The 56863-nt window shown below is 72.8% G+C and carries 51 protein-coding genes and 1 pseudogene (1 of these 52 cut by a window edge); 30 read left to right on the top strand and 22 right to left on the bottom strand.

The genetic code is table 11. The annotated features are described in order from the left end of the window. Both Vau01_RS14240 and Vau01_RS14235 read left to right on the top strand, forming a co-directional pair. On the top strand, positions 1–1087 hold the end of the coding sequence (locus Vau01_RS14240) for an AfsR/SARP family transcriptional regulator (protein WP_203992042.1). The gene continues 1703 nt to the left of window position 1, outside the view; the window shows 1087 of its 2790 coding nt (coding positions 1704–2790); the start codon falls outside the window, past its left edge; its stop codon occupies positions 1085–1087. A gap of 9 nt (positions 1088–1096) precedes the next feature. Beyond that, positions 1097–1972, top strand: a complete 876-nt coding sequence (locus tag Vau01_RS14235) for an NAD(P)-dependent oxidoreductase (protein WP_203992039.1) — start codon at positions 1097–1099, stop codon at positions 1970–1972. Here the strand turns inward: Vau01_RS14235 and Vau01_RS14230 are convergent. Continuing rightward, complete coding sequence (locus tag Vau01_RS14230) at positions 1965–2924, bottom strand: AEC family transporter (protein WP_203992037.1); 960 nt, start codon at positions 2922–2924, stop codon at positions 1965–1967. The genes Vau01_RS14235 and Vau01_RS14230 overlap by 8 nt on opposite strands. A 23-nt stretch (positions 2925–2947) precedes the next feature. On the opposite strand from Vau01_RS14230, the gene Vau01_RS14225 reads away from it, so the two are divergent. After that, on the top strand, positions 2948–3769 hold the full coding sequence (locus Vau01_RS14225) for a PHP domain-containing protein (RefSeq protein ID WP_239151572.1): 822 nt from the start codon (positions 2948–2950) through the stop codon (positions 3767–3769). Here Vau01_RS14225 and Vau01_RS14220 read toward each other — a convergent pair. The 10 genes from Vau01_RS14220 to Vau01_RS14175 form a co-directional block, all read right to left on the bottom strand. Further along, complete coding sequence (locus tag Vau01_RS14220; RefSeq protein WP_203992035.1) at positions 3766–4971, bottom strand: zinc ribbon domain-containing protein; 1206 nt, start codon at positions 4969–4971, stop codon at positions 3766–3768. The two genes, Vau01_RS14225 and Vau01_RS14220, sit on opposite strands and share 4 nt — an antisense overlap. 4 nt (positions 4972–4975) lie before the next feature. Further along, on the bottom strand, positions 4976–5710 hold the full coding sequence (locus Vau01_RS14215) for a hypothetical protein (RefSeq protein ID WP_203992033.1): 735 nt from the start codon (positions 5708–5710) through the stop codon (positions 4976–4978). Next, positions 5694–6290: a helix-turn-helix domain-containing protein gene (locus tag Vau01_RS14210; RefSeq protein WP_203992031.1), complete on the bottom strand. Its 597-nt coding sequence runs from the start codon at positions 6288–6290 to the stop codon at positions 5694–5696. The genes Vau01_RS14215 and Vau01_RS14210 overlap by 17 nt, the downstream gene beginning before the upstream one ends. Before the next feature lie 112 nt (positions 6291–6402). Next, positions 6403–7191 (bottom strand): hypothetical protein, encoded by a 789-nt coding sequence (locus Vau01_RS14205; RefSeq protein WP_203992028.1) that lies wholly within the window; start codon positions 7189–7191, stop codon positions 6403–6405. Next, a complete protein-coding gene (locus Vau01_RS14200) occupies positions 7184–7681 on the bottom strand; it encodes a nucleoside deaminase (RefSeq protein WP_203992026.1) in 498 nt (165 codons plus the stop codon). Before Vau01_RS14200 ends, Vau01_RS14205 begins: the two co-directional genes overlap by 8 nt. Next, positions 7678–8814, bottom strand: a complete 1137-nt coding sequence (locus tag Vau01_RS14195; RefSeq protein WP_203992023.1) for a geranylgeranyl reductase family protein — start codon at positions 8812–8814, stop codon at positions 7678–7680. Before Vau01_RS14195 ends, Vau01_RS14200 begins: the two co-directional genes overlap by 4 nt. Before the next feature lie 10 nt (positions 8815–8824). Next, on the bottom strand, positions 8825–9580 hold the full coding sequence (locus Vau01_RS14190) for a thiopeptide-type bacteriocin biosynthesis protein (protein WP_203992020.1): 756 nt from the start codon (positions 9578–9580) through the stop codon (positions 8825–8827). A 57-nt stretch (positions 9581–9637) separates the two neighbouring features. Further along, entirely contained in the window at positions 9638–10405 is a 768-nt protein-coding gene (locus tag Vau01_RS14185; protein WP_203992017.1) for a helix-turn-helix transcriptional regulator, read from the bottom strand. Between the two features lie 90 nt (positions 10406–10495). After that, positions 10496–10792: a DUF6295 family protein gene (locus tag Vau01_RS14180; protein WP_203992014.1), complete on the bottom strand. Its 297-nt coding sequence runs from the start codon at positions 10790–10792 to the stop codon at positions 10496–10498. A 2-nt stretch (positions 10793–10794) separates the two neighbouring features. After that, positions 10795–11529: a dienelactone hydrolase family protein gene (locus tag Vau01_RS14175; protein WP_203992011.1), complete on the bottom strand. Its 735-nt coding sequence runs from the start codon at positions 11527–11529 to the stop codon at positions 10795–10797. A gap of 150 nt (positions 11530–11679) precedes the next feature. On the opposite strand from Vau01_RS14175, the gene Vau01_RS14170 reads away from it, so the two are divergent. Both Vau01_RS14170 and Vau01_RS14165 read left to right on the top strand, forming a co-directional pair. Next, positions 11680–13038, top strand: a complete 1359-nt coding sequence (locus Vau01_RS14170) for a PQQ-dependent sugar dehydrogenase (protein WP_203992008.1) — start codon at positions 11680–11682, stop codon at positions 13036–13038. Beyond that, positions 13035–14369 (top strand): serine hydrolase domain-containing protein, encoded by a 1335-nt coding sequence (locus tag Vau01_RS14165; RefSeq protein ID WP_203992006.1) that lies wholly within the window; start codon positions 13035–13037, stop codon positions 14367–14369. Before Vau01_RS14170 ends, Vau01_RS14165 begins: the two co-directional genes overlap by 4 nt. A 163-nt stretch (positions 14370–14532) precedes the next feature. On the opposite strand, the gene Vau01_RS14160 is transcribed toward Vau01_RS14165, so the two are convergent. Further along, a complete protein-coding gene (locus Vau01_RS14160) occupies positions 14533–15672 on the bottom strand; it encodes a hypothetical protein (protein WP_203992004.1) in 1140 nt (379 codons plus the stop codon). Between the two features lie 211 nt (positions 15673–15883). After that, complete coding sequence (locus Vau01_RS14155; RefSeq protein ID WP_203992002.1) at positions 15884–17533, bottom strand: DUF885 domain-containing protein; 1650 nt, start codon at positions 17531–17533, stop codon at positions 15884–15886. 85 nt (positions 17534–17618) lie between these two features. On the opposite strand from Vau01_RS14155, the gene Vau01_RS14150 reads away from it, so the two are divergent. The 3 genes from Vau01_RS14150 to Vau01_RS14140 are packed head-to-tail and all read left to right on the top strand — an operon-like array spanning position 17619 to position 20142. Beyond that, on the top strand, positions 17619–18299 hold the full coding sequence (locus tag Vau01_RS14150; RefSeq protein WP_239151571.1) for a DUF1707 SHOCT-like domain-containing protein: 681 nt from the start codon (positions 17619–17621) through the stop codon (positions 18297–18299). Further along, a complete protein-coding gene (locus Vau01_RS14145) occupies positions 18296–19111 on the top strand; it encodes a patatin-like phospholipase family protein (protein ID WP_275423941.1) in 816 nt (271 codons plus the stop codon). Before Vau01_RS14150 ends, Vau01_RS14145 begins: the two co-directional genes overlap by 4 nt. Before the next feature lie 23 nt (positions 19112–19134). Further along, the gene (locus tag Vau01_RS14140; RefSeq protein WP_239151570.1) at positions 19135–20142 is read left to right on the top strand and encodes a 1-acyl-sn-glycerol-3-phosphate acyltransferase; all 1008 of its coding nucleotides are present in this window, start codon (positions 19135–19137) and stop codon (positions 20140–20142) included. Here Vau01_RS14140 and Vau01_RS14135 read toward each other — a convergent pair. Continuing rightward, positions 20130–21665, bottom strand: coding sequence for an acyl-CoA carboxylase subunit beta (locus Vau01_RS14135; protein WP_203992000.1), 1536 nt, complete (start codon positions 21663–21665; stop codon positions 20130–20132). The genes Vau01_RS14140 and Vau01_RS14135 overlap by 13 nt on opposite strands. A gap of 445 nt (positions 21666–22110) precedes the next feature. Next, entirely contained in the window at positions 22111–22686 is a 576-nt protein-coding gene (locus tag Vau01_RS64615; protein WP_203991998.1) for a hypothetical protein, read from the bottom strand. Between Vau01_RS64615 and Vau01_RS14125 the strand changes: the two genes are divergently transcribed. Genes Vau01_RS14125 through Vau01_RS14110 form a run of 4 tightly spaced genes read left to right on the top strand, consistent with a single transcriptional unit; the run spans position 22675 to position 29969 of the window. Beyond that, positions 22675–25551, top strand: coding sequence for a hypothetical protein (locus Vau01_RS14125; protein WP_203991996.1), 2877 nt, complete (start codon positions 22675–22677; stop codon positions 25549–25551). The two genes, Vau01_RS64615 and Vau01_RS14125, sit on opposite strands and share 12 nt — an antisense overlap. After that, a complete protein-coding gene (locus Vau01_RS14120) occupies positions 25535–26701 on the top strand; it encodes a hypothetical protein (protein ID WP_203991995.1) in 1167 nt (388 codons plus the stop codon). The genes Vau01_RS14125 and Vau01_RS14120 overlap by 17 nt, the downstream gene beginning before the upstream one ends. Beyond that, entirely contained in the window at positions 26698–28521 is a 1824-nt protein-coding gene (locus Vau01_RS14115; protein WP_203991993.1) for a dynamin family protein, read from the top strand. Before Vau01_RS14120 ends, Vau01_RS14115 begins: the two co-directional genes overlap by 4 nt. Further along, on the top strand, positions 28518–29969 hold the full coding sequence (locus Vau01_RS14110; protein WP_203991989.1) for a dynamin family protein: 1452 nt from the start codon (positions 28518–28520) through the stop codon (positions 29967–29969). The genes Vau01_RS14115 and Vau01_RS14110 overlap by 4 nt, the downstream gene beginning before the upstream one ends. Before the next feature lie 5 nt (positions 29970–29974). Here the strand turns inward: Vau01_RS14110 and Vau01_RS14105 are convergent, their stop codons facing one another. Genes Vau01_RS14105 through Vau01_RS14095 form a run of 3 tightly spaced genes read right to left on the bottom strand, consistent with a single transcriptional unit; the run spans position 29975 to position 36592 of the window. After that, the gene (locus tag Vau01_RS14105; protein ID WP_203991986.1) at positions 29975–33967 is read right to left on the bottom strand and encodes an Hsp70 family protein; all 3993 of its coding nucleotides are present in this window, start codon (positions 33965–33967) and stop codon (positions 29975–29977) included. Next, complete coding sequence (locus Vau01_RS14100) at positions 33964–35106, bottom strand: hypothetical protein (protein ID WP_203991984.1); 1143 nt, start codon at positions 35104–35106, stop codon at positions 33964–33966. The genes Vau01_RS14105 and Vau01_RS14100 overlap by 4 nt, the downstream gene beginning before the upstream one ends. Positions 35107–35113: 7 nt before the next feature. After that, positions 35114–36592: a transglycosylase SLT domain-containing protein gene (locus Vau01_RS14095; protein WP_203991981.1), complete on the bottom strand. Its 1479-nt coding sequence runs from the start codon at positions 36590–36592 to the stop codon at positions 35114–35116. A gap of 278 nt (positions 36593–36870) precedes the next feature. Here Vau01_RS14095 and Vau01_RS14090 point away from each other — a divergent pair, with 278 nt between their 5' ends. Genes Vau01_RS14090 through Vau01_RS14080 form a run of 3 tightly spaced genes read left to right on the top strand, consistent with a single transcriptional unit; the run spans position 36871 to position 40121 of the window. Next, positions 36871–37518 carry a response regulator transcription factor gene (locus Vau01_RS14090; RefSeq protein WP_203991978.1) on the top strand — a complete coding sequence of 216 codons (648 nt, stop codon included), beginning with the start codon at positions 36871–36873 and terminating at the stop codon, positions 37516–37518. Continuing rightward, positions 37519–39429, top strand: a complete 1911-nt coding sequence (locus tag Vau01_RS14085) for an ATP-binding protein (protein ID WP_203991975.1) — start codon at positions 37519–37521, stop codon at positions 39427–39429. It begins immediately after the preceding gene. Next, complete coding sequence (locus tag Vau01_RS14080; RefSeq protein ID WP_203991973.1) at positions 39429–40121, top strand: Pvc16 family protein; 693 nt, start codon at positions 39429–39431, stop codon at positions 40119–40121. Before Vau01_RS14085 ends, Vau01_RS14080 begins: the two co-directional genes overlap by 1 nt. Positions 40122–40206: 85 nt before the next feature. Here the strand turns inward: Vau01_RS14080 and Vau01_RS14075 are convergent, their stop codons facing one another. Continuing rightward, entirely contained in the window at positions 40207–41004 is a 798-nt protein-coding gene (locus tag Vau01_RS14075) for a hypothetical protein (protein ID WP_203991971.1), read from the bottom strand. 117 nt (positions 41005–41121) lie between these two features. On the opposite strand from Vau01_RS14075, the gene Vau01_RS14070 reads away from it, so the two are divergent. The 15 genes and pseudogenes from Vau01_RS14070 to Vau01_RS14005 all read left to right on the top strand — a co-directional run bounded on the left by Vau01_RS14070 (position 41122) and on the right by Vau01_RS14005 (position 54973). Continuing rightward, the gene (locus tag Vau01_RS14070; protein ID WP_203991970.1) at positions 41122–41454 is read left to right on the top strand and encodes a response regulator; all 333 of its coding nucleotides are present in this window, start codon (positions 41122–41124) and stop codon (positions 41452–41454) included. 58 nt (positions 41455–41512) lie between these two features. Beyond that, positions 41513–43147, top strand: a complete 1635-nt coding sequence (locus Vau01_RS14065; RefSeq protein ID WP_203991968.1) for a phage tail sheath family protein — start codon at positions 41513–41515, stop codon at positions 43145–43147. 12 nt (positions 43148–43159) lie between these two features. Further along, positions 43160–43594, top strand: coding sequence for a phage tail protein (locus tag Vau01_RS14060; RefSeq protein ID WP_239151568.1), 435 nt, complete (start codon positions 43160–43162; stop codon positions 43592–43594). Then, positions 43591–43947: a hypothetical protein gene (locus Vau01_RS14055; protein ID WP_239151567.1), complete on the top strand. Its 357-nt coding sequence runs from the start codon at positions 43591–43593 to the stop codon at positions 43945–43947. Before Vau01_RS14060 ends, Vau01_RS14055 begins: the two co-directional genes overlap by 4 nt. Before the next feature lie 14 nt (positions 43948–43961). Beyond that, positions 43962–44114, top strand: a pseudogene (locus Vau01_RS65230) (DUF6760 family protein); the annotation flags it as partial. Continuing rightward, entirely contained in the window at positions 44107–44562 is a 456-nt protein-coding gene (locus Vau01_RS14050) for a phage tail protein (RefSeq protein ID WP_239151566.1), read from the top strand. The pseudogene Vau01_RS65230 and the gene Vau01_RS14050, both read left to right, overlap by 8 nt. Positions 44563–45340: 778 nt before the next feature. Then, positions 45341–47065, top strand: a complete 1725-nt coding sequence (locus Vau01_RS14045) for an eCIS core domain-containing protein (protein WP_203991966.1) — start codon at positions 45341–45343, stop codon at positions 47063–47065. Continuing rightward, positions 47066–47734, top strand: coding sequence for a CIS tube protein (locus tag Vau01_RS14040; RefSeq protein ID WP_203991964.1), 669 nt, complete (start codon positions 47066–47068; stop codon positions 47732–47734). Further along, positions 47727–49388: a VgrG-related protein gene (locus Vau01_RS14035; RefSeq protein WP_203991962.1), complete on the top strand. Its 1662-nt coding sequence runs from the start codon at positions 47727–47729 to the stop codon at positions 49386–49388. The genes Vau01_RS14040 and Vau01_RS14035 overlap by 8 nt, the downstream gene beginning before the upstream one ends. A 12-nt stretch (positions 49389–49400) precedes the next feature. Further along, positions 49401–49790 carry a PAAR domain-containing protein gene (locus Vau01_RS14030; protein WP_203991959.1) on the top strand — a complete coding sequence of 130 codons (390 nt, stop codon included), beginning with the start codon at positions 49401–49403 and terminating at the stop codon, positions 49788–49790. A 7-nt stretch (positions 49791–49797) separates the two neighbouring features. After that, positions 49798–50208: a GPW/gp25 family protein gene (locus Vau01_RS14025; RefSeq protein ID WP_203991956.1), complete on the top strand. Its 411-nt coding sequence runs from the start codon at positions 49798–49800 to the stop codon at positions 50206–50208. Further along, positions 50205–52163 (top strand): putative baseplate assembly protein, encoded by a 1959-nt coding sequence (locus Vau01_RS14020; RefSeq protein WP_203991953.1) that lies wholly within the window; start codon positions 50205–50207, stop codon positions 52161–52163. Before Vau01_RS14025 ends, Vau01_RS14020 begins: the two co-directional genes overlap by 4 nt. A 29-nt stretch (positions 52164–52192) precedes the next feature. Beyond that, positions 52193–52666, top strand: a complete 474-nt coding sequence (locus tag Vau01_RS14015) for a phage tail protein (RefSeq protein WP_275423940.1) — start codon at positions 52193–52195, stop codon at positions 52664–52666. Next, positions 52663–53583 carry an NADase-type glycan-binding domain-containing protein gene (locus tag Vau01_RS14010; protein ID WP_203991947.1) on the top strand — a complete coding sequence of 307 codons (921 nt, stop codon included), beginning with the start codon at positions 52663–52665 and terminating at the stop codon, positions 53581–53583. Before Vau01_RS14015 ends, Vau01_RS14010 begins: the two co-directional genes overlap by 4 nt. A gap of 25 nt (positions 53584–53608) precedes the next feature. Then, a complete protein-coding gene (locus tag Vau01_RS14005) occupies positions 53609–54973 on the top strand; it encodes a COG1470 family protein (protein ID WP_203991944.1) in 1365 nt (454 codons plus the stop codon). On the opposite strand, the gene Vau01_RS14000 is transcribed toward Vau01_RS14005, so the two are convergent. From Vau01_RS14000 to Vau01_RS13990, 3 genes are all read right to left on the bottom strand, one after another. Then, positions 54954–55370 (bottom strand): SRPBCC family protein, encoded by a 417-nt coding sequence (locus tag Vau01_RS14000; RefSeq protein WP_203991942.1) that lies wholly within the window; start codon positions 55368–55370, stop codon positions 54954–54956. The two genes, Vau01_RS14005 and Vau01_RS14000, sit on opposite strands and share 20 nt — an antisense overlap. Beyond that, positions 55367–55687, bottom strand: coding sequence for an ArsR/SmtB family transcription factor (locus tag Vau01_RS13995; RefSeq protein WP_203991940.1), 321 nt, complete (start codon positions 55685–55687; stop codon positions 55367–55369). Before Vau01_RS13995 ends, Vau01_RS14000 begins: the two co-directional genes overlap by 4 nt. Positions 55688–55778: 91 nt before the next feature. Then, entirely contained in the window at positions 55779–56660 is an 882-nt protein-coding gene (locus Vau01_RS13990; RefSeq protein ID WP_203991938.1) for a sigma-70 family RNA polymerase sigma factor, read from the bottom strand. Positions 56661–56863 lie beyond the last annotated feature (203 nt).

Here is a 56863-nt window from a genome sequence, read left to right as displayed (position 1 = left end):
CCGCACGCAGATGGTCAGCGAACACCTGCCCGGCCGGTTCACGTTCCACGACCTGCTGCGCGCCTACGCCAACGAGCTGGTCCGCGACCTCGACCCCGAGGCCGACCGGGCCGCCGCCGTGCGCCGGCTGATGGACTACTACCTGCACTCGGCCGTCGCCGCCAACCGGCGGCTCGACCCGAGCCGCGAACCGATCCCGCTGGTCGCACCGGCGGCCGGCGCCCGCCACGACTCGTTCGACGGCCAGGACGACGCGATGGCCTGGTTCGCGCTGGAGCACGCCACCCTGCTGGCGGCCGTGCGCCAGGCCGACGATGCCGGGCTGGACGAGCACACCTGGCAGCTGCCGTGGGCGCTGTCGACGTTCAACGACCGGCAGGGCCACTGGATCGACCAGGTCTCCCTGATGCGGATCGCGCTGGAGGCCACCCGCCGGGCCGGCGACCGGGCGGCGCGGGCGGTGATCCACCGCGGCCTCGCGCTGATCTTCAGCCGGCTGGCCCGCTACGACGAGGCCGACGTGCACTGCCGGTACGCGCTGGAGCTGTACCGCGACCTCGACGACCCGGTGGGTCAGGCGATGGCGTACCAGAACCTGTCCTGGGTGGCCGGCCGCCAGCTCCGCAACGAGCAGGGGCTCGCCTACGCGCAGCGGGCGCTGCCGCTGTTCCGGGCGACCCGCAACACGCAGGGCCAGGCGAGCACGCTCAACGACATCGGCTGGTTCTACGTGCTGCTCGGCAAGCACGAGGAGGCGCTGGTCGCCTGCCGCGAGGCGCTGGGCCTGTTCGAGAAGCTGGGCAACAGCGCCGCGCAGGCCAACACCTGGGACAGCATCGGCTACGCCTACCACTCGCAGGGCAACCACGCCGAGGCGATCGCGTCGTACGAGTACGCGTACGAACTGCTGCTGGAGCTCGGCGACCTGTACGGGCAGGCGGAGATCCTCGACCACCTCGGCGACACGTACCTGGAGACCGGCGCGGCCGACGCGGCCCGCGAGGTGTGGGAGCGCGCACTGTCCACAATGGAGGAACTGCGCCACGCCGACGCCGCGCAGATCCGGGCCAAACTGCGCAGGTTGTAGCCTGCGGCCATGGACGAGACCGTCGCCGTCATCGGTACCGGCAACATGGGGGCGGCGATGGTCGCCCGGCTGCGCGCTCACGGGCGTCCCGTCACGGTTTTCAACCGAACCGGGAGCCGCGCCGCCGCCCTCGCGGCCCGCACCGGCGCGGAGGTCGCGACCTCCGCGCGGGCGGCCGCGGCGTCCGCCCGGGTCGTCGTGGTCTCGCTGGCGGACGACGCGGCGGTGGCGGCCACCTACGAGGGGACGGACGGGCTGGTGGCCGGCCTGCGCCCCGGCGCCGTGGTGGCGGAGACCAGCACGGTGAGCCCGGAGACGGTGCGCGCGCTGGCCGGGCCGGTGGCGGCGGCGGGCGCGACGCTGCTCGACGCGCCGGTGTCGGGGAGCGTGCCGGTGGTCGAGCGCGGCGAGGTCACCGTGCTCGCCGGCGGCGACGCGGCGGCGCTCGACACGGCCCGGCCGGTGCTCGCGGCGTTCGCGTCGAGGGTGCTCCACCTGGGGCCGCTGGGGTCCGGCGCCACGATGAAGCTCGTGGTCAACGGCGTGGTACACAGCCTGAACCAGGCGGTGTCGGAGGCGCTGGTGCTGGCCGAGCGGGCCGGCGTCGACCGGCGGGCGGCGTACGAGGTGTTCGCGGCGAGCGCGGTGGCGGCGCCGTTCGTCCACTACAAGCGGGCCGCGTTCGAGGACCCGGACGGCACGCCGGTGGCGTTCCGGCTCGACCTGGTGGCGAAGGACCTGGCGCTGCTGGAGGCGCTGGCCGCCGCGAACGGCGCCCGGATGGACCAGGCCGACACGAACCGCCGGCTGGTGGGCGAGGCGCTGGCGGCCGGGTACGCCGACCGCGACATCAGCGCGATGGCGGCGTTCCTGCGGTCTACCTGATGTGCTGCACCGCCAGGATCCACGCCGGACCGGTGACCACGAACGCGAGCGTCGACGCGACGATCGCCGCGGTGGTCTCGGCCTCCAGCGTGCGGTAGCGCTGGGCGAACAGCAGCGCGTTGGAGCCGATCGGGAGCGCGGCGAACAGCACGGTGACCGTCAGCGGTGTTCCGCGCAGGCCGACGGCGAGCCCGGCGGCCAGCACCACGGCCGGCATCAGCAGCAGCTTGGCGGCCGACAGGTAGAGCGCCGGCCAGCCGACGCCGGTGACGCCGTAGAACGCGAGCGACAGCCCGATCAGCACCAGGCAGACCGGCACCACGCCCTGGCCGAGCGTCTGCAGGATGTCGTCGGCCGGCTTCGGCAGCGGCAGCCCGGCGAGGTTCCAGAGCAGCCCGACGATCACCGGCGCCACCACCGGGTGCAGCACGGTGCGCCGGGCCGTGGTGAGCGCGGTGGACAGCACCGACGGCCGCTCACCGTCCCTGGCAAGGTCGAGTTCCACGAGCACGGTGAGGATGGTCAGCAGCGTCAGCGCGTGCACGCTGACGATCGCGACGTGCACGGTGAGACCCTCGTCACCGAAGATCCCGACGACCACCGGGATCCCGAGCTGGACGCTGTTGCTGAACGTCACCGAGATCGCGCGGATGCCCGGCCCGGCGACGGGCCCGTCGGTCCGCCTTCTCCGGAGGCGCTGCCAGAAGTAGACGGCGAACAGCAGCGCGACCGTCGGCCCGAAGTACACGAGGATGACCTGCCACGGCAGATCGGCCAGGTCGATCGTCGCGGTCAGGCGGAACAGCAGGGCCGGGGTGAGGATGTAGAAGGCGACGTTGGTGAGCGCCTGGAGGGCCTGCTCACCCCGCAGCAGCTTCGTGTGGCCGAACCCGTAACCGACCGCCACGACGGCGAAGATCGCGGCGAGCCGCGAGATGATCACCGTCGTCACCGGCCGAGTCTACGATCAATCCGATGCGACCCAGCGACAACCATGTGCACTCCGAGTTCTCGTACGACACCGGGTACGGGACGACCATGGAGGACTGCTGCCGCTGGGCCGTCGACGCGGGCGTCCCCGCGGTGGCCTTCACCGAGCACGTCGACTTCACGATGTGGGCGGCCGACGATCCCGAACAGGAGCTGGCCCTGCCCCGCCGCGGGCACATCGAGCCGCTCGACGTCGAGGGCTACCTGGTCGAGATCGACCGGGTCCGGTCGAAGTTCCCCGAGCTGCGCATCCTGACCGGCATCGAGGCCGGCGAGGCGCACCTGTTCGCGGGCAGCCTGGCCGGGGTGCTCGGGCAGGGCACGTTCCAGCGCGTGCTCGGGTCGCTGCACGCGGTCCCCGACGGCGGCCGGCTGAACTGGCTGCACATGCTGTTCGAGCGGTACGACCCTTTTGTCGTTGTGGAGATGTACTTCGAGGAGTTGCTGCGCCTCGTCGAGGGCAGCGCCGCGTTCGAGGTGCTGGCGCACGCGGACCTGCCGCGCCGGTCGTGGTCGTCGTACGCGCGCGGGCCGTACCGGGAGAAGGATTTCGAGGACGCGTACCGCACGGTGTTCCGTTCTCTCGCCGCGTCGGGGCGGGTGCTCGAGGTCAACACCCGCAGCCCGCTGGTGTCGTCGGAGCTGGTCCGGTGGTGGCACGAGGAGGGCGGCGGCGCCGTCAGCTTCGGCAGCGACGCCCACCAGGCCTACCGGGTGGGTGCCAGGTTCGACCAGGCCGTGGCGATCGCCGAGGCCGCCGGTTTCACCCCCGGCCGCGACCGCTACGACTTCTGGCGCCGCTCCTAGGTGGGCAGGAACTGGATCTTGCCGTCGGCGAGGCGGACCTCGCCCTTGACGCTGACCGCCACCGCCTCGGCCTGGTAGGGCGACTCGCGGAACGTGTACCGGAACGTCGCCGAGCCCGGGGTGGTGGTGCGGACCTCCAGCGCCACGCCGTCGCGCGGCTTCTCGGGCACGACCACCTCGAACACCGGCAACGGATCGAGCTGCCACGAGACGGCCGACGAGCCCGGCGGGAAGTAGCCGGTGTACGAGAACGGGCAGGTCCGGCCGTCGACGCGCGGCTTCTGGGCGTCGGAGGCGGCGCACTTCTCCAGGAACGCGCGCACCTGGGTGCCTACCTCGTCCCGGGCCGACTGCCGCACCGCCGTCGTGAGCTTGACGCTGGTGACCGGGCGGGTCCGCAGGTCACCCTGGATCGTCGCCGGTACCGGTTCGCCCTCGTAGAGGGGATCGTCGGCGCCCACCCGCACCTCGTACCGCCCGATCAGCGCGGGTTCGCGTCCGCCCGCGGCCGGCTGGAGGTCGAGCGCCGCGATCCGCACCGACCGCACCGACGACGCGGCGATCTCCAGCGTGCCGACCGCCCCCGACCGGATCGACCAGCTCTTCGGCAGCAGCCCGGGCTCGCGGCTCACCCGGATGATGCTCTCCTGGCGCTGTCCCGCCAGTTCGTAGCTGACGATCACGTCGGCGCTGTCGGGGTTGGTGCTGCCGCCCATCGCCACCTCGGCGATCTCCATGTTCTCCGGCGCCTGGTAGCCGGCCGACAGCGCGCTTTCGCGGCACAGCCGCGACGAACAGCCGGCGAGCTCCGCGGCCCGCGCGAGGTCGCCGTCGTTGAATGCCGCCACCAGGTCCTCGACCGGTCCCTCCGGTGCGTAGGCGACCTTGCCCACGATCCAGATCGTCGCCGGCACGCCGACCACGAGCGCCACGATCACGCCGGCGACCACGAACTTCGCCCGCCGCGGAAGCCACCGCCAGGCCTTCAGCCCGACGCGGACGCCGGCCCGCGTCTTCTCGACCGCGGCCTCGGTGCGGACCTCGGCCGTGGAGCGCGGTGGTTGCGGACGCGTGATCCGCGGCAGCTCCGTCGGGCGCGGGGTGGCCAGCTGGACGGGGGAGCGCAGCACCTTGTCGCACGACGGGCACCGGCGGGCCGACGTGTCGACCGATCGGCCACAGCGGGGGCACGCGGAAGGCATCGACCTACGGTAACGGGTCGGGCGCCCGGTGCTTCTCCCACCATGCGCCCCACCGCTCCTTCAACGCTTCCCAGTGCGGGTCGCCGAGGCCGTACGTGGTGAGCAGCAGCATCGCCCCGCCCTCCGGCCGGTGCGGGTTGACCGGCTGGTCGGCGAGGATCAGCAGCCCGTCGCCCCAGCCGTCGACCGTCACCGCGACCTGCGACGGCCGGCGTGCCCACAGCGTCCCGGAAAGATCTTCCCCGCTGGGCGCGACCGCGCGGTAGGCCGAACCCGGCTCGACCGCTCGCAGCGCCTGGAGGCCGGCCGCGTCGAGGATCGGCCGGGGGTCGGCGAGCACGCCGTGGAAGAGGATCGTGCGACGCTCGGCCAGGCCGTGCCGCTCGACGGCGAACCGCAGTTGGTGGAGGAACGTCCACCAGCCCTCGGTGATGTCGTCGTAGTAGTCGACCCAGTCGGGGTCGCTGCCCTTGGGCGCCTGGGTGATGCGGACGACGGTGGAATTGTCTGATATTTCGTGAAGAGTGAACCGGTCGCCGCCGTTGATCTCCAGCGTGCGCGCGACGGGATCCTCGGTCACACCGTTGAGGTAGATCGTGCGGATCTCCTCGGCCAGCTCTTCGACGTCCCACCCGTGCCAGCGGCGGATCAGGTCCGGGTCGCGCAGCGCGGCCCACACCGCGTCGGCGGGCGCGGCGACGGTGACCTCGATGACGGGTCCATCAGGCAGCTCGGTCATCGTTCTCCTCTTCGGTGTCTCTGATCGCCGGGTGACCGGCCCCGACCACCCGGTACGCCCGACCGCCGGGGCTGTCGAACCGCGCCACCACGTCGGCCATCGCCTTGGCGAGCTCCTCGGTGAACGCGTGCAGGTCGGCGGGCGCGGCGAGGTGGACCTCGGTCTCCAGCGTGAACGTCAGCAACCGCAACCCCTTGCGGCCGGCCGCATTCTGCATGCGGGCCACCTCCCGCACGGTGGTGGCGGCGACGTCGACCAGATGGTCGGCGGCATGCCGGTCGCCCTTGTGCTTGTTCGGTGCCCTGACGAGCGCCGGGTCGATCACGTACGCGTCGGCCCGGGCCCGGAACATGCGCTCGGTGAACCCGCGGCGCTGCCGCACCGCCACCAGCTCGACGAGGCCGGCGTCTTCGAGCTTGCGCAGGTGGTAGTTCAGCTTCTGCCGGCTGACGCCGAACTCCGGCGCCAGCTCGGTGGCCGAGGCGGGCTCGGACAACCGCATGAGCAGGCGCCGCCGCAGCGGGGCGAGCGCGCCACGCAGCGTGTCGGGCTCTTCGAGCAAAGCCACCCGGTCGGCCATGCAGCCACTCTCCAATAGAAAAGAAAACTTGTCAATTCGCCGCGGCGTCGCCGCGATCTTGGACTCCGCACGGTGCTCCAGGCCCGCACGGAGTCCAAGATCGCGGACGGGGTCAGGCGGTGTGGAGGCGGGACGTCACGTACGCGCGTAACGGGGTGTCGAGGTCGCGCTGGGCGTGGTGCGCGGCCTGTGCCAGCAGGGTGGCGGTGGCCAGGGCGGCGGCCTTTACCGACTCGTACTCGGGGACGGCGTAGGTGGCGTGGATTCCCGGTGGGAGGGACGGGCCGGGCTCGTCGAGCAGGCTGGTCAGGCCGAACGCGGGGTACGGGACGCCGGAACCCGCCGCCCACAACTGGAAGACGCGCTCGCGGGCGCGGTGGACCTGGTCGAGCGCCTCCAGCAGCGAACCGCGCCGAAGGTACTTGGCGACGTTGCTCAACGCCTCCCAGCCGTCGAGCAGCCAGTTGCGCGGGTCGTCGGGCGACGCCGACAGCATCGAGGGCCGGACCGGCACCGACAGGCGACCGGCGCGGTCCAGCAACGCCACCGATCCCGGCGGCAGGCCCCGGCGGTCGGCGGCGGGCATGGCCACCAGGTCGATCTGGCCGCCGTCGGCGTACTGGACCCACCAGCGCGGCAGGCCGCCGTAGGGCTGGGCGGACACGTCGACCACGTCGCCGAGGGCGCGGAGGATTCCGTCCACTGTGGACACGACGGCCTCGTCGAGATAACCCAGACCCATGTCGAGGTCGGACAGTTCGTCGCCCCGCCCGGCGGCCACGGAGCAGCCCAGTTCCAGCCACTCCCAGCGGTCGTCGGCCTCGACGGCGGTCAGCAGGCCGGCCAGCAATCGCTTCTGGACGGCCAGCGAAGGCGGCAGCCCACCGATGAAGTCATGCATCGGACGCCGTGAAGGAGGCCCACCGGCGGAAACCGGAGTCGGGCATCGTGTCGACGTAGCGCCGGAACAAGGCCCGGCATTCGTCGGGGTAGGACGGGCCGTGCAGCAGAGGCAGCCGGTACCAGTCCATCGCCGCGTGCGGACGCCAGTCGCGCAGCAGGGAAACCGCGCCGTCGGCCCGCGCCGCCAGACCGTAGTGCACCTCGTCGACCCGCATCGCCATCGCCGCGCCGAGGCACATCACGCACGGCTCCAGCGTGGTGGCCAGCCGCACCGGTCCGGCCCGCGGGCGCCATCCCAACACCGAATCGGCCTCGGTGAGCGCGAGCATCTCGGCGTGCGCGAGCCGCCGGTCGAGGCCCACGTCGCGGGTCCAGGCCCGGGCCACGATCTCGTCGCCGACCGCCACCACCGCGCCGATCGGCAGTTCCCCGGCCGCGAGCGCGTCCTCCGCCACCCGAAGGGCGGCCCCCATGAGATCGACCGTCACCGCCGCACGATACCGCCGCCGATCCGGGCCAGCGTCGCGGCCGTGAGCGTGCCGTCGCCCAGCCCGAGTTCCACCATGGTGTCGAACACGCGCTGATGGTCGCGCGCCGCGCGCACGGCCGCGTCGACCATGAACCGGCGCCGGCCGAGCGCCGCCGCCACGCCGCTGTGTCGCAGGTGGCGGCGCAGTCGCCGGTTCAGGTCCGCGGCATACCGCCGGGCCGCGTCGGCGTCAGAACCATCGGTGACGGCGTGAGCGGCGGCTTCGCCGGCAATTGCCCCGGATTGGACCGCGTAGAAGATGCCCTCGCCGGTGAACGGGTTGATGAGCGACAACGCGTCGCCGGCGAGCAGCACGCGTCCCCGCCCGGGCGGTGGCCGCCGGGTCGACAGGGGGAGCAGGTGGGCCTTCAGGCCGGTGACGCCGGCCGGGTCGACGTCGGGGAGCAGGGCGGCCAGCCGTTCCAACAGGTGCTCGCGGGTGACCGCTGGGCCGCGGAGCACCTCGCCGTACCCGACGTTGGCCCGGCCGTCGCCGATCGGGAACGCCCACGCGTACGCCGGCCAGTGCGCGGCGGCCGTGACGATGCGCTGCTCCGGCGGGCCGTCGGGCGCCGGTGCGTAGCCGCGGATCGCGAGCGCCAGGTGCCCGTCGGGGTTGCGCGGGTGGCCGAGGAACCGGCGCACCGTCGAGCCGGCGCCGTCGGCGCCGATCACCACCCGCGCCGCGAAGTCGTCGTTCACGTGGACGCGGTGGGCGTCATATCGCAAAGTGCGCACGGCCCGGCGGCGCCAGATGGCGCCGGCGGCCAAAGCGGCCGCGACCAGGCCGGCGTCGAAGATCGTGCGGGGGACGGTGAAGGCCGGCCGGGCGAGGCGGCGCCCGACCACGACGCCGCCCGGCGACCGCAGGCGGAGCACCGGAACCGGCGCGAACCCGTCGACGGCCGTGGTGACGCCGAGGCCGCGCAGGACGTCGAGGGCGTGCGGTGCGATGCCGTCGCCGCAGGGCTTGTCGCGGGGGAAGTCGCTGCGGTCGACGAGCACCACCGACGCGCCCTTCCGCCGCGCGGCGAGTGCGGCGGCCGAGCCGGCCGGCCCCGCCCCGATGACGGCGACGTCGTACTCGTCCATGCGGTGCAGCCTATGCGGCGACCGGGAGGCTCCTCGTGATCCGCGAGCCGGCCAGCAGGTGCTGGTGGGCGACGGGCATGGCGGCGCGGTTCCAGTGGAACAGCACCGCCAGCGCGACCCCGTGCCGCAGCGCCGGGGTCGCGGTGGCCCGCCAGGCCGCGGCGGCCGGGCGGACCGCGACGTCGTACGCCGCCACCAGGCCGTTCTGGTGGGCGTCGAGGCGGTCGCGGAGGATGTCGGGCTCGTCCCAGCCGGCGCGCAGCGCGTGGATGAGGTGACGGACGGCCGGGTCGGCCGGCGTGGCGTGGCGGGTCTTCCGGCCGATGCGGTCCCAGACGTCGTCGGTCTCCCACGGCGCGAGGTCGAGCCCGTCGACCAGCGACCGGATCATCAGCAGCGACGCGGCCCAGCGCGCGACCGTCGGCACCGGCCGGGCGGCGCGGGCGAGGAACTCCAGCCAGGCCAGGCTGTCGGCGGTGAAGACGCGGTGCGCGGCGGCCATCGCGTCGGGTCCGCCGAAGCCCTCCGGCTCGTGCGGCGCCGGCCGCCACGCGATGAGCCAGCCCCGGCCGCGCGCCTCCGACAGGGTGGCCTGCCAGGCGGCGTCGGCGGTGTCCGGCCGGTCGGCCCGGCACCGCAGCCGCACGCCCAGCGGGGTGTGTACGAAGAACACGTCCCCGGCCGTCATCCTGGCGGTGCGGGCCAGCGACGCGTACAGACTCGGGTGGACGGGCGCGGCGTCGATGTCGTAGCGGAGCCAGGTCATGGGTGCTCAGGGTCCGGCTGTATTACCTGGCGCGCCATACGTAGTTCTCCGTACGTCCTACGCGACCGCGAGTTGCGCGACCAGCGCGACCCGGCCGGGCACGTTCACCTTGCGGTAGACGTTCTCCAGGTGCTTGCCCACCGTGCGCGGGCTGATCGCGAGCGTGCGGGCGATCTTCTGGTCGGTGCCGCCGGACGCCAGGCAGGTGACGATGTCGCGCTCGCGCTCGGTCAGCCGGTCCCAGACGTCGGGGCCGAGCGGCGTCGTCCGATTGGCGACCGACGACGTGAGCGCGGCCAGCCGCCGGCGGTGCCGCACGGCGTGCTGCAGGTGCGGCAGCAGCAGCCGCAGGACCGTGCGGTCGCGGTCGCCGAATCCCCGCCTCGACCGGCTGAACACCACCAGCACCGTGCGCAGGTCACGGGCCTTGACGACCGCGACCAGCTGGTCCTCGACGCCGCGGTGCCGGAAGTAGTCGGCGTAGATCGGCAGCCGCCGGTACTCCCGTTGGGTCATGAGGTCGGACAGCGAGGTGGTGTCGCCGGTGGCGAGCCGGCCCCGCGCGCAGGCCTCGACGGGCGGGTGCCCGCCGAGGTGGCGCAGATATTCCCTGCGGACCGGGCTGCGTTCGACGTAGCTTGGTTCGACCACGCAGCGCAGCTCCTGCCACGTGTCGAGCCGGTGCTCGTTGTACGACACCGTGTCGCACGCGATCAGCTCGGCCGCCGACGTCAGCATGGCCCGCTCGAACCCGCCGTCCGGCGCGTCGTTCATCGCGGCCACCACGTCGAGCAACCGGGTGAGGTCGTTCGCCCTGACCGACATCGCCCGCCTCCGATCATTTTCGTTGGAACCAGGACCCAACGAAACCTGGCAGGCTATTTCTTACTCCCGACTTACTCCCCTTGGGAGTCTTCAGCCGGAAACCTGACGCAGTTGCTCGGGCGACAGCCCGGTGAGATCGGCCGGCACCGCCGCCAGCGCCGCCCGGATCGCGTCGACCAGGGCCAGTGCCGACCCGGCCGTCAGCTCCACGGCCACCCGCGCCGCCGGCCCGGCGGCCGGGTCGGCGAAGTCGATGTTCAGCGTGTGATCGGCCAGCGCGTGCACCGGGTGGTCGTAGTAGACGGTCGCGGTGCGGAGCCGGAACCAGCCGTCGGCGCCCTTGCCGCTGCCCTCGACCGCGGTCTGTTCGGTGGTGTAGGTGCACATGGTCAGGCCCCCAGGTTCCGGTCGAAGAACGCCCGGATCCGCTGGTAGCCGTCGAGGGCGGCCTCGATCCGGTACGCCGGCCGGTCGACCGAGAAGAACGCGTGGCCGGCGCCGTCGTAGCGGTGGAACTCGTGCTCCTTGCCGAGTTCGGTGAGGAGCTTGTCGAGCTCGTCGACCTCGGCCGGGGCCGGGTACTTGTCGTCGTTGCCGAACAGGCCCAGCAACGGCGCGCGCAGGTTCGGCAGGCGGTCGCGCAACGACACCATCTTCAGCGGGAACTCGGCGGGCGCGTCGAGGAAGACGAACGCGCCGTAGCAGTCCACGGCCGCGTCGACGTCGAGTTCGGTGGCCGCCAGCACGGACTGCCGGCCGCCGGAGCAGTACCCGATGGTGCCGACCTTCGCGACACCCTCGTTCCTCAGGTGCGCGACGGCGCCGCCGACGTCGTCGAGCAGTTCGTCGTCGGCCTTGCCGCCCCGGGCCCGGGCGGCCGCGGCGGCGTCGTCGGGATCGGCGCCGGGCGCGATCCGGTGGTTGAGGTTCGGCATCAGGGCGGCGTAGCCCCAGGTGGCGAACCGGCGGGTGATCTCCTTGGTGCCCTGGTCGAACCCGGGTGCGTGGTGGATGACCACGACCCCGCCCTTCGGCGTGTCGAGCGGCCGCGCGAGATAGGCCTCGATCTCCGTGCCCGGCCGGCTGGCAACGGTGATGGTCCCTGCTTGAATGGCATCCTTCACGCGTCTCACTATGCTCGATGCGCCCGCATCCGCGGCCGCAGGCCCCGTGCCCCGGTGGCGTCGCCTTCCCTCGTCGCTCCGGTCGCTGCGCTCCCTCCGCTCCTCGGTCCAGGCAACGCCGGCCCGGGGCCGGACAGCTATGGTTTTCCGATGCGTGTCCCGTCCCTGATGGCCGTCACCCTGCTGGTCGCGACGATCGGCCTCGCGGCGTGCGGCGACTCCGACGACGACCGCGCCGAACCGGCGGCCGCGCCCGCCACGGCGGTACCGGCTGCACCCACGCTGCCGCAGGTGGCCGGCGCGCGCGGCCAGGTGCCGGTCACCGTGCCCGCCGGGATGAACTCCGCGCCGTTCGACCGGCCGCGCACGCTCGAACTTCCGGGCGGCTGGACGGCGTCGGTGTACGCCCGCATCAGCCGGGCCCGGTTCATCACGCCGACGCCCGACGGCGCGATGCTGGTGTCGCAGCCCAGCACCGGGAAGGTGCTCCTGCTCAGGGACGGGCAGGTCTCGGACTTCATCACCGGGCTGCGGAACCCGCACGACGTGGTGTTCGCGTCGGTGGGCGGGAAGCAGTGGGTGTTCATCGCCGAGTCGCACCGGGTGATGCGGTATGCGTATTCGCCCGGTGCCCTCACGGCCGCGCCTGGCGAGGTGGCCGTCGACGGGCTGCCCGACCAGTCCACCCCGGAACTGCGCGGCAACTACGGCCACTACCTCAAGAACATCGCGATCAACGGGAACACGCTGTACGTCTCGATCGCGTCCACGTGCAACGCGTGCGCGTCCGACACGGTCAGCGACCCGCAGCGGGCCACGATCTACACCTACGACGCGGCCGGGACCAACGCCGGGCGCACGCTGTTCGCCCGGGGGTTGCGCAACGCCGAGGGTCTCGCGTTCGTTCCGGGGACGGACGAACTGTGGGTCGTCGTGAACAACCGCGACAACACGCTGGTGCCCGACGACCGCGACGCCGACGGCGACGGCAGCGGCGACAAGGGCCGGCGGGTCACCGCGTTCGTCGACGACTATCCGGTGGAGCCGTTCACCCGGGTGGTCCGGGACGGTTTCTACGGCTGGCCGTTCTGCAACCCGAACAGCGACAACGGCGTCCGGAAGATGCCGTTCCACCGCGACTACGAACTCAACCGCGACGGCAAGGCCGCCGACTGCGCGACCGCCACCCCGATCGACGTCGGGCTGCAGGCGCACTCGGCGCCGCTGGGCCTGACGTTCACCAAGGGCACGAAGGCACCCGACCTGGGCGCGGTGATCGCCCAGCACGGGTCGTGGAACCGCAGTTCGCCGAGCGGGTACAAGGTCATCTACTTCCCGTGGACGTCGTCCGGGCCGGGCGAGGAGCGGGTGCTCGTCTCCGGTTTCCTGGAGCCGAACGGCAAGGCGTGGGGGCGGCCGGTCGACGTGGCGGTCGACACCGACGGCGCGTTCCTGGTCACCGACGACGCGGCCGGCGCGGTGTACCGCCTCGTCCCCCCGCCGGCATGACGCTCACCCGCCGCGCGGTGCTGGGTGGCGCTCTGGTCTCCGCGCTGGCCGGGTGCCGAGACGGCGCTCCGGCCGCGTCACCTTCGTTGCCGTCTTCCTCCTCGCCGTCTCCCTCTGCGTCTCCCTCGCTCGCGACGGCTCCCACCGAGTTGGTCTTCACTCCGGGACGCACGCTGCGGCCGGCCGCCGCACCCGCGTCCTACGGCGAGCAGCTGCTCGCGGTCGCCCGCCGCTACCAGAGCCCGACCCCCGACAACCCCGCCCACGCCACCTACACCGGCGCGGTCGTGCTGGTGGCGGTCGACGGCGAGATCACCGTGCACGGCGCGACCGGTGACGCGCTCCGCTACGGGGCGGGCCCCGTCGAACTGCCCGCGTCGCAGCGCGTCCCCATGCGCACCGACTCGGTGTTCGACCTGGCCTCGATCACCAAGGTGTTCACGGCGTTGCTGGTGCTGCGCCAGATCGACCGCGGCGCTGTGGTTCCGGACGCGCCGGTTGCCCGGTATCTCCCGCAGTTCACCGGCGGACGCAAGGCCGAGGTGACCGTGTCGATGCTGCTGGCCCACACCAGCGGCGTGCCGGTCGGCCTCGCACTGAACAAGGCCCGCGACCCCGGCGCGGTGCTGAGCACGCCGCTGCTGCCGGGCGCGGTGCCCGGCGGCACGTTCCGGTACTCCAGCCTGGGACTGATGATCCTCGGCCAGCTGCTGGAGAAGGTCTCCGGCTCGTCGCTGGCCTCGCTCGTCTCCGCCGAGCTGACCGGGCCGCTGGGCCTGCGCGAGACCGGCTTCCTCCCGCTGACCTGGCTCTCACCGGCCGACCGTGCCGCCCGGCTGGTCGCCACCGACGCGCGCTCCAACCGCGGGCTGCTGCGGGGCCGGGTGCACGACCAGGTCGCCGACGCGATGGGCGGCGTCGCCCCGCACGCCGGCCTGTTCGGCACCGCTCACGATCTGGCGGTGGTGGGTCAGCTGCTGATCAACGGCGGCGAGTACAACGGCGTGCGGGTGTTGAGCGAGCAGACCGTGCGGCTCATGCTGACCAACGTCAACGCCGGCAAGCCCGCCATCGACGAGGATCGCCCGGGCCGTTCCGCGACCCACGGGCTGGGCGTCGAGCTGGACCAGCCGTGGTTCATGGGCAACCTCGCCCGCCCGTTGACGTTCGGGCACACCGGTTTCACCGGCACGTCCCTGCTCGTCGACCCGGCCCGGCGGCTGACGCTGGTGCTGCTGACCAACCGCGCCCACCCCAACTGGACCTGGGCCAACCCCGACCACCCGAGAACCGCGATCGCCAACACCCTCGCCGGCGCCCTCCCGGCCTGACCCCGTCCCCGCTCCTGACACTGTGCCGGGCCGGGATCCGCCCGGCGCACCCGAACCATGAGTCGATCTTGCAGTTGTGGTGCCTATCAAAACGGGGCAATTCAGTCGCTATCTGGCACCACAACTGCAAGATCGACACCGGGGAGTGCCGGCGGCGACGGGCTTATGCGAGGCCGCGGTTGTCGTGCTTGTCGCGCTTGGCCTCGCGGCGCAGCATCTCGGCGATGCGGCCGGCCACCCGGTCGTTCATCGCCGGCCCGGACACCCGTTGGGCGGCCGCCAACGGCGGCGCCGGCATCGTGGGCACGGGCAGCGCGGACGCGGCACCGGCCGGCGCCGGTTGCGGATCGGCCCGGTGGCTCGCCCGCTCCACCCGGTGCGACGGGTGGTAGTGCGGCGGCCAGGTGGTGTCCTCCAACTCGGCCGACAGGCGCGAGGCCGGCGCCTGAGCGCCCGGAACCTGCGCGGGTGACCGTTGCGCGGGAATCGTCCCGGCGAGCGCCGCCCGTGGTGCGGACAGCGGCGGCAGCGTCGTGGCGGCGGGCGTCGGCGCCGAGGGCAGAGCGGGCGGACCCTGGCCGAGCGGAGCACCGAACGGCGGCGCGGGGCGGCGGCGCGGGAGCGGGATACCGCTGTCCGGGAACCGCTTCGGCAGCGGCGCGCCGGCATCGACCAGCGGCGGGCGGAAGCCCATGGGCGGCGTCTCGGCGTCGGACAACGAGTCGGCGCTCCGGGGGCGGAGGAGGTCCGCGATCGGCGCCGGGCCGGGCTGCGGGGAAGGACCGGCGGGCAGGGCCGCGGCCGGCCGGTTCGCCGGGGACATCGGGCGCCGCCGTGGCAGCGGGATGGCCGGCTCCAGCGCCGCCGGCACGGGCGCGGCCACCGGGGTCACCGGCGCGGCCACCGGGGTCACCGCGGGAGAGGCGGACGGCGAGGCCGCCGGGGTCACCGCGGGAGAGGCGGACGGCGCGGTCACCGGGGTCACCGCAGGAGAGGAGGACGGCGAGGCTCCCGGCTTGAGCGGCGGGGCCGAATCGGTCACCGGCGGGTCGGGATCGAGGGTGGTGACGCGGGTGTGCAGCGTCCCGTCCCACTCGCCGATCCACACGGACCACGCCGTCTCGGCTTCCTGGACGACCACGGTCGCGAACACGCCGGGGTTGCGTTCCACGACGGCGCGCAGGGCGTCGGCGACCTCGTCGACCACCGGGCTCACGGAGTCGCTCCGGCGGGTGACGGTCGAGCGTTCACGGAGTTCGTCCCGACGGGCGATCCGCGCCAGCGCGTCCTCCAGACCCCGCATCCAGGTGGCTCCCCTCGCACGCCGACGGCGACAAACCGCCGCACCCCCGAGCGGCAGCCTCGGCATCGACATTAACCATCGCCCGCGCCGGCCGTCACGGGCGACGCGGGCGGATGCGGACGGCGACTCAGCGGGGATGCACCGTCCGTATGGGCGAAACAGGTCAACTGGGCTGGACCCCAGCGAAACCGACGCCTATAGTCCACCGATCTCAGGACGCGGCCCAGCTCCGCACCACGTCCTCGAGCACGGTCAATGGCAGCGGGCCGGCGCCCAGCACCGTGTCGTGGAACTCGCGGATGTCGAATCGTCCGCCGGCCGTCTGCTCGGCAAGAGCCCGGATCCGCTGGATCTCCAGCCGCCCCACCATGTACGCGAGCGCCTGGCCGGGGTCGGCGATGTACCGGTCGGTCTCCTGGACGATCTCGACCATCGGCATCACCGAGTTCGCCGCCATGTACTCGACCACCTGCTGGTGCGACCAGCCCTTGGCGTGCAGGCCGGTGTCGACCACCAGCCGGCAGGCCCGCATCGAGTCGGCGGCCAGCATGCCGAGCCGCGTGACGTCGTTGGAGTACAGCCCCATCTCGTCGGCCAGCCGTTCCGAGTACAGGCCCCAGCCCTCGATGTACGCGTTGAAGTCGGCCAACCGGCGCAGCAGCGGCAGCTCGGTGAGCTCCAGCGCGATCGTGATCTGGAAGTGGTGACCCGGCACGCCCTCGTGGAACGCCGTCGCCTCCGACGTGTAGCGGCTGCGCTCCTCGGCCCGGTACGTGTTGGCGTAGTAGGTGCCGGGCCGGCTGCCGTCGAGCGCCGGCTGCAGGTAGTAGGCGCCGACCGCGCCGGGTGCCTCGTCGGCCGGCACGGGCGCGACGACGCAGCCCTGCGACGGCAGCTTGCCGAACCACTGCGGGGCCACCGCCTCGGCCCGGCTGATCGCGGTGCGGGCGGAGGTCAGAAGCTCTTCACCGGACGTCCACCGCAGCGCCGGATCGGTGCGCAGCCGCTGGAAGATCTCCCCCAGGTCGCCGGTGCCGAACACCCGCGACCCGATGGTCCGGTACTCCTCGGCCAGCCGCGCGACCTGTTCCAACCCCGTCTCGTGCAGCTCCTCCGGCGTGCGCTCCGTGGTGGTGTGCAGCCTGACCAGGCTGGCATAGATCTCGTCGCCGCCGGGCAGGAAGCACAGCCCGGGGCGGTCGGCCGGACGCCCGTGCGGCAGCACCTCGGTGGCCAGCACCTCGCGGTACCGGGCGACGGCGGGCCGCACGACGTCGTCGATCACGCGGTCCCGCGAAACGTCGAACGTGGCCGGGTCGCCGGGCGCCACCGGACGGCACAGCGGGTCGCCGGCGCGATTGCCCAGATACCGGTCGAAGAACGCCACCGTCGCCTCGACCAGCCGCCGCACCGGCACCCGGCCGGCCGCGATACCGGCCCGGTGCCGGTCGGCGATCTGCTCCAGCGCCCGCGGGATCGCGCCGAGCCGGGCCAGGTAGCCGTCGGCGTGCGCCGGCTCGGTGAGACCGATCATCGGGATGTTGATGAGCAGGTCGGGCCCGTGCGCCGTCCACGTGTCGGTGATCGCGTACTCGACGCCGCGGGCCGCGATCCGCGCCCGCATCTGCTCGACGGTCGCGAGCAGCACGGCCCGGGTGATCCGGTCGTCGGCGCCCAGGGTGGCCGGGTCGACGGCGGCCGCCCGGTCGGCGAACCCCGCGACGGTGGCGACGAACGCCTCCTCGCCGGCCTCGCTGTAGTCGGTGAGGCCGTCCTCACGGTCGCGGATGCCGTTGATCGTGGCGGCGAGCGGGTGCGCGTCGAAGTAGACGGCCATCAGCTCGTCGGCGAGGTCTTTCATTGAAACTCCCCGTGATGTCGCGTTGTCCAAGGCCACCGTACGCGACGGTCGTGAATGCCCGGCCCGGTCAACTACGCTGGACGGCATGTCGAATCTCCCGGAGCCGCTGCCGCCACGCGAGCTGCGCGCCTCCGACGCCGACCGGGAGCGGGTGGCGGCGGTGCTGCGCGAGGCGGCCGGCGAGGGCCGCATCGGGCTCGACGAGCTCGACGAGCGGCTCGCCTCGGTCTACGCCGCCCGCACCTACGCCGATCTGGAGCCGCTCACCCGCGACCTGCCGTCGGCGGTCAAGCCGGAGGCCCCGGTCGAGCGCATCAACCCCGACCGGTTCGGCGGCGAGCCCACGTCGGCCGCCGGGTTCGCGTTGCTGGGCGGCTTCGAGCGCAAGGGCAACTGGGTGGTGCCCGGCACCTTCGAGGCGTTCGCGATGCTCGGCGGCGGCGACATCGACCTGCGGCAGGCCAGGTTCGCCGAGCGCAAGGTGGTGATCCGCGTCTGGGCGATCCTCGGCGGGGTTCAGGTCACCGTGCCGGAAGACGCCGAGGTGCACGTCGCCGGCGTCGGGATCCTCGGCGGGTTCGACAACAGCGCGGCGGGCGCCGGCACGTCGGGCGGGCCGGTCGTCGTGGTCAAGGGCATGGCGCTGCTCGGCGGCGTCAGCGTCGAGCGCAAGGCCACCGACGACGTGCTGAAGCAGCGCAAACTCGAACGCAAAGAGGAACGTCAACGGCGCAAGCTGGAGCGCAAGCAGCTGAAACCCCAGTGAAGACCGCCTTCGTCCTCGGCGGCGGCGGTGTGCTCGGTGCCGCCGAGGTCGGCATGCTCCGGGCGCTGCTCGAACGGGGCATCAAGCCCGACCTGGTGATCGGCACCTCGATCGGCGCGGTCAACGGCGCCGCGGTGGCGGCCGATCCCACCGAGAACGCCATCGCGCAACTGGCCGCGGTGTGGTCGTCGCCGGCGACGAAGGAGATCTACGGCGACTCGTACGCCCGCCAGCTCCGGCGCTTCGCCAGCCGCACCCACCTGCACTCGCCGGCGCCCCTGCGGCGCATTCTCAACCGCACCCTCGGCGAGGACCTGAGGATCGAGGACCTCCCGATCCCGTTCCAGTGCTGCGCCGCCAGCATCGAGCGGGCGGCGGAGCACTGGTTCACCGAGGGCCCGCTGGTGCAGGCGGTGCTGGCGTCGAGCGCGGTGCCCGGCCTGCTGCCGCCGGTGCCCGTCGACGGCGAGCACTTCATCGACGGCGGCGTGGTGAACTCGATCCCGGTCGGCCGGGCGGTGGAACTCGGCGCCACCACGATCTGGGTGCTGCAGGTGGGCCGGGTCGACCGGCCGTTGCAGCCGCCGAAGCGGCACCTCCACGTCGCGCAGGTCGCGTTCGAGATCGCGCGGCGGCACCGGTTCTCCCGCGAGATGGCCGCCCTGCCGGCGGGGACGGAGGCGCACGTGCTGCCCACCGGCGGCGGCTCGTCGAAGGACGACTCACCGCTGTCGTACCGGAACCTGAGCGCCGCCCGGACCCGCATCGACCGGGCCTACCTCGCCAGTTGCGCCTACCTGGACGCGTTGTAGTGCCACCGATCTGGGTCCGGCGGGTGCTCATCGCACCGGTGGCGTTCGCGGTGTGCGTCACCCTGCTTCTGACCATGCCGGCGTGGCTGCTGATCGCGGCGATCTTCTCGCCGTTCGGATCGGGCCGGCGGCGTGGACTGCGGGTGCTCTGGGTGATCGCGGTCTACCTGGCGCTGGAGGTCGCCGCCCTCCTCACGCTCTTCGGCCTGTGGATCGGCTCCGGCTTCGGCCTCGCGATGCGCCGGCCGTGGTTCCAGCGGGCGCACTACGTGCTGGTCGGCCAGTTCCTGGCGGTGCTGTACCGGCAGGCGAAGTCGGCGCTGCGGCTGCGCATCGACGTCGAGGGGGAGGACCCCGACATCGCCGCGCCCGGCCGCCCGGAGCTGATCTTCTGCCGGCACGCCGGCCCCGGCGACTCGTTCATCATCACGCACGCGCTGGTCAACTGGTACGACCGCGAGCCGCGCATCGTGCTGAAGGACACCCTGCAATGGGACCCGGCGATCGACATCGTGCTCAACCGGCTGCCGAACCGGTTCCTGTCCAAGCGCTCGACGCACCCGGGCACGATGAGCGCCGAGGAGCACATCGCGACGCTCGCCACCGGGCTCGACAGTGACGACGTCCTCCTGATCTTTCCCGAGGGCGGCAACTTCACGCCCGGGCGGCGCACCCGCGCGATCGAGCGCCTGCGCAAGCTGGGCCTGCCGCAGTGGGCCCGCCGCGCCGAACGCCTGCGGCACGTGCTGGCGCCGCAGCCCGGTGGCGTGCTCGCGGCCCTCGACGCGGCGCCCGAGGCGGGCATCGTGCTGGTCGGGCACACCGGCTTCGAAGACCTCGACAGCGTCAGCGACGTGTGGCGCGGCCTGCCGCTCGACCGTCACCTCACGATGCGCTGGTGGTCGGTGCCGCCGGCCGACGTCCCCGCCGGTCGCGAGGCGCGCATCGCGTGGCTCTACGACTGGTGGGCGAAGATCGACGCCTGGATCGCCGAGCAGTCCACCCGCGAACGCGCGGATCAGGGCCGGTAATTTCGCGCCGCCGAACGCGCGGCGGCCAACGACGCATACGCGTCGTCGGCCCATTCACAGAGCAGGGGACGCGTGTGAGCGGGGTCGATCACGTCCTCGATCCCGAACACCTCGGCCGTACGCGCCGGCGCCCGCACCGCTTCCAGCTTCGCGAGGATCTCCGCCTTCATCGCGGCTGCTTCCGCGCCCGCCTCGGCGAACCGGCGCTGGAACGCCACCTCCACGCCGCCCTCGATCGGCAGCGACCCCCAGTCGCCGCTGGGCCAGGCGACCCGGAACGTGTGCCGGTGGTGCGGGCGGTGCGCGGCGCCGGCCACCCCGAACACCCGCCGGACGAGCACCGACGCCCACGGCACCGTCGTCCCGTAGATGGCCGCGACCGCGCGCGCCCCGCGCCGGATGGTGCCGTTCCGTTCGGACGCGCTGCCGATCACGAACCCGGGCTGGTCGACGAGGTGCACGACGGGCAGCCCGAACGTCTCGGCGAGGTCGACGAACCGGGTGAGCTTGTCGGAGCCCTCGGCGGTGAGGCCGCCGCCGTAGACGCGCGGGTCGGCGGCGAGCACCGCCACCGGCCAGCCGTCGAGGCGGGCGAGCGCGGTGATCGTTGACGGAGCGTGGTAGCGGCCGACCTCGAGCACGCTGTCGGGGTCGAACACCCGGGCCAGGATCGCCCGCATGTCGTACGGTTTGCGGCGGTCCTTCGGCACCGCGTCCCGCAGCATCGGATCCGACTCGACGGCCGCGCCCTCGCCCCGGGCCGCTCTTTCGGTGGCATTGGCCGGGAGGTAGGTCAGCAGGGTGGCGGCCAGGTCGAGCGCCTCGTCCTCGGTGTCGACGACGAGGTCGACCGTGCCGGCCTTCGCCGCGAGCCGCCACCCGCCGAGCGTCTCCTTGTCGACGCGCTCGCCCATGCCGGCCTCGACCACGGCCGGCCCCGCGATGAACACCTGGCTCAGTTCCCGCACCATGATCGACAGGTGGCTGGTGACCAGCCGGGCCGCGCCCAGCCCCGCCACCGGCCCGAGCGCCACCGCGATCACCGGGATGCGCGCGAGGTTCGCCACCACTTCGTCCCAACCGGGGTTGTACGGCACGTACGTGTGCCCCATGTCGAGCAGCGACTCGACCGTCCCGCCCCCACCGGTGCCGTCGAGCAGCCTGATCAGCGGAACTTGAAGTTCGCCGGCCATCTTCTCCGCGTACACCTGCTTGGCCATGCCGGTCGGGTCGGCCGCCCCACCCCGGACCGTGAAGTCGTCGCCGACGACCACCGCCCTGCGCCCGCCGATCGTCGCCCGCCCGAACACCGTGTTCGTGGCCGTGAACCCGTCGGGCGTGTGCCGCCCGGCGAGTTCACCCACTTCGCGCCAGCTGTCCGCGTCGACCAGCTTGTGAATGCGGTCGCGGACCGTGAGCTTCCCCTTCGCCACCTGCCGCCCGACGGCGGCCGGCCCCCCGAGCCCGGCCGCCAGCACCCGGCGCCGCGCGAGTTCGGTGAGTTCGTCGGTCCAACCTTCCATGCGTCTGATCATCCCCCAGGATGCCCGGGCCCTTCGAAATCCTGAGACGTTGCGAGACCGGGTGGGAGAACGGGCAGACATCCGCGCACATCGGCCCCGGACGCTTGCGAATTGACCTTCGTGCGTCAAACCTCGATTCATGCCCGGCCGCACGCGCGCGCAGGAGACGGACCGGCCCACCGAGTTGGCGACCGATTCCGTCGGTCCGGCTCCCTTCGGGCCCGCGCCGCCGACGCTCGACGCCCTCACCGCGGGCGGCAACGGCGCGATGTCCCGCCTGATGTCCGCGGGTGGTCCCGGCGGTCCCGGGCCTGCCGGCATGTCGGTGGACCCGCTCCAATCTTCAATGGACGGCGGTGAGCCCGCCGTTCCCGCAATGTCCCTGGCGACGCAGACCCGCATCCCCGATGCACCCCCGGAAACCGGTGCCGGCGGCGCAGGCACCTCAGGCGGTGGCGGCGCGGGTGGCGGCTCGGGCGGCAGTGGCGCCGGCGGTGCGGGCGGCGGTGGCGCCGGCGTTGGCGGCGGGACTGGCGCTGGTGGTGCCGGCGGCGGGGCTGGTGTGGGCGGGCCTGGCATCTCGGGCGAGCAGGTGCCCGGCGGTGCGGGCGGCGGCGCCGGCAGTGGTGGCGCCGGCAGCGGCGGCGCTGGCGGCGGGGCTGGTGTCGGCGGGCCTGGCATCTCCGGCGAGCAGGTGCCCGGCGGTGCAGGCGGCGGTGCAGGCGGCGGTGGTGCCGGCCGCGGTGGCGCGGGCGGTGGCGCGGGCGGCGGCGCGGCCAATGGCGGTGCCGGGGGCGCGGGCGGTGCGGGCAGTGGCGGCGCCGGTGGAGAGCGGGCCGGGCTCGACTCCTCGAACGGCGGTCCCGGTGCGGGCCGGGATCCGGCGAGCAGCGTCGGGCCGGCCCAGGTCGTGGGCGAGCCGATGGTGCATTCCGGCGCGTCGGGGTTGCCCGATCAGCAGCCCGTCGTCGATCAGCCGGCCATCGATCCGGTCCTGGTCGACGACGAGTTGGCCGAGCATGAGCGGTGGGGGTCGGCCGCCGCGACGGTCGGGGATGCCGGGTCGGCGGATCGGGCCGGTTGGGTTGCCGAGCAGGTCGGCGGTGGTCTCGGCGGCGGGGTCCTGCCCGCGGCGGGCATGGGTGTGGCCCTCGAGTTGACCACGCGGGCGGCCTCGCGGCTCGCCGTGCGACGGATCCCGGTGCCGGTGGTCGGCGCGATCATCGGGGGCGCGATCGGTGCGGTGTCGCTCTACGGGCAGTTGTTCGGGGAGGGACGCGCGGAGCTCGCCGCCAAGTTCGCCGCCGCCGGTGAGGGTTCCACGTGGTACGAACGGGCGGCCAACAACATCGACGCGGTGGTGGCGGGGCTCGACATCGCCGGCAACGCGCTCGACACGATCGGGCTGGTCGCCGGCATCGTGGCGGCGATCGCGTGGGCGTTGGCGATCCCGACGTTCGGGGGCTCGCTCGCCGTGGCCACCCCGGCGACCGCGATCGCCACCGGCGCGTCGCTGGCCTCGGCGGTGCTCGGCGTCATCAAGATCCTCGGGCAGTCGTTGGTGCTGCTGTTCCGGTCGCTGCATTCGTTCACGTCCGAGGCCGACCCGCGGGCCGTGCAGGCGACCGGCGGGCAGTTGTCCGAGAGCGCCGGCGCGCTCGGTGGCGTCCTCGGTGGTTTCGCCGGGTCGAAGGCCGGCGGCAAGGCGGGCGACCGGCTGAGCCTGCCCGCCGACCCGAACCGCGCCGCCCGGGCCACCGACGCGGCCGGCACCAACACCCGGGCGCCGGTCCACCCGGAGGGGCCGTTCGTCGAGGCGACGCCGCGGCTGGTGCTCATGCCCGACGAGCTCGACGCCGCCCGGCAACTCGCCGCGAACCCGAACGCGACCGTGCTCGGCGCCGACGGTCAGGTCGCCGCCGGCGGCCCGCTGCCCGGGACGCGGACCACCACACCGGGCCTGCTCGACGCGAACGGCAACCCGATCGGCGCGGACGTCACCCCGAACCTGGTCGACGCGTACGGCGCGCCGATGAGCACGCAACCGATCATGCACGGCGAGCCGGCGCTCGACCTCGACGACTCGGTGATCCCCGGCCTGCTGATGGGCCACGAACCGCAGCCCGGCGTGGCCCGGCGCATCGCGCACACGATCCAGGACGACCCGCTCGACGCCTCCTCGGTGCGTCCCCGGACCCGGTTCGACCCGGAGCCCAACCTCAACGAACTGCGGGTCGCCATCGGCGGCATGGGCGGCGAGAACAGCCTCAAGAATCTGATCGCCGACGCCGACAAGCCGACCCCGTTGGCCTCCCTCGGCTACGGACACGGCCACCTGGTCGACGCGGACGGCAACGAGATCCCCCGCCAGTTCGGGCCGTTCCGCGGCGAGACCGGCGAAGCGGTGATCGACCCGCTGACCGGCAAGAAGATCTGGGACGCCGACGCGACCCTGCACCTGCCCGGAACCGGCGACTACCAGCCGGACGCGGCGTACGCGGTGCGGGTCGGCCAGCCCGGCTCGTGGGCCGACCACGTCTTCGACGGCGACGACGCGCTCGCTGCGGCGGTCGCGCACGCCCAGGCCCGGGCGCTGGCCGGTCAGGAGGCCATCGCTGACGACTCGGCCCTGCCACGCGGCTGGATGCCGGACGCACCGGGCAATCAGCCGTTCGCCAACGACCCGATCAACGCCATGAACGTCTACGAGATCGACCCGGCGACGCCGCGCGTGGTGTCGACCGTCGCCCCGCAGCCGGAGGCGTCGGGCGCGCCGGGCCTGCCGGCCATGTACCCGGGCGGCGGCCCGCAGGCGCAGTTGCCGTTCGGCACCATCCCGAAGGGCAGCACGCCGGTGGCGTCGGTTCCGGTGCAGGTGCCGCCGAGCGTGCCGTTCGTACGCAAGATGTTCGGGGCGAAGGCCTCCGAGCTGACCGACGAGACGGTCGGCAGCCTCGACGCCGCCAACGACGCGGCCAGCGCCGCCGCGATCGCCCAAGGGGGAGGCGGCGGCGGGGCGGGCGGGCGTCATGTCGAGCCCGTCAACCCCGCGTACGAGCGCCCGCCCGGCACCCCCGAGCAACTGGCGGCGATGCGCGGCGAGATCGCGACGCTGCTCGTCTGCCAGGCACAGGCCGACGCCGACGCGGCGGCCGCGCAGTCCGACCAGGCCGAGACCGCCCGCCGGGCCGAGCAGCTGGTGACGGTCGCCGGCGGCGTCGACGAACTCGACCGCCGCACCGCCGAGCAGGCCACGGCCGTCACCGACACCGCGGCGGCCAACCGCGAGCAGCAGACCCGGCAGGCCGACGCCGGTACCAGCCTCGCCTCGTCGGCGTCGCGGATGACCGGGTTCGCCACGCTGGAGGTGATGCTCGGTGGCTGGGCGGCGGTCACCGGTGGCGTCGGGGCGGTGGTCTCGTTGGTGTCGGAGAGCGGCGCGGCGAAGATGAACCAGCTCAACGCCGACGCGGTGCGGTTCATGGCCCAGCTCGCCCAGGCCAAGATGCTGGTCTCCGGCCAGAACGCGCAGCACCCGATGCAGATGGGCAAGCTCTCCGCCGACGCGACCGCGCTCACCGGCGAGGCGGGCCGCACCACCGCCACCGGCGCGGCCGTGCAACGCTCCCAGCAGCAGGTCGACGCGCTCGGCGCGCAGAACGCGTCCGACGCCGCGGCCGCCGCCGACGCCGAACAACTGGCGCGGACCGACGCGACCGCCGCGGTGGGCGCGGCCACCGACGTACAGGCGCGGCACGACCAGCTCGCCGCCGATCTGGCCGCGTGGGCCGCGCGGCACCGCGAGCAGCGCCGCCAGGCGGTCGCGGCCACCCGCGTCCGGCTGGAGGCACAGGGATACGAGGTGACCGATGAGTCCACCTGGTGAGGTGTCCACAGTGGACGCCGAGGCGGCGTTCCAGCGGGTGGCAATGCTGACGGCGGCCGGTGACCTGGCGGGTGCCCGCACCGCGCTCCGGCACCTGGGCGACCGCGCCGAGGCCGGCGGCCAGGCCGTGCTGGCCAGCCGCGCGCTGCGGTTGTCGGCCACCCTGGACCGCGCCCTCGGCGACCCGAACGACGCCGTCGCCACCGCCCGCCGCGCCGCCGGACACGCCGAATCCGCCGTCGCCGAAGCCGCCACACGTGCGGCCGGCGCCGCGGGTGGGGCCACTGCCGGGCCCGACATAAACGACGCTCGATCCGGTGCGGGTTTCGGCCGTGAAGGCACACCGGATCGAGCGTCGTATATGTACGACGGGGCCGCGGAGGTGGCTACCGCGGCCTACGCGGAGCTTGCCGAGTCTCTGGTGGCTCTCGGGCGGGCGGCGGACGCGGCCGCGGCGTACGGGAAGGCGGCCGGGCACGCCGCCTCCCCGGCCACGGCCACCGCGCTCCGGCGCATGCAGGCGTTGGCGCTCACGTCGGCCGGGCTCGGCGGGGAAGCGGCCGCCATCCTGCGGGACCTTGCCGCGGAAGCCGACGATTCCACCGAAACGGCGTCGCTGTTGATCCAGGCGGCGGCCACCAGCGGCTCGCCAACGGCGCCGGCCACCAGCGGCGAGAATTCGGTCGCGGCGGTCGGTGGCACGGCGTCCCCTCAGATCTTTGACGCGGCGCGGCTGCTGCGCGATGCGCGCGACGCGGTCGACGCCGCCGGGGCCGCGGCGCGTGACCTGCGGACGGACCTCGCGTTCGTCGCGGCGTCGGCGGCGCTCGACGACCGTGACCTGCCGCGGGCGCTGGCCGAGATCCGCGCGGCGCGCCGGCACGCGCTCGACGGCGTGGCGGTGCTGCAGTACATCGCGGCGGCGGTGGCCGAATCGGCGGTCGCCGAACTCGTCGGCGATGATCAGTCGGCGTACGGATCGCTGGCCACGGGGTATGCGACGCTCGGTGACGTCGTGGGGAAGTCGCTCAGTGCGGCGACGTTCGAGGGTCCGCTGGTGCGGTTGCGGGAGCGGTGGGGCGCGCCGCGGTTCGCCCGCGCCAAGCGCGCCTACGAGGAGAAGCGCCGTCGCGTAGGGTCGGGCCGGTGAGCGATCCCGACGGTGTCGATATCGGCGGCCGGGTGGCGCAGAGTCCGCAACTGGCCCGCGCGGTGGTCGACCTCGACCGGGCCCGAGACCTCGCGCTGGAGGCCGGCCGCACCGACCTGGCCGAGCGGCTCGACGGCAACCGGGCCAGGCTGGTCGGGCGGAACGTGCCGGTCGCCGTGGTCGGCGAGTTCAAGCAGGGCAAGAGTTCACTGGTCAACGCGTTGCTGCGCACCGATGTGTGCCCCGTCGACGCCGACATTGTCACGGCGGTGCCGACGATCGTCCGCTACGGGCGGCGGCCAGCGGTGGTCGCGCACATCGCGGGACCCGACGGCACGGTGGCGACGCGGGCCAAGGTGCCGTTCGAGCGGCTGCGCGAGTACGTGACGCGCGACGACCCCGACGAGAAGCTGCGCGCGGTCGAGGTGCAGTTGAACCGGCGGCTGCTCGCCAGCGGGCTGTCGTTCATCGACACACCCGGCGTCGGCGGGCTGGACTCCGCGCACGGAAACCTCACCCTGGGCACGCTGCCGCTGGCCGACGCCGCGCTGTTCGTCACCGACGCGCGGCAGGAGTTGACGGCACCGGAGGTCGACTTCCTCAAGCGGACCATCGACCGGTGCCCGGCGGTGGTCGTCGTCGTCACGAAGATCGACCTGCAGGCGGAGTGGCGGCGCATCGTCGACCTCAACCGCGGTCACCTGTCCCGGGCCGGCCTGGAGCTGCCGATCGTGCCCGTCTCGTCGTTCCTGCGGCTGCTCGCCGCGCGCCGGAACAGCACCGACCTCAACTCCGAGTCCGGGTTCCCGCGCCTGCTCGACGTGCTGTACAAGCAGGTGCTGATGGGCTCCGACAGCGCGGCCGCGCGGTCGGCCGCACAGGAGACCGGGTTCGTGCTCGCCCAACTGCGCGAGCAGGTCGCGGCCGAGCAGGCGGTGGTCGTGTCGCCCGAGGCGGTTCCCGAGCTCACCGAGCGGTACGCGGAGAAGGCCCGCCGCAGCCAGAGCCTCGCCGCCGGCGCGGGCGGCTGGCAGACCATGCTCGTCGACGGCATCCAGGACCTGTCGACGGACGTGGAGCACGACCTGCGGGAGCGGCTGCGGGCGATGGTCCGGCGCGGCACCGCGATGATCGAGGCCGGCGACCCGCGCGAGACGTGGCACGACTTCCAGGGCTGGGCGGCGAAGGAGGCGACGGCGGCGGCCGTCGACAACTTGTTCGCGCTGGTGACACGGACCGAGCAGCTCGCGCGCGACGTCGCCGAACGGTTCGACCTCGAATACGACGGCCTGGACCTCGACCTGCCGGCGCCGGCCGTGACCCTGGCCGACGTCGCCAGCCCGGAGACACGTTTCGACAAGCGCTCGACCAGCCAGTTCCTCAGCGCGTTCACCGCCGCCCGGGTCGCGATCCTCGTTCCGGTGATGTTCGGCGCGTTCGGCTCGCTGCTCGGGCTCACCGTGGCCGCGCCGCTCGGGCTCGTGGTCGGGCTCACGGTGGGACGCAAGCTGCTGCGGGTCGAGCGCGAGCGGCAGATCGAGTCCCGTCGGCAGGTGGCCCGCCAGGAGCTGCAGCGCTACGTCGACGAGGTGGCCTTTCTGGTGAGCAAGGATTCCCGGGACGCGGTGCGGCGCACCCAACGATTCCTGCGCGACGAGTTCGCGAACCGGGCCGGGCTGGCCGAGCGTTCGTCGGCGGCGGCCCTGGCGGCGGTGCGGAACGGGTCCGCGGTGCCGGAGCACCAGCGCGCCCGCCGCGCCGCCGAACTCGACGCCCGCGGCCGGGAGATCGACTCGCTGGTCGGACGGATCTCGGCATGACCCTCCTCGACCGCACGCGTGCGTTGCTGGCGCAGGCCTCGCGCGAGTTGACCGATCCTTCTTCTTTGAAGGTGGTCGCCGCCGCCTCGGCCCGGCTGGAGGAGCCGCTGCGGGTGGCGATCGCCGGGATGGTCAAGGCCGGCAAGTCGACGCTGCTCAACGCGATGGTGGGCGAGGAGTTGGCGCCGACGGACGCGGGGGAGTGCACCCGCGTCGTCACCTGGTACCGCGACGGCGCGGCGTACCGCGTCCGATCCTTTCTCGCCGACGGCGACGTGGAGCCGCGCCCGTTCGACCGCGTGGCCGGCGCCCTGCGCGTGTCGCTCGGACGGCCGCTCGTCGAGGTGGACCATCTGGTGGTGGAGGTGCCGTCGCGCCGGCTGCGGCAGCACACGCTGATCGACACTCCGGGTCTCGCGTCGCTGTCATCAGACGTTTCCCAGCGGACGTACTCGTTCCTGGAGGCCGACGAGGACTCCCCGGGCCAGGCCGACGCCGTGATCTACCTGCTCCGGCACATGCACGGCAGCGACCTCAACTTCCTGGAGGCGTTCCACGGCGACGACCTCGCCAACGGATCGCCGATCAACGCGATCGGTGTCCTGTCCCGGGCCGACGAGATCGGCGGCTGCCAGCTCGATTCCATGGAGTCGGCCCACCGGGTGGCCTCCCGCTACCAGGCCGACGAACGCATGCGCCGGCTGTGCCCGGTGATCGTCCCGGTGGCCGGGCTGCTCGCCGCCGCCGGCGCGACCTTGCGCGAGAGCGAGTTCCGGGCCCTGGCGACCCTCGCCGCCGCCGACCTCGACGAGGTGGTCTCGTTGCTGCTGACCGCGTCGCGGTTCGCCACTGCGTCCTCCCCGGTTCCGGTGCCGGCGGCGCAGCGGCGGGAACTGCTGGGGCGGCTCGGGGTGTTCGGGGTCCGGCTCAGCGTCTCGCTGATCCGTTCGGGCGCCGCGACGAACGCGTCCGCGCTGGCGCGCGAGCTGCTGGCGCAGAGCGGGTTGGCGCGGTTGACCGACGTGCTGGGCGTGCAGTTCGTCAGCCGGTCCCAGGTGCTGAAGGCCCGGTCGGCGCTGGCCGCGCTGCACGGCGTGGTCGGCGGGCATCCCGGGCTGGTGTCGGCGGTCGAGGAGATCCGGGCCAGCGCCCACGAGTTCGTCGAGGTCAGGTTGCTGCATCAGCTGCGGTCGGAGCGGCTGCCCGGGCGTCCGGAGCAACTCGCCGAGATGGAAAGGCTTCTGGGGGGACTGGGTGCGTCGGCGCCGGAGCGGCTCGGGTTGCCGCCCGACGCGGTGCCGTCGCTGCTGCTCGCCGCGGCGCAGGACGCGCTGGCCCGGTGGATGCGGGTGGCGGAGCATCCGTTGAGCGCGCGCGAGGTCCGGTTCGCGGCCCGGGCCACCGCTCGCAGTTGCGAGGGGATCGTGGCCGCGCTCTCGGCTGCCTAGAGCTCTTAGCGAGGCGGCAGCGTGAGCGTGTCGAGGCGGCTCAGGCTGCTGAAGCCCTTGCCGTATCCGCCGACCACGTAGACCGTCCGGCCGATGATCGCCGCGGCGAGCCCGCCGCGCTGCGGGTTCAACGCCGGCAGCTTCTGCGCCAGCCCGCCCTCCCAGCACCACCAGTCGTTGAAGCCGCCGTTCGGGGTCTGCCCACCCACCACGCAGATCCCGGAGTCGGGCAGGTAGACGCCGGCCCCGCTGTCGATCGGCGGATCGATCGTCCGGTCCGACGGCGTCACTCCGGTCGACGTGATCAGGTCGATGGTCCCGAACTTCTCCTCGGTCTGGATGTTGCGACCACCCATGATCCACAACGTGTCGGTGCCGTTGCCCGCGGCCATCGCCTTCTGCCGCGGTTTCGACAGCTTGCCGATCTCGACCCACGCGTCGCGCCGCAACGCCCACACGGTGTCGGACGCCGACGGCCCCGGCTTGGTCCCGCCCGCGTACACGATCTCCGACCCCGTGAAGCCGCCGACCCCGTTCACCCGCGACTCGGGCAGCTGCGGTTGCGGTATCCAGGTCTGCAACTTCCCGTCGAGCCGCAGCACCTGCCGCGAACCGCCGTCTACCAGCCAACCGCCCACCAGGTAGAGCCCGGACGGCGTCGGCACCAACGTCGCGTGGCTAAGCTGGCTGGGCAGGGATGGCCCGACCGTCCAGTCGTCGGTGGCCGGATCGTAGACGAACACCTCGTTGGTCTTGGTCTTCGGATCGCTGGCCTGCTGGCCGCCGGCAACCCACAGTTTCCCCTGGAAAGCGGCGACCGCCGCCCCTTCCAACGGCAGCGGGACGTCCGCCTTGCGCACCCACTGGGCGATCGGCGCATCCTGCTGTTGCTTGTCATCCTTCTTCGTGTCGGCGACGAGGAACCAGTAGGCCGCACCGGCAACCGCGAGCAACCCCATGACCACGACGAGCGTCACAATGATCTTGACAGCTCGGTACGTCCGCCGGCTGGCGCGTTGTGCGGGCCGGGGTGGGTGTTGGGTGGCTTGGCTTGCTTGGTTTCCGGCTTCTGCCGGTGCCGCGGGGGTGTATGCGGTGGCCGGCGCGGCGTTGTAGGCGGCGGGTGGGGCCGCGGCGTTGTATGTCGCCGGTGGTGGCGGGGCGTTGTACGTAGCGGGCGCCTGCATGGCGGCGTTGTACGTGGCGGCGTTGTACGTGGCGGGCGGCGGCGTGGCGGCGTTGTATGTGGCCGGTGGCTGCGGGGCGGCGTTGTACGTAGCCGGTGGCGGGGCGTTGTACGTGGCGGCCGGTGGCGTGCCAGCGCCGGGCGCGGCGTTGTACGTGGCCGGGGTTGCGGCGTTGTAGGTGGCGGGCGGGGTCCCGACGTTGTATGTGGCTGGGGCCGCGGCGGCGGCGTTGTATGGTGCCGCCGGCGTCGCGGCGTTGTATGTCGCCGGTGGCGGGGCGGCGTTGTACGTTGCCGGCTGGGCCGGCGTGCCTGGCGGCGGGGCGGTGGAACCGCTTTGCGGGGTCGGCGTCGCACCGGGTCCGCCGGTCTGTCGGGCGGGGCCGTACGTGGGAGCCTGACTCGCTCCGTAGGCCGAACTCGGTGGCGCCGCACCGGGATGTGTCGACGGTGCCGGGGCCGGGTCCGTCGGCTGCGCCTGCGTGCCGAGTCGGAGGTCGGCCGTCGGTGGTGCCCCGTACACGCTCCGGGCAGCCGGGGCCACCGGAGGCGGCGTCGCGGCCGGCGGCGTCGAGATCGGCGGCGTCGAGATCGGGGGCGTCGCGGCGGGCGGGGTGGCAGTGGGCGGCGTCGCGACAGGCGGTACCGAGATCGGCCGTGCCGAGATCGGGGGCGTCGCGGTGGGTGGGGGCGATACGGGGGAGGTCGATGCGGGTGGCGGGGGTGTGGATCCGGCCGGCCGCATCGGTTCCACCAATGGCGGGGCGGGCGGGGGAGGGGGCGGTTCGGTCGAGAACGGGCGTCGGGTGGACGGGGTGGGGCCGGATCGGGTCGGTGCGGTGCCGTCCGGTTCGTCGGGGACCGATGGGGCCGCGTTGGATGCGGGTGCGCCGGATACCGGTGCTCCGGAGGTCGGGGTCACCTGGGCGCGGCCGATCGGGGTGAGGCGACCGGAATCGCGGCGTTCGGGGGAGGACGGGCGCGCGACCGGTGCACGGCCGCTGGCCGGGGCGGCGGCTTCCGTACGCATGGGTACGGTGGCGCGGCCGCTTATCTGCTGAGAGGGGACGATCGCCCGGCCCGTCGGTGGCATGCGGGGGCCACCGGACGCGAGGGCCGATGGCGCGCCGGACGCCGGAGTCGGCGGAGTACCGGGGGCACCGGGCCCGGGGATCGGTGGTCCGCCGGACGACGGAACCGGCGATGCGTCGGACGACAGCGCCGGCGACGCGTCGGACGACGGAGCTGGCGGTGTGCTGGGAGAACCGGGCGCCGGGATCGGTGGCTGCGGCTGGACCCAGGCCACACCGCGGGAGGGTGTGTCGGGTACGAGGTCGGACTCCGGCGGGGGTGTGGTGGACGGCGACGGCCGTCGGGTGACGGGAGTGATCAGGACCGGTGGCGACGTCGGAGCCGAGACCACACCGAGGGGGTCGTTCGACGGCGTGCGTTCCCACGCCGTCGACGGGCTTTCGGTGCCGGAGGTCGGGGTCGGGTCCCAGGCGATGGCGGCGCCCGCAATCGCGGTTCCCGCGTCCGGGGTCGCCAGGGGAGGGGTAGAAAGAGGAAGAGGTGCGGCAACCTCGGACGGCGACGGCCGGGATCGGCCGCCCAGCTTCGACAGCATCTCCGCCACCCGGCTGCGCCGGCTCGGCGCCGGCGCGGAGACCTCGTCGACCGAGTCCGGGGAGGCCGAGGAGTCGGGGGAGTCGGAAGACTCGAGAGGCGGAGGCGCGGCCACGGACAAGGAACCGGATGAGGACGTCACCAGCGCGGCGCCCAGCGCGATGCTGTGTTCCGGGCTCGGGTCGAGCACCACCGGCCGACCGAACTCGACCGACAACAACTGGCTCACCAGCGGGATCCGGGACGAGCCGCCGGAGAGCAGGATCGAGCGCAGGTCGGACGCCTCGACGCCGGCACCGCGCATGGTGCGGCGGAGGGCGGCGATCGTCTCCAGGACGGCCGGCATGATCATGGTTTCGAACTCGGACCGGTTCAGCCGTACCCGCGTGTGCAGGTTCGGCAGCGCCACCGGCACCATGACCTCGGTATCGTAGGAGAGCGCTTCCTTCGCCTCGATGCAGTCGCGCCGCAAGCGGGCCAGCGCCTCCACCACCGACGGGTCGTCGGGGTCCAGTTCGGCCACCGACGGGCCCAGCGTGGCGGTGACGAACGCCAGCACGGCCTCGTCGAAGTCGATGCCGCCGAGCTGCTCGATCCCCTCCGGCTCGCCCAACAATTCGAAACCGTCGGAGGTCTTCCGCAGGACCGCGGCGTCGAACGTGCCGCCGCCCAGGTCGTACACCGCGACGGTCTCGCCGGGCCGGATCCGTTCGGTGGCCGCGTACCGCACGGCCGCCGCCTCGGGTTCGGCCCGCAAGGTGACGTTGCGCAGTTCGGCCAGGCGTACCGCCTGGCCGAGGAGGTCCCGCTTGTACGGGCCCCAGTTGGCTGGATAGGTCACCGTGACCGCGGCCGGCGGACCCTCCTGCTGGCGGGTGACGGTGCCGAGCACCTCTTCGAGCAGCCGGGCCATCAGCGCGTGTGCCGGGTACGGCGAGCCGCCGACGAGCAGCGGCACCGGGTCGCCGATCCGCCGTTTGAACTCGCGGGCCAACCGGAAGGGCTCGGAGGAACCGCGCCGCTCGGCGGCCTCGCCGATCAGCACACCGCCGTCGGGGCGCACGAACACCAGCGACGGGATCTCCGCGCGGCGGCTGCCGAGACGCGCGATCTCGGCGTGCCCGTTGAGCCGCACGGCCGCCGCCGTGAACGTCGTACCGAGGTCGACGCCCAGCGAATAACTCATGACGCCACCACCGTGCACTTGGGCGCGATCGGCTTGTACTGGTCGCAGTATGCCTTGACCGCCTCGGGCGTGGCGAACCCGTCGCGGATCAATACATTCAAACCCTCCGCTCCGTCGAAGACCACCCCGGACTCGCGGCTGTCGACCACCCGCACGTTCATGCCGGCCGAGTTGAGCCGGTCGCGGGTGGCCTCGGCCGCGGCGCGGCTGTTGATCGGGAAGACCTCGACGAGCGCGTACGGCACCGTCACCGGGTCCTTCGGGGAGGCGCCAGCCAGGCCCGCCGTGAAGTTGCTGAACCGCTCCGGCAGCACGCCCATCCGGGCCACCAGCACCCCGCCGGCCGTGAGCGACCCGACCAGCAGCACCCCGATGATCGTCGCCGCCGTCCGGCTCAGCCGGGCCTTCGCGATGCCCGCGTGGGTCACCGTGGCGAGCGGCGCCGGCGGCTCCGCGTCCTTGTCGAGGGTGGACGCCGTTTCGTCGACCACGTCGACGCACCGCACCGTGAGGACGTAGGGCCGCCTGGCGCCGAAGAACGCGCGCTTCGGGCGTCCGATGATCCTGGTCTCGCCGGACTCGCCCGCCGCGATGTCGAGCAACGACGGCTTCGCCGACGCGCGCCGCTCCGCCTTGCGGGCGGCCTTACGGGCCGCGCGGTCGGCGAGCCTGCCGCCCTCGCCGGCCATCTCCAGCTTGGGCCGCACGCCCAGCGTGACCGACGACGAGCCCGAATTGGACACCGAAAGCGTCACCGCGATCGTGCGCCGCCGGACCCGCGCCACCGCCAGCGCCGCCGTCAGGGTCAACGGCGCGGAGACCGCGAGCAGCCCGGTCGCCCGCGCCGCGACGAACCCGGTGCTCAGGTCCTCGGCCTGCACGGTGAACGGCTGCAACGTGGCCTGCGGGGTCACCGACGCCGGTGGCCGGAACACCAGATCGACGTTCGTCGACTCGCCGGGACCGGCCGCGACCACCGCGGGTTCGGCCTGCGCCCACCCGGCGACCCGGCCGCGCACCACGCCGATCCGCACCGGCATGCGTTCATCGCCGTTGTTGGATACCTGGATGCGCACGCGGGTCTCGACGCCGGGTGAGACGGTGACGGCGGATTTCGGGACGACGATCTCGAGGTTCATTCCGGCATCAGTGCACCACCGGGCTCGGGTCGTCGTCCAGCCCGGCGGCGTCGTCCGGATCCACCGCGCCCTGCCGCGCGCCGGCCAGCAGCTTGATCGGGTTGACCTGGCCGTCGAGCGGGTCGGCGTTGGAGTGCAGTTCGAGCGCGTCGCCGAACCCGTCGTTGTCGGAGTCGGCGAGTTGCGGGTTCAGGCCGAGGTTCATCTCCAGCGCGTCGTCGAGGCCGTCGAGGTCGGAGTCGCCGGGGGTCTGGCCGAAGGCGCCGTCGAGGTGACCGTCGCGGTCGGTGTCGGCGGAGAGCGGGTCGAGCCCGCGCGCGAGTTCGAACGCGTCGTTGAGGCCGTCGCCGTCGGTGTCGCCGCGGCGGGGGTTGGTGAGACTGGTGACGAGCTCGTGCCCGTCGGCCAGGTTGTCGCCGTCGGTGTCGGACCGCAGCGGGTCGAGCCCCATCCGGCGTTCCAGGGCGTCGGTGAGCCCGTCGTGGTCGGAGTCCATGCCGCCGAGCGCCACCTGCACGGTGTCGGGCGCCGCGGCCGCTGCCGCCGGCACGGTGGCGAGTGCGGCCGGATTCCCGTCGGAGATGCCGGGGATGATCGCCGCGTAGTTGAACCGGTTGCCGATCTCGCCGTTGACCACGCCGGCCTTCGAGTTCTTCGCCTCGATCGTCGTGTGCCCGTCGCCGGTGCTGATCGCCACGTGCGCCACCCCGGGCTCGCCCTTGCCACCGACCGGATCGCTGGCGAAGTGGAACAGCAGCGCGCCGGGGGTGTTCTTGGCCTCCTCCACCGGGATCAGCAGGCCCATCTTCTGGAGGTACCGGTACTGGCCGGCCGCGCCGTCGGGGATCGTGACGCCCGCCTGGTGGGCGGCCCACTGGGTGAGCTCGGAGCAGTCGAACGCGTCGGGGTTCGGGTCGTCGAGGTTCTTCACCTCGGCGCCGAAGATGTACCGGTCGCCGACCTGTGCCTGTGACACCTCGAGGAACCGGGTGAGCGCCGTGTCGCCGCCCGGGGTGCCGGTGCCGGTGGGCGCGTTCATCGCGTGCACACCCACGCCGGCGCCCGCGTCGTCGCCGGCGTCGAGCCGGTGACCGTAGCCCGGGGTGCCGGTCCAGACGCCGAGACCCGGCCCGTCGCCGTAGGCGACGGCCGCGGCCTGGGCGGCGTCCCTGTACATGAGGTACCGGGCACTGCCGCTGCCGTGCGTCACGGTCCAGGGTGACGCGTCGGAGCCGCCCGCCGACACCTCGAACGCCGCCCGCGCGTTCTGCTGCGGGTCGTACAGGTCGTACTTGCGGTCGAGCCCGGGGTGGGCGCGCGCGTTGATCTGGAAGAGACCCTTCGAGTCCTCCCCATGCGGGTTGTGGGCCTGGCTGTTGCCACCGGACTCGGCCAGCGCGATCGCGGTGAACGTCGCGGACTCGTCCGGGCTGAAACCCGCCATGCGGCAGAAGCCGTAGATCTGTTCGGCCGAATACCTACGCATGTCATGAAGGCTAGCGCCTGTGTCGAAGCATCCGGCCGGCCTGTGCGGGCCCCGGGCGTCGCGAATCGAGCCGGATCGACGCCCGGATCCGACAGCTCATGTTGCCCGAGAAGGGGATCGTTCACCTCGTATCGATCGGTGTAAGGTTCCGCCTCACCGGGGGGCTGACGACGGCGTTGCGCCCGGGGTCCGAACTTGTTGCCCGGAAGGGCTGGCCTCGATGTTGTTGAATAGCGGCTGGTAATTCGGGGCGTGTCGGCGGTGTGAGGGGGCACCGGATGCCGGCACCTGCGCGGGAGGTGAAGGTGCAGGCGGGTAAGCCTCCGTCGGTGTGGATCGACGATCGTCACGCGATCGTTCGGCGTGGGATGGGCGCCTGTCTCCAGCAGTCGGGGTTCGTGGTGCGCGGCGAGAGCGGCGGGCTCATGCCCGAGCCGAACCTCGTCGGTCTCGACGTGCTGGTGTTCGAGGTCGAGGGAGCGTCGCTGCGGCGCGCGGTGCGGCTGATCAGCGGGACCCCCACGAAGCTGGTGGCGACGGTGCGCGAGCCCACCGAGCAGCAGGTCCGGGAGATCGTCGACGCCGGGGTCGGCGCGGTGCTGCCGCACGACCAGCTCACGCCGGAGAAGCTGGTGGCCAGCGTGCGCGCGGTGGTGGCCGGCGCGGTGACGCTGCCCGGCGACCTGCTCACCCGGCTGCTGGCGCACGTCGTGAAGGCGTCGAACCTGGGTCCGGGCGGCCTCAACGACCGCGAGCGGTCGGTGCTGCGCCTGCTCGCCGACGGGCACGACACCCGCGGCATCGCCGAGGACCTGCGGTTCTCTGAACGTACGGTGAAGAATGTCGTGCACGACGTCCTCACCAAGTTGAACGCCCGCACCCGCGCGCAGGCCGTGGCGCTCGCGACACGCGAGGGCGCGATCTAGTTGAGCCCCTGGTTGGTCCTCGCGGATCTCCTGCTGCAACGCGAGGCGCTGGTGTGCCGGGTGGCGGAGGGGCGTCCGCCGCGCGACTTCGCCGGTCTCTACGTCGCCGTCGACGATCTCGACCGCGTGCTCCGTGGCCTGCCCGGCCTCGACGGCCCCGATCCGGCGGCGGTCGAACCGGTGCGGGCGACGGTGGCGGAACCGCTCGCGGCCGCCCGGAAAGCGTTCTCCGAGTCGCTCGACGGTGACGACCGCTTCGCGACCCTGTGCCGCACCGCCGGCCTCGACGCGGAGGAGGCCGAGGTACTCGCGCTGGTGGTGGCCGTCGAGATGAGCGCCGCCCGCCAGCGGCTGGTCGCCTACCTGCAGGACTCCGTTCACCTGCCGCAGCTCACCCTCGGCAGCCTCGCCCGGATCCTCAACGACCCCGGCCACCCCGCCGAGAAGGCGGTGGCACCCGACGCGTCACTGCTGCGGGCCGCGCTGGTCGAGATCTCCGGCACCGGAGCGTGGGCCACCCGCGTCTGCGCGCCGCCGCCGCGCGTGGTCTGGCACCTGCGCGGCGACGGGTCCGCCGACCCGGCCCTCCCGCCCGGCGCCGTCGTCGGTCCCGGCCGCGCGGTCGGTCGCGCTTCGTCGGAGCTCGTTCTCATCAACGGCGGTGACGCGCAGAGCAGGCTCCGCACCGTGGTGGAACGATGGCCGGAAGCGGCCAGGGTCGAGTCTCCGGTGCCGGCCGACGCCGCCGGGTGGACCGCACTCGTGCGCGAGGCGACGATCGGCGGTGCTGTGGTCGTCCTCGATCTTGAGCGCCCGCTGGACGCGGCCGCGCGGGACGCGATCACCCGGGCCACGCATCTGCGGTGGGTGTTGTGTTCGGCGCTGGAGCAGCCGCTCGACTCGATCCCCGCGCTGCCGTACCGGGAGGTGCGGGTCGCCAGTGGCGAGGCCGACGAGGCCGACTGGCAGCGGCTGCTCGGGCGCGGGCCGGATCCGCAGTACCGCCTGAGCCGGGACCAGTTGCGGCTGGTCGCCGCGGCGGCCGAGAACGGCGAGCTCTCGCCGGCGGTGCGGCGCCTCGCCGGCGGCCACCTCGACGGCGTGGCGGTGCGCATCCGCCCGCGGCGCGGCTGGGAGGATCTCGTCCTCCCCCCCGACGACGTGCGCCAATTGCGTGAACTGGCGGTTCGGCACCGGCGCCGCGACGTGGTGTACGGGCAGTGGGGGTTCCCGCCGGTGCCGTCGACCGGCGTGGTGGCGCTGTTCGCCGGGCCGTCCGGCACCGGCAAGACGCTCGCGGCGGAGGTGGTCGCCGGCGTCCTCGGGCTGGATCTGTACAAGGTGGACCTGTCGGCGGTCGTCAGCAAGTACATCGGCGAGACGGAGAAGAACCTCGAACGCATCTTCGGCGCCGCGGCCGCCGGCGACCTGGTGCTGTTCTTCGACGAGGCCGACGCGCTGTTCGGCAAGCGGTCCGAGGTGAGCGACGCGCACGACCGGTACGCCAACATCGAGGTGGCGTACCTGTTGCAGCGGCTGGAGACGTACGACGGGCTCGTCGTGCTCGCCACCAACCTGCAGCGCAACATCGACCAGGCGTTCCTGCGCCGCATCTCGGTCGCGATCGACTTCACGCTGCCCGAGGAGCCGGAGCGCAAACTGATCTGGTCGCGGGCGTTCCCGGCGGCTGCGCCCGTCGCCGATCTTGATCTTGATTTCCTGGCCCGGCAGTTCAAGGTGAGCGGCGGCATCATCCGCAATGCGGCGCTGGGCGCGGCGTTCCTGGCGGCCGACGACGACACCGCCATCACGATGAGGCATGCTGTGCTGGCCATGAAGCGGGAGTTCCAGAAAATGGGCCGGTTGCGGACCGAGGCCGAGTTCGAACGCTACTTCGAGCTGGTCGACTGATGCTGCATCTGCTCGACGAGTCCCTGGAGACGTTCCTGCGCGCGGTCGTGCCGCTGCCGCAGCGCTCGGTCGACATCGTGTTCGACGCCCCCGACGGCGACTGGGCCGCCGGCGTCTCCCGCCCGACCGTGAACCTCTATCTCTGGGACGTGCGGCCCAACCTCACCGAACGCCAGTGGGGCGAGGAACTCGTGGGCCTCGACGACGGCCGGCGGGTGCGCCGGGAACCGCTGCCGCGGGTCGACTGCCGTTACCTGGTGACCGCCTGGACCACCGAGGTCCGCGACGAGCACTCGCTGCTCGGCAGCGTGCTGACGGCGCTGCTGCTGCACCCGTTCATCGCCGTCGACCACCTGAAGGGGCCGTTCGCGGCGGTGCGTCCGCTGCCCGGGGTGAATCTGCGCAGCGGCGACGGCACGGAGAACTCCGACTTCTGGTCGGCGCTGGGCGGGCAGTTGAAGCCCGGGCTCGACCTCGTGGTCACGGCGACGGTGGACGCGGCGGCGTTCGTCGAGGCCGGCCCGCCGGTCCAGGAGATCGACGTCACCGCAACGCGGTTCGTCGACCCGACCGAGCCCGCGGTGTCGGCGGAGCCCGAGCCCTCGCCCGAGCCCTCGCCCGAGCCCTCGCCCGAGCCCTCGCCGGAACCGGCGGCCGAGCCGCCTCCCCGACGCCGCCGCCGCTCCGCCTGACGCCGGTCGATCTTGCAGTTGTGCCCGCCCTTTCGCCCGGTCTTGCCCCGTTTTAGAGCGAGCACAACTGCAAGATCGACGCGGATCAGCGGTCGGCCTTGCGGACCGCCTTCTCGGCCAAGGCGATGATGTCGTCGTACTGGGTCTCGGACGCGGCCTCGATCTCGTCGGCCGAGGGGAGGTCGGGCTCGCGGTCGGGTGGCACCGCGCGACGCTCGCCGTTGGAGAGGTCGAAGCCCTCCTCCACGGCGCGGTTCTCCTCGGCGACCGCGGCCACCGTCCGCTCCACCGCGTCGGCGCGGATCTCCTCGATGGCGGCGGCCATGTCGGCGAGTACCGCGCGGGCCGGGCCGCCGTCGCCGTGCTCGCCGACATGGCCGCCGCCCTGCGCGAACGCCACCTCGGCCGACATGTCGCCGGCCAGGCCGGACGCGGCGAACTCGGCCTTGAACTGCTCGATGACCTTCTGGTCGACCTTCGTCTTCCGGGCGGCCGCACCCCGATAGATCATGATCGTGGTCTGTTTCCGGTCCTCCGATCTGCCGCGGACGGGCAGCACCAGGCTCAGCAGTTCCCACAACCGCGCGCCGATCGCGAACGGGATGACGTGCTCCGACTCCAGATGGTGGATCGGCGGCCCGTCGCGCAGGCTCGGCGGCTTGGACCCGTGCGGACCGGTCCGGCCCAGTCCCTCGGCGCTGCGTCCGGGGTTCGCCAGCAACGCCTCCACGGCCTGAGACCCGCCGGCCGCCTTGGCCAGTTCGATCAGTGCCGCGGGCGAACCCGACGCCAGCGCCTGGTTCGAGACGCCGGGACCCATCGCCGCCGCGGCGGCGAGCTGAGCGTCCTGAAACTGTTCCGGCTCCTCGGCCCGCGTCCGCATGCCGACAATCGTCCCCCGCAACGCCGACCCCGCAAAGGCGGTGCACCTTCGACTGCACCGTTGCACCTGTTGCCGCCACCTGCCGGACAGCAGTCTCAACGTGGTGAGGGAGGTGTGATGACACGGGTGCTGATGGGTGACTTCAGCGCGCTGCATCGGCTGGGCCTGCAGGACATCCTGCGCTCCGACGGCATCGAGCTCGTCGAGGCCGCCGACGCCGACGTGGTCGACCGGCTCGTCGAGGCGCTGCCCGACGTGATCGTGCTCGACCTCGACCAGCACCATGTGCTCGATCTCGTGTACCGCATCGTCTACCAGTTCCCGTCGGTCAAGGTCGTGGCCTGCTCGTCGGCCCAGCCGCTGATGCGCATCTTCCCGCCGTTGCACTACGGCGAGTCCTACACCACCGATCTCGACCCGGCGCTGCTCGCGAGCGCCGTCCAGAAATAGCACCAATCCATACCTGTACCTGCGTCGAAGCAAGGAAAACCAACAGAGGGGGTAGACCGTGGCGGCGAGTTACGGAGCGCCGGGCGTTTACATCGAGGAACAGCCCAGCGGATCCATGCCGATCGAAGGCGTCGGTACCGCCGTGGCGGCGTTCGTCGGCTTCACCGAGACCTACAACGTCGACGAGGGCGATCCGACCGACCCCGATGGCGTCAAGCCCCAGCTCGTGACGAGCTGGCCGCAGTACGAGCGGGTGTACGGCGGGTTCGTGCGGGGCGCCCGCCTGCCGCACGCCGTGCGCGGGTTCTTCGAGAACGGCGGCGCCGCCGCCTACATCGTCCGGATCCCGGTCGGTGACGGCGACGGTGACGGCCAGGCCCGGCTGTCGCTGCCGGCCGCCGAGCGGCCCGAGGTCGAGAGCCTGCACATCGCGGCGCTCAACCCGGGCGCGCGCGTGGAGGTCGAGGTCGTTCCGCCGGCGGCACCGCCGCAGGGCGGCGAGGGCGGCAACGGCGGCGGCGGCGGTGAGAACCCGGCCGGCGAGTACACCCTGCGCGTCTACTCCGACGGGTCGCTGCAGGAGGAGATCGGCGGCCTGCAGTTCACCGGCAAGAGCCCGCGGACGCTGGAGCGCACGGTCAACGAGCGGTCCCGGTTCGTCCGCATCGAGATCCCGCCGATGCACGGCGTCTCGCTGGCCGAGCGGGCCCCGGCGCCCGGCCGGTACCAGGTCGAGCGGCCCGCGGTCGCGCTGAACGGCGTGACACCGGCCGACCTCGAGGGCTCGGTCGCCGAGCGCACCGGCTACCAGGGCCTGGCGATCGCCGAGGCCGTCACGATGGTCGCGATCCCCGACCTCATCACGATCACCACCGGCGACGACGGCAGCTTCGACGAGGAGACCTACCTCGCCGTGCAGAAGCAGCTCGTCGACTGGTGCGAGAGCAGCCACACCAAGATGGCGATCCTCGACACCCCGCCCGGCCTCAACGCGACGCGGGCCCTGGAGTGGCGCCAGAAGCTGGCCCGCGACTCGGCGTTCGCCGCGCTGTACTACCCGAACGTGGTGATCACGAACCCGTTGCAGCGCCCCGGCGCCACCAACGGCGAGAAGTTCCTCACCGTCCCGGCGAGCGGTCACGTCGCCGGCGTGTGGGCCCGCACCGACGGCACCCGCGGCGTCTGGAAGGCACCGGCCAACGAGGCGCTGCGCGGCATCGCGCGGCTGGAGTTCGAGGTCACCAGCGGCGAGCAGGACCTGCTGAACCCCGAGGGCGTCAACTGCATCCGCAGCTTCGGCAGCTACGGCACGAAGATCTGGGGCGCCCGCACGCTCGCGAAGACCGACCCGAGCTGGCGCTACATCAACGTCCGTCGTCTCTTCAACTTCATCGAGGAGTCGATCCGGCGCGGAACCCAGTGGGCGGTGTTCGAGCCGAACGACTTCGACCTGTGGCAGCGGGTCAAGCGCAACATCACGTCGTTCCTCCGCGGCCTGTGGATGCAGGGCGCATTGGTCGGCACCACCATGGAGCAGGCCTTCTACGTTGTGTGCGACGAGAGCAACAACCCGGCGTCCTCCGTGGACGAGGGAAAGCTCATCGTCGAGGTGGGGATCGCGCCGGTGAAGCCGGCCGAGTTCGTCATCTTCCGGATCAGTCAGTGGCAGGGCGGCGGAGCCGCGTCCGAGTAAGGGGTTTGACAAATGCCTGACCTGATGACCACCTTCAACTTCGTCCTGGAGATCGGCGGAGTTGAACTGGCGAGCTTCCGCAAGTGCTCGGGTGTCGAGGCGGAGACCGAGACCATCGAGTACAAGGAGGCCACCAAAGAGGGCAAGATGATCATCCGCAAGGTGCCCGGCGCCATGAAGTGGAGCGACATCACCCTCGAGCGTCGCGTCGACGAGTCGCAGGCCCTGTGGGAGTGGCGCAAGCAGGTCGAGGACGGCGACGTCGACCAGGCCCGGCGCAGCGGCTCGATCGTCATCAAGGACTCGATGAAGAAAGAGGTCGCCCGCTGGGACTTCGACATGGGATGGCCGTCGAAGTGGACCGGCGCCGAGCTCGACGCGGGCGGCAACGAGGTCGCCACCGAGAAGATCGTCATCACACACGAAGGACTGCGTCGGTCGAAATGAGCCTGCAGACCGAATACCCGTTCACCCTCCCCAAGGGCTACGTCGACAGCCAGGGCACGCTGCACCGCACCGGCACCATGCGGCTGGCGTGCGCCCGCGACGAGATCGAGCCGTTGCGCGACCCGCGGGTCAAGGAGAACGAGTCGTACGCCACGGTCATCGTGCTGGCCCGGGTGGTGTCCGAACTGGGCACCGTCCCCCGGGTCACCACGCAGACCATCGAGTCGCTGTTCGTCAGCGATTTCAGCTACCTGCAGGACCTGTACCGGATCATCAACTTCCAGGACGCGTCCGTGCTCGACTCCCTGGAGCCGGGAGCCCCTTTCCCGCAGAGCTCCGTGGAGGTGGGCTAGGCAGGTACGACCACGACGAGCTGTGGCAGGAGATCTCCTATCTCGCCTACCACCTGCACTGGCCGTTCGACACCCTGCTCGACCTCGAGCACGGTGACCGGATCCGGCTGCTGCAGGAGGTGGGCACCCTGAACGAACGCGCCTGGCAAGGAGTACGCGGTGGCTGACGCACGCACGATGGACCCGCCGTTCGCCGGGCGGTTCGTGTTCGAGGTGGAGGGGCGCACGATCGGTGCGTTCACGGAGGTCTCCGGCCTGTCCGTCCAGATCGAGGTCGAGGACGTGCCCGAGGGCGGCCAGAATGCCTTCACGCACAAGCTTCTCGGCCGCATGAAGTGGCCGAACCTCGTGCTGAAACGCGGCGTCACCAACTCCGACGCGCTCTTCGAGTGGCTGATGGAATGCTCCGGCGAGGGCTTCTCGAAGACCAACAGCGTCACCGGCCGCTCCGGCAAGGTCAGCGTGCTCAACGCGAAGGGCAAGCCGGTGCGCACGTGGGAGTTCACGAACGCCAAGCCGGTGCGCTGGAGCGGTCCCAAGCTCGCGGCGTCGTCGCGCGAGCTGGCGGTGGAGGAACTGGAGGTGTGTCACAGTGGCTTCCGCTCCAGCAAGTAGGCGGCATCGCTTGCTACACCGCCTCCGTACGCTGTTCCGCCGGCCCGGCCTGTTGCGGCCGCGCCGGCGCACGGCGCCCGTCGCGGCCGATGTCGTGGGCGCGCTCCAGGTCCGTCCACCATGGACAATGATCGAATTTCTGCGACGCCATGCGCCCTCCCCGGCGGCGACCCCGAACACGGGTACGGCGTCCGCACCCGGCGCCCGGCCGGCTCCCGCCGGCCCGGCGCCCCTTGTCCACGCGAAGACCCACCGGGTCCTGCGCCCCGGGCGGCCCGGCCCCACGGTGAGCAACCCGCTGTCCGTGTCCGACCTCCGGGTCGCGGGCCCCATCCCCGTCACCGACACGCCGGCCGGACCCACTCCGTCCGGCGGACCCGGCTCGCGCCCAGCCACGCCGGCGCCCGGCGTCACCGGTTTGCGCCTGGCCGCCGCCACGGCTCTCTCCGGTACGCCCGGCGCGCGCCCAGCCGCGACCGGCGCATCCGGGTTGCACCTACCCGGCGCCACCCCGACTCCCTCCGGCGCACCCGGCGCGCGCCCAGCCACGTCCCCGGCTTCGCCCGGCCTTTCCGGCTTGCGCCCGGCAGGCGCCACGGCTCTCTCCGGCGCATCCGGTTTCGGCCCGGCTACTGCTCTCTCTGGCGCACCCGGCGCGCGCCCGTCCGGCGCTACGGCTTCGCCCGGCGCAGCCGGTCTCGGCCCGGCCTCCGCCGCGGCTCTCTCCGGCGCACCCGGCTCCGCGTCCACCCGTTCCGGCGATCCTGGAAGTTCGTGGTTGCCGGGGCGACGACCGTTCTCCACGATCGGGATCGGGTCGACGGCTGCCGGGGCGGCCGAGCTGGTTCGGTTGCTGCGCAACGGGTCCGGCCGGCAGCCGTTGGTGCGGCCCACCGACGCCGGGCCGACCGTGAGCAATCCGGTGGCCGCGTCCGATCTTCGGGTGCTGGGCGGGTCCTCGTCGCCGACGAGTGCGCCGGATCCGACCGGCGCGGTGTCGGCCACGCCACCCCCGCCGTCGGTGATCGAGCGGGCCGGCCCCGCGCCCGCCTCGGCCCGCCAGATCGACCGGCCGACGCCGCGCCAGCGGTGGGAGGCCGCGGTGGCGGCGCGCCCGCTGGAGGCGCCGCGCGAACTGCCCACGGCGTTGCGGGGCATGGCCCGGTCCATCGTCGGGAGCGGTGCCACCCCGAGGTTCACCACCGGCCCCGCCACCCGGCACGCGCTCACCGCGGCCGGTGCGCTCGGTGCCACCACCGGATCCGTGGTGCACCTGCCCGGTGTGCCGACGACCGCACCGTCCTCGGTGTCGGTGCTGGCGCACGAGTTGACGCACACCCGCAACCCGGTCCGCCGGCCACGGTTCTTCCTCGGCCGCCACACCGCCCACCTCGACGACGACGAGCGCAGCGCCCTCGCCGCCGGCGCCTCGATTCTCAGCGGTCGCGGCGGCCCGGGCACGACGTTCTCCGCCGGCGGCCTCCCCGGGATGGGCCCGACCGGTGTCCTCGGTGGACAGTCCGGCGCCGGATCCTTCGGCACGACATCGCTGGCCGGCCTCGCGAGCGGTCGCGGACTCGCCGGCACGGTGAGCGGAATGGCCGGTGGCGCAAGCGGTCCGGCCGCTGCCGGCGGCCTGGCCGGCATCCCGGGACTGGCCGGCGCCGGTGGCGGCCTGTCCGGCGTCGCCGGAATGGCCGGTGCCGCGGGTGGCAGCCTGTCCGGTGCGGCGGGACTGGCCGGTGCGGCGGGATTGGCCGGTGCCGCGGGACTGGCCGGTGCCGGTGGCGGCCTGTCCGGCATCGCGGGAATGGCCGGCGCCGGGGGATTGGCCGGTGCCGCGGGCGGCCTGGCCGGTGCGACCGGCCTGCCCGGTGCGCTCGGCGCGGCCGCCCGTGACGCGGCCGGCGACACCGGTGGCGTCGCGGCCGGGATCGTCGAGGGGCTGCCGGTGGGCGGCGGGGTCGGCGCGGTCGCGGACCTGGCCACGAGCACCGCCCGCCAGACCATTCTCGCCGCGATGCCCGGTGGCCAGCTCCCCGCGATGCCCGGCATGTCCGGTGGCGCAGGCGACTGGTCCGGCGGCGCGGGTGGCGACAGCTGGTCCGGCGGCGGTGCCGGCGGTGGCGCAGGCGGTGGCGCGGGCGGCGGTGCCGGCTGGTCCACCGATGGCGGCGGCGCGGGCGGGATGGCGGGCGGCGGAGGCGGCTGGGCATCCGGCGACGCCTCCGGTGGCGCGTACGGCGGCGGTTCCGGTGGCGTGGCCGGTGGTGCGGCCGCCGGCGGCGGATACGACGCGTCGGGCGGTGGCGGCGCGCCCGCGGCCCCCGGCGGCGGCGCACCCGCCTCGGGACGGGCTCCCGGCGCCCCGAGCCTTGCTTCTCTCGGCGGAGACGTGGCGCACAGCGGCGCGATCGACGCCGACCGGATCGTGGAGATGGTCGAAGAGCGTCTCCTGCGGGAGATCGAGCGGCGCGGTGGGCGCTGGGCGGGGGTGTTCTAGATGGCCGGACCCGAGAAGGCCTATCTGATCACGGAGAAGGGTGCCAAGTTCGAGTGCCTGTTCAACCCGGCCGAACTCACCATCTCCAAAAGCAACACCTGGCAGGTGCCGGAGAGCAAGGGCCGCAACTCGCCCGAACTGCGGTTCCAGGCCGGCCAGCCGGGCACGCTGACGCTCAGCCTGATGCTCGACACCACCGACAAGGGAACCGACGTCACCGAGCACACCAGCAAGCTGCTCGAGCTGATGAAGGTCGACCCCTCGATCGCCGGTGCCGACAAGGCGCGCAACAACGCGCGACCGCCGTGGGTCGAGTTCCACTGGGGAAAACTGGCGAGCTTCAAGGCGATCGTGGAACGGCTGCAGATCAAGTTCACGTACTTCGCCAGCTCGGGCATGCCGTTGCGGGCCAAGGCCGACATGACGCTGAAGCAGTTCAACGACGAGGAGTACAAGCCGCTGCAGAACCCGACGTCCGGAACGCCGACGCTGCACACGGTGCACCGCGTGGTGCACGGCGAGACGCTCGACCGCATCGCCGCCGCGCACTACGCCGACCCGTTCAACTGGCGGCTGATCGCCGAGGCGAACGGCGTGATCGACCCGTTCGACGTCGAGCCCGGAACCGTGCTGGTGATTCCCGAGCTGCCGGTGCGCCGTCGTGGCTGAGAACCAGAAGCGGCTCGACGGCGTCGTCATCACCGCCGACGGACGCCCGTTGCCCGCCGACCTGTACGGGCTCCTCTCGCTCGTGCGCGTCGAGGAGTCCGTGCAGCTGCCCGACTACTTCGCCGTCCACTTCGACGACCCGCACTTCGAGCTGTTCGACAAGGACATGTTCACGCTCGGCACCCGCATGGAGATCGCGTTCCGGGCCGAGGGCGACCCGGTGCTCGTCACCTCCGGCGAGCTCACCGCGGTCTCGATGGAACCGGGCCGCGGCGGCCGCCACGAACTGGTGCTCGCCGGCCTCGACCTGACCCACCGCATGGCCCGCGCGCCGAAGAGCCGGAGCTTCCAGAGCGTCACCGACGGCGACGTGGCCAGCCGCATCGCGGGGGAGTACGGCCTGGAGCCCGACGTCGACAGCACCGGCGAGGTGCACGAGTACCTGTTGCAGGTGGCCGAGACCGACTACGCGTTCCTGAGAAGGCGGGCCGCCCGGATCGGTTTCGACTTCTGGATCAGCGAGAAGACGTTCCATTTCAAGAAGGGCCCGCGCGCCACCGGGTCGCCGCCGCCGTTGCGCTGGGGCGCCAACCTCAAGGGCTTCTCGGTGCGGTTCGCCTCGGGCGAGCGCTGCGACGAGGTCCAGGTGCGTGGCTGGGACCCGCTGGCGAAGAAGCCGATCGTCGGCCGCGCGTCGGAGGGCGAGCTCGGCACGGATGCCCCGGCCGGCGACGAGATGCACGCCGCGGCGAAGAGAGCTTTTGGACGCGTGCAGCGCAGCGCCGGCTACTTCCCGGTCGCCGATCAGGCGCAGGCCGACGCGCTCGCGCAGGCGTTCCTGCTCCGGTCGTCGGGTGCCGAGGTGGTGCTCCGCGGCGAGGCGAGCGGCGACCCGCTGCTGGCGGCCGGCGCGATGGTGAAGGTCGAGGGCGTCGGCACCCGCCTCGCGGGCAACTACCGGGTGACGAGCGTGGAGCACCTCTACGGCGCCGGCCGCCCCTACGTCACGCGGATCGTGTGCGGTGGCAAGGAACCGGCGGGTATCGCCGATCTCCTCGTCGGCGGGCAGAACGCCACCAACGGCGCGTCGAAGTCGTGGGGCGGGCTGGTCGTCGGCATCGTCACCAACAACAACGACCCGGAGAAGCTGGGCCGGATCAAGGTGACGTTCCCGACGCTGTCGGCCGAGGACGAGAGCGCCTGGGCGCGGGTGGCCACGCTCGGCGGCGGCCCGAAGCGGGGCATGCAGTGGCTGCCCGAGGTCGACGACGAGGTGCTGGTCGGGTTCGAGCACGACGACCAGACCCGGCCGGTCGTGCTGGGCGGGATGTGGAACCGCACCGACGCGGTGCCGCTGCAATCAGCGGTGGCCAACGGCAAGGTCAACGAGCGCGGCCTGGTGACCCGCATCGACTCGCGGCTGCTGTTCACCGACGAGCCGACGCCGTCGGTGCACCTGTCGCTCGGCGGCGACAAGAACAAGCTGCACCTGGAACAGAAGGAGTCGCAGCTGATCGGCGAGCAGAAGCTCGTCGTCGAGGCCACCGACATCGAGGTCACCGCGAAGAACAAGCTCGTCATCAACGCCGCCGAGATCGAGATCACCGCGACCGGCCAGATGACGCTGACCGGCAAGCCCATCAAGCTGAACTAGAGGAACAGGACCGTGGGACAACCCGCCGCGCGCCAGAACGACCAGGTCACCGGCACCGATACGCACCTGTGCGTGCCGCCGAGCGGCCCACCGGTGCCGACGCCGCTGCCGTTCGTCAGCCTGCTGCAACAGGCGCTGTCGGGCGACGTGTTCATCAACGGCCTGCCCGCGGCGACCCAGGACAGCATCTCCAAACACACGCCGCCGCACATCCCGCCGCCGCCGATGACGTTCAGCAAGCCGCCGACCAACCAGGGCAAGGTCCTGGTCGGCTCGCAGACGGTGCTGGTGAACAACAAGCCGCTGGCGCGCGTCGGCGACGCGGTGATGACGTGCAACGACCCCGTCGACGCACCGGTGGGCACGATCGCCTCCGGCTCACCGAATGTGTTGGTGGGCTGAGAAAACCATGGCGAAGCACGGCGACTTCATCGGTGCGGGCTGGAGCTTTCCGACCTCGGTCACGCCGGCCGGCACGATCCGCCTCATCACCGGCAGCGAGGAGATCGACGCCTCGATCCGGATGATCCTGTCGACGATCCCGGGCGAGCGCGTGATGCGTCCCGAGTTCGGGTGTCGCATGTGGAGCCTGATCTTCGCGCCGCTCACCGCCGGCACGCTCGGCCAGATCGAGCAGTACGTGCGGGAGGCGCTGGACCGCTGGGAACCGCGCATCGACGTCGACCGCGTGATCGCGGTGGCCGATCAGGAATCGGCGGAGGTAAAGATAGAGCTCGACTACCGGATGCGGTCCACCAACGACGTCCGGAACCTGGTGTTCCCGTTCTACACCATCCCTGGGGAAGGAGGAGTGGCATGAGTCTCCCCAGCCCCAACCTGGACGACCGGCGCTTCCAGGACATCGTCGACGAGGCGAAGCGGCGCATCCCGCGGCACTGTCCCGATTGGACGGACCACAACGTCTCCGACCCGGGTGTGGCGCTCATCGAGCTGTTCGCCTGGATGACCGAGATGACGCTGTACCGGCTCAACCAGGTGCCCGACCGGATGTACGTGAAGTTCCTCGAACTCGTCGGCATCGAACTGTTCTCCGCCGTGCCGGCCCGGGTCGACCTGCTCTTCAACCTCACCGCGCCGCGCGCCGAACCCGTGCGCATCCCGGCCGGCACCCAGGTGAGCACCGAGCGCAGCTCCGACGGCGAGGCGGTCGTCTTCCTCACCGACGACGAGTTGCAGATCGTCGCCCCGCAACTGATCGCCTGTCTGACCCACACCGACGACCGCTTCACCGACCACTGGGACGACCTCAGGCGGGAAGCCAGTTCGGTAAGGCTGTTCCCGACGCTGCGCCCCGACGAGGCCGTCTACTTCGGTTTCGCCGACTCCGCCGCCGGCAACCTGCTCCGCCTCGAGGTGAAGACGGGCCCGGAGGGAGCCGGCGTCGACCCGCGGCGTCCACCCCGGGTCTGGGAGGCGTGGGACGGCCGGGAGTGGCAGAACGTCCGCATCCTCGACGACACCAGCGCCGGCTTCAACAGCCCGGGCGAGGTGACCCTGCTCCTCCCGCCCCGCCACAAGCCGCTCGCCCTCGGCACCAGACGGGCCCACTGGGTGCGGTGCCGGCTGATCCAGGCCGCGCCCGGCCAGCCCGACTACCGGAACCCGCCGCGGCTGGAGTCGTTGCAGGCGCTGAGCATCGGCGGCGCGGTCGCCGCGCACCACGCCGAACCGGCGCCCGCCGAACTCCTCGGCACCAGCACCGGCCGCCCCGGCCAGGTGTTCACGGTGCGCCGCGCGCCGGTGCTGCCCCGGAAGGCCGACGAGACCGTGCGCGTGGTGCCGCCCCGGCACGACCGCGGCAGCCCGCCGGAGGAGGAGGTCTGGTCGGAGGTCGCCGACCTGAGCGACGCCACCATCGACGACCGCGTGTTCACGTGGTCGGGCGCCAACGGCGAGATCCGGTTCGGCCCGCAGGTGTTCGACCGCGAGGGCCGGGCCCGCCAGCACGGCGCCGTGCCGCAGGAGGACGCCCAGATCTACGTCACCGGTTACCGCTACGGCGGCGGACGGCGCGGCAACGTCGCCGCGAACCGGCTCACGGTTCTCCACACGTCGATCCCGTTCGTGGCGAACGTGACCAACCTCGACCCGGCCACCGGCGGCGTCGACGCGGAGAGCGTGGAGAACGCCAAGGTGCGCGGCCCGCTGTACCTGCGCGGCGCGCGCCGTGCCGTCACGGCCGAGGACGTCGAGCGGCTCACGCTCGACGGCGCGCCCGGCGTCGCCCGGGCCCGCTGCCTGCCGCCCGCGCAGCCCGGCGAACCGGCGCGGCTGCTCGTGGTGCCGCGCATCGACGTCGCCCCGGAAGATCTCACGCTCGACGACCTGGTGATCAACGCGGACCTGCTGGAGACGATCAAGGCGTACCTGGAGCCGCGGCGCCTGCTGACGATGCGCATCAAGGTCGAGCCGCCGCGCTACCAGGGCATCAAGGTGGTCGCCGAGGTGCGGGCCAGTGGCGGCGTGCGCCCGGAGACGGTCCGCGAACGCGCCGAGATGGCGCTCTACGAGTACCTGAACCCGTTGCGGGGCGGCCCCGGCGGCGACGGCTGGCCGTTCGGCGTCGACCTGCGCCTCGGCGACGTGTACGGGGTGCTGCACGGCGCGTTCGGCGTGCAGGGCGTCGAGGCGGTGCACGTCTTCTCGGCCGACCTGCGCCGCAAGGTGACGCTCGACCAGGTCGACCAGCGCGCCCGCCTGCGCCCCGAGGCGCTGTTCATGTCGTTCCAGCACCGGGTGGTCGTGCAGCAATGACCGGATGGCTGGCAGGGCAGCTTCCGCGCGTGATGGCGGAAGACCCGGTGCTGAACGGGTTCGTCACCGCGCTCGAAGAGGTCGCCGGCAGCGTGCGCGACCGGGTCGACTCGGTCGAGCACCACCTCGACACCGGGCTCGCCGCGCCGGAGATGCTGCAGTTCCTGGCCGGGTGGCTGGGCGTGGAGCTGGAGCCGACCGACCCGCCGGAGTACCAGCGGTCGCTGGTGCGCGAGGTCGGCCGGCTGCTCGGCTGGCGCGGCACGCGGCACGGCGTCGAGAGCCTGCTGGAGGCGGCCACCGGGTCGCGCGTCACGGTGCTCGACAACGGCGGCGTGTACGGCAACGACGATCCGGTGCCGCCGCCCGACCACAAGGTCGTGGTGCAGCTCGACCACACCGGGCACCTGAGCGAGCGTCAGGTCCACCGGATCCTGGAGGCCGAACTCCCGCTCGGCGCCCAGGTCGAACTGGACATCAGATTTCCCGGCGGTGGGTCATGACGATTTCCTGCCCGGACTGCGGCGCGCCGGTCGACCCGAACCGCGACCAGCTGTGCGGCCAGTGCGGCTACCCGCTGATGTTCCTGCGCGAGCGGCCGGCCGGCGGCGACCCCCAGTTCGGCGTCGCCCGCGCGCCCGGCGAGCGCGACGTCCCGGGCCCGGCCGCGCACCCGATCCTGCTGGAACCGGTCGCGCCCCCGGCGCAGCCGGGCATGTCCGAGATCGGCTGCCCCGCCTGCCGCGAGATCAACCCGGCCGTCCGGATCCGGTGCCAGCGGTGCGGCCAGGAACTGCGGCCCGCGCAGCCGGGGCTGGTCGACCTCGGTCCGCTGCCGAAGCGCCGGCGGAGCTACGCGTGGGTCGCGATTCTCGCGGCGGCGCTCGCGGTGGTCGCGATCGTCGCGGTGGTCGCCGTGGTCATTTTCCGGGACGAGGACGAGCCCACCGCCCAGCCCTCGCACGCACCGTCGGTCTCGTTGATCCGCGTCGACTCGTCGGCGGTGACCGTCACCGCCACCGCGTCCGATCCCGAGACGGCGAAGTGGGGCCCGCAGCTCATCAACGACGGCGACCTGAAGACCGCCTGGCACAGCGGCGGTCACCTGATCAAGACGAACGTCGGCGTCGAGGTGCGGTTCGCGTTCAACCGTCCGGTGAAGCTGGCCCGGATCACGATGGTGAACGGGTTCGCGAAGAGCCCGACCGACTTCACCAACAACCAGCGCATCACGAAGATGCGCATCAAGACCGACGCCGGCTCGCGCGAGGTACCCGTGGTCGACTCGATGGATCCGCAGACCTTCGACCTCGACGGCGCCACCACCAAGGCGGTCACGCTCGTCGTCCTGGCCACCGTGCCCGGAACCACGTACAAGGACGTGTGCATCTCCGAGGCCATGTTCGACGAGCTGGTCTGATCTCACCCAGGATGGAGGAGGACCGATGGCCGTGCCGCTGCGGGTCGACCTGACCCCGGACCGGGCCGACGCGCAACCGGGTGAGGCGTTCGCCCTCCAGGTGAGCGTCCGCAACACCAGCGACGTGGTCGAGCACTACGGGCTCGACCTGCTCGGGTTGCCCCAGAACACCGGTGCCCGGGTCGAACCCGACCTGATCAAGCTGCGCCCGGGGGAGACCGGGTCGGCGTCGGTGCGGCTCACGCTCGGCACCGACCCGCCCGCGATGGCGGGGATCTACACCGTCGGCGTGCTGGCCCGGTCGCGCTACCGGCCGGAGATCTCGCGCTGCGAGGAGCTGACCGTCAACGTGGCGGTGGTGCAGCAGATCGGGCTGCAGGTGGCGCCCGAGGTGGCCGTCGGCAAGCGGTCGGCGAAGTACCAGGTGCAGGTCGTCAACAGCGGCAACGTGCCGGTCCGGCTGCTGCTGGCGGCGACCGACCCGGAGCGGCGGGCGAAGTCGCGGTTCAACCCACCGATGCTGGCGCTGCAGTCCGGCGACGCCGAGACGGTCGCGCTCGCGGTGCGGGCGCCGGTGCCGTGGAACCGCGAGACGCAGCGGGCGCTGAAGATCGAGGCCGGCGGCGACGGTGCCTACGGTGCCGCCGCGGCGACGTTCCTGCAGCGGCCCCGGTTCGCGTCGAAGCTGGCCCGGGTGGTCGGCGCGGTGGGCGCGCTCGGCGTCATCGCGGGTGCGATCCTCGGCTCGGCCCTGATCGCGCGCGCGGTGAACGAGCCCGACCCGGAACCGTCGCCGACCGTGGCGGCCGGTGCGCCGTCCGCCGGTGAGCCGACCAAGGCCGCGAGCGCGGGTGCGGGCGCGTCCTCGGCGGCCGTCTCGTCACCGGGCGGCAGCCCGTCGGGGTCCGCGTCCAGCGCACCGGTCGCGCCCGGCGCCGGCCTCAAGGAGGTCGACCTGACCCGCCCCGGCTTCGGCAAAGTCGTTCCGAGCGACGCGTTCGCCGCCGACGGCCTGACCCTCGGCGGCAACCCCGACCAGGGCGGCGACGCGGCCTGCGTCAACGCGACGGGCCTCGCGGTGCGCGGCACCGCCGCCGCCCCGTTCCTGGCGTCGGCGCTGCCCGACAAGCCCGATCAGTGCAACACCGCGCCGATCCAGATCCGGTTCAAGAACAAGGCGTCGAAGGTCGAACTGGTCTACGTCGGGCCGGGCGAACGCAAGATCGAGGTCGTCTTCAAGGATCTCAGCAAGATGATCGTCCCCGGCACCTCGGTGTCCGACGACGGCAGCCACGGCGGCATCGACTTCGTCGTGATCAGCGGCGCGACCACCGGCGCGCCGGTGGCACCCGCCCTGAAGGCGGTGAAGTTCATCCCGCTGAGCGGGTGAGCCACTCCGGGAGGCGGTCGAGGCAGTCGTACCAGCCCTGGGCGTGCTGGTCGCGCTGCTGGTCGTCGGGGAAGCGCGCGTGCCGCAGCGTCAGGTCGGTGCCGCCGGCGGTGGGCGTCAGCTCGACCGTCACCAGCGTCTCGCCGGGCTCGCCGTCCCAGACCCAGGTGAAGACCAGCGTGTGCGGCGGCTCGACGGTGACGTACTCGCCGCTCACCGCCATGCCCGCGGCCGGCCCGTCGATCCGGTACCGGCCGCCGACCCGCAGGTCGACCTCGGCGGTGGGGTTGAAGCGTTGCGGCCAGAACCAGGCGGCGAGCGCCACCGGGTCGGTCATCGCCCGCCACACGCGGTCGACCGGGAACGCCAGCGTCCGGGTGATCGTCAGGTCGGTCATCGCCCGTCCTCCGTGGCCAGGTAGCGCTCGAGGGAGTCGATGCGCCCGGTCCAGAACCGGCGGTAGTGGTCGATCCAGCCGGCGGCACCGGCCAGCGGGTCGGCCCGCAGCGTGCAGACCTGTGCCCGGCCGGCCCGGGCGCGGGTGAGCAGACCCGCCTTCTCCAGCACCGTGATGTGTTTGCTGACCGCGACGAGCGACATCGGCAGCGGCTCGGCCAGCGACGCGATCGTGCGGGGCTCGACGGCGAGCGCGGCGACGATGGAGCGCCGGGTGGGGTCGGCGAGGGCGCCGAACGTCAGATCAAGGTTAACCACCTGGTTAACCTAACGCCCGCGCACCGGCCGCCACAACCCCTCGTGGGGGCGCGGCGGCCGGTGGTTCGCGGGTGGTGCGGATCTGGATTTGCTATGCGGCGGCCAGGGCCACCGGAAGCGCCAGCGCGTTGGTGCGCGCGAGCCGGCTGTTGAGCGTCCCCCGCTCGGCGATCTGCTGGTAGTAGGCCTCGCGCCGCCGGGCCACGCAGCCGCTCGCCCGGTTCGACGGGCCGGCCAGCTCCGGGTCCAGGTGGGTGTTCAGCCCCTCGCGGAGCAGCACCAGCGCCTCGGCCCGGAGCTGCGAGACCCGCGACTCGGTGACCCCGAGCTCGGCGGCGATTTCCGCCATCGGCCGCTCGTGGAAGAAGTACCCGGCGACGACGTGGCGCAGGCGGTCCGGGAGCGCCTCGATCGCGTGGTGCAGGTAGCCCACCCGCTCGCGCTGCAGCAGCAGTTCCTCCGGCCCCGGCGTGCGCTCGCGCACCATGTCGTCGGCCGTGCCGGGCGCGAAGCCCTGCAGGCTCAGGACGACCGCGCGCTGCACGTCCTCGTCGACGGCCGTGATCTCGTCGACGGCGACCCCGAGCGCCTCGGCCAGTTCCGCCGGGGTGGCGGCCCGGCCGAGGGCGGCGGTGAGCTGCTGTTGCGCGGCCTCGATGCGGCGGGCCCGGCTGCGGACGGAGCGGCTGGCCCAGTCCAGGCCGCGCAGCTCGTCGAGGAGCGCGCCGCGGATGCGGACGGTGGCGAAGCTGCCGAACGGCGTGCCCCGGTCGGGGTCGTAGCCCTTCGCCGCGGCGGCGAGTGCCGCCATGCCGGCCGACACCAGGTCCTCCCGGTTGACGTGCGCGGGCAGGCGACTGGCGAGTTCGCGTACGAGGTGCCCGACCAGAGGCAGGTGGGCACGGACCAGATCCTCGACTTCCCGGTCCGAGGCGACGGGCGACGGAGCTGAGGTGACGATAGGAGCGGTCATCGGATCCCCTCGTGTAGCTGGCCCCTTGGATCAGGGACGACGTGCCGACACGAGAAACTCTCGACTACTTCAGGTGCTCATACAGTCACGTTCGGTTGCTACTTGGGTGCATCGCGCCAGAAGTTCTCAGGATCTCCGCTCTTCGCGTGAGGGCGGAGAGTACCCGTCTCCGGGACGCTACAAACCGGATTTGCCGCTTATAT

The organism is Virgisporangium aurantiacum (assembly GCF_016863635.1).
GTDB lineage: Bacteria > Actinomycetota > Actinomycetes > Mycobacteriales > Micromonosporaceae > Virgisporangium > Virgisporangium aurantiacum.
The sequence above is the reverse complement of the archived record's forward strand: the minus strand, read 5'-3'. Positions and strand labels throughout refer to the sequence as shown.

What these genes read in the sequence shown, in the direction of transcription:
- Vau01_RS14095 (WP_203991981.1), bottom strand. Translation starts at nt 36,592, where the DNA reads ATGCGTAGGTATTCGGCCGAACAGATCTACGGCTTCTGCCGCATGGCG.
- Vau01_RS14235 (WP_203992039.1), top strand. Translation starts at nt 1,097, where the DNA reads ATGGACGAGACCGTCGCCGTCATCGGTACCGGCAACATGGGGGCGGCG.
- Vau01_RS14225 (WP_239151572.1), top strand. Translation starts at nt 2,948, where the DNA reads ATGCGACCCAGCGACAACCATGTGCACTCCGAGTTCTCGTACGACACC.
- Vau01_RS14070 (WP_203991970.1), top strand. Translation starts at nt 41,122, where the DNA reads ATGACACGGGTGCTGATGGGTGACTTCAGCGCGCTGCATCGGCTGGGC.
- Vau01_RS14160 (WP_203992004.1), bottom strand. Translation starts at nt 15,672, where the DNA reads ATGCGGGGTCTGGAGGACGCGCTGGCGCGGATCGCCCGTCGGGACGAA.
- Vau01_RS14215 (WP_203992033.1), bottom strand. Translation starts at nt 5,710, where the DNA reads ATGACCGAGCTGCCTGATGGACCCGTCATCGAGGTCACCGTCGCCGCG.
- Vau01_RS14080 (WP_203991973.1), top strand. Translation starts at nt 39,429, where the DNA reads ATGCTGCATCTGCTCGACGAGTCCCTGGAGACGTTCCTGCGCGCGGTC.
- Vau01_RS14040 (WP_203991964.1), top strand. Translation starts at nt 47,066, where the DNA reads ATGGCCGGACCCGAGAAGGCCTATCTGATCACGGAGAAGGGTGCCAAG.
- Vau01_RS14055 (WP_239151567.1), top strand. Translation starts at nt 43,591, where the DNA reads ATGAGCCTGCAGACCGAATACCCGTTCACCCTCCCCAAGGGCTACGTC.
- Vau01_RS14075 (WP_203991971.1), bottom strand. Translation starts at nt 41,004, where the DNA reads ATGCGGACGCGGGCCGAGGAGCCGGAACAGTTTCAGGACGCTCAGCTC.
- Vau01_RS14205 (WP_203992028.1), bottom strand. Translation starts at nt 7,191, where the DNA reads ATGCATGACTTCATCGGTGGGCTGCCGCCTTCGCTGGCCGTCCAGAAG.
- Vau01_RS14185 (WP_203992017.1), bottom strand. Translation starts at nt 10,405, where the DNA reads ATGTCGGTCAGGGCGAACGACCTCACCCGGTTGCTCGACGTGGTGGCC.
- Vau01_RS14010 (WP_203991947.1), top strand. Translation starts at nt 52,663, where the DNA reads ATGACGATTTCCTGCCCGGACTGCGGCGCGCCGGTCGACCCGAACCGC.
- Vau01_RS14105 (WP_203991986.1), bottom strand. Translation starts at nt 33,967, where the DNA reads ATGAGTTATTCGCTGGGCGTCGACCTCGGTACGACGTTCACGGCGGCG.
- Vau01_RS13990 (WP_203991938.1), bottom strand. Translation starts at nt 56,660, where the DNA reads ATGACCGCTCCTATCGTCACCTCAGCTCCGTCGCCCGTCGCCTCGGAC.
- Vau01_RS14020 (WP_203991953.1), top strand. Translation starts at nt 50,205, where the DNA reads ATGAGTCTCCCCAGCCCCAACCTGGACGACCGGCGCTTCCAGGACATC.
- Vau01_RS14120 (WP_203991995.1), top strand. Translation starts at nt 25,535, where the DNA reads ATGAGTCCACCTGGTGAGGTGTCCACAGTGGACGCCGAGGCGGCGTTC.
- Vau01_RS14190 (WP_203992020.1), bottom strand. Translation starts at nt 9,580, where the DNA reads ATGACCTGGCTCCGCTACGACATCGACGCCGCGCCCGTCCACCCGAGT.
- Vau01_RS14210 (WP_203992031.1), bottom strand. Translation starts at nt 6,290, where the DNA reads ATGGCCGACCGGGTGGCTTTGCTCGAAGAGCCCGACACGCTGCGTGGC.
- Vau01_RS14150 (WP_239151571.1), top strand. Translation starts at nt 17,619, where the DNA reads ATGTCGAATCTCCCGGAGCCGCTGCCGCCACGCGAGCTGCGCGCCTCC.
- Vau01_RS14110 (WP_203991989.1), top strand. Translation starts at nt 28,518, where the DNA reads ATGACCCTCCTCGACCGCACGCGTGCGTTGCTGGCGCAGGCCTCGCGC.
- Vau01_RS14155 (WP_203992002.1), bottom strand. Translation starts at nt 17,533, where the DNA reads ATGAAAGACCTCGCCGACGAGCTGATGGCCGTCTACTTCGACGCGCAC.
- Vau01_RS14180 (WP_203992014.1), bottom strand. Translation starts at nt 10,792, where the DNA reads ATGTGCACCTACACCACCGAACAGACCGCGGTCGAGGGCAGCGGCAAG.
- Vau01_RS14220 (WP_203992035.1), bottom strand. Translation starts at nt 4,971, where the DNA reads ATGCCTTCCGCGTGCCCCCGCTGTGGCCGATCGGTCGACACGTCGGCC.
- Vau01_RS14195 (WP_203992023.1), bottom strand. Translation starts at nt 8,814, where the DNA reads ATGGACGAGTACGACGTCGCCGTCATCGGGGCGGGGCCGGCCGGCTCG.
- Vau01_RS14135 (WP_203992000.1), bottom strand. Translation starts at nt 21,665, where the DNA reads ATGGAAGGTTGGACCGACGAACTCACCGAACTCGCGCGGCGCCGGGTG.
- Vau01_RS14005 (WP_203991944.1), top strand. Translation starts at nt 53,609, where the DNA reads ATGGCCGTGCCGCTGCGGGTCGACCTGACCCCGGACCGGGCCGACGCG.
- Vau01_RS14060 (WP_239151568.1), top strand. Translation starts at nt 43,160, where the DNA reads ATGCCTGACCTGATGACCACCTTCAACTTCGTCCTGGAGATCGGCGGA.
- Vau01_RS64615 (WP_203991998.1), bottom strand. Translation starts at nt 22,686, where the DNA reads ATGCTCGGCCAACTCGTCGTCGACCAGGACCGGATCGATGGCCGGCTG.
- Vau01_RS14025 (WP_203991956.1), top strand. Translation starts at nt 49,798, where the DNA reads ATGGCGAAGCACGGCGACTTCATCGGTGCGGGCTGGAGCTTTCCGACC.
- Vau01_RS14100 (WP_203991984.1), bottom strand. Translation starts at nt 35,106, where the DNA reads ATGAACCTCGAGATCGTCGTCCCGAAATCCGCCGTCACCGTCTCACCC.
- Vau01_RS14090 (WP_203991978.1), top strand. Translation starts at nt 36,871, where the DNA reads ATGCCGGCACCTGCGCGGGAGGTGAAGGTGCAGGCGGGTAAGCCTCCG.
- Vau01_RS14170 (WP_203992008.1), top strand. Translation starts at nt 11,680, where the DNA reads ATGCGTGTCCCGTCCCTGATGGCCGTCACCCTGCTGGTCGCGACGATC.
- Vau01_RS14000 (WP_203991942.1), bottom strand. Translation starts at nt 55,370, where the DNA reads ATGACCGACCTGACGATCACCCGGACGCTGGCGTTCCCGGTCGACCGC.
- Vau01_RS14165 (WP_203992006.1), top strand. Translation starts at nt 13,035, where the DNA reads ATGACGCTCACCCGCCGCGCGGTGCTGGGTGGCGCTCTGGTCTCCGCG.